Below are 57026 nucleotides of genomic sequence, written 5' to 3'. Positions count from 1 at the left end.
GTCACACGGCCACAGCTCAGGCCGGCTCCGGCGGCCTGACAGCGACCGAGCACCGGCTGGCCAACGGCCTGCGCGTGGTGCTCTCCGAGGACCACCTGACCCCGGTCGCCGCGGTCTGCCTCTGGTACGACGTGGGCTCGCGCCACGAAGTCAAGGGGCGTACCGGCCTGGCTCACCTCTTCGAGCACCTGATGTTCCAGGGTTCGGCGAGCGTACCGGGCAACGGCCACTTCGAGCTCGTCCAGGGGGCCGGCGGCTCCCTCAACGGCACCACCAGTTTCGAGCGCACGAACTACTTCGAGACGATGCCGACCCACCAGCTGGAGCTCGCGCTCTGGCTGGAAGCGGACCGGATGGGCTCGCTGCTGGCCGCCCTGGACGACGAGTCCATGGAGAACCAGCGCGACGTCGTCAAGAACGAGCGCCGCCAGCGGTACGACAACGTCCCGTACGGCACGGCGTTCGAGCGGCTGACCGCCCTCGCGTACCCCGAGGGCCACCCGTACCACCACACGCCGATCGGCTCGATGGCCGACCTCGACGCCGCCTCCCTGGAGGACGCGCGCCACTTCTTCCGTACGTACTACGCGCCCAACAACGCGGTGCTGTCGGTCGTCGGCGACATCGACCCCGAGCGCACGCTCGCCTGGGTCGAGAAGTACTTCGGCACCATCCCGAGCCACGACGGCAAGCAGCCGCCGCGCGACGGCACGCTGCCGGACGTCATCGGGCAGGAGCTCCGCGAGGAGATCGCCGAGGAGGTGCCGGCGCGCGCCCTGATGGCCGCCTACCGGCTCCCGCACGACGGCACCCGTGAGTGCGACGCCGCCGACGTGGCCCTGACCGTGCTGGGCGGCGGCGAGTCCTCGCGGCTCCACAACCGCCTGGTACGCCGCGACCAGACGGCCGTCGCGGCCGGCTTCGGCATGCTGCGCCTGGCCGGCGCCCCCTCGCTGGGCTGGCTGGACGTGAAGACGTCCGGCGGGGTCGAGGTGCCCGCCATCGAGGCGGCCGTGGACGAGGAGCTCGCGCGGTTCGCCGCCGAGGGCCCGACGGCCGAGGAGATGGAGCGCGCTCAGGCCCAGCTGGAGCGCGAATGGCTGGACCGGCTGAGCACGGTGTCCGGCCGCGCCGACGAACTGTGCCGCTTCGCGGTGCTGTTCGGCGACCCGCAGCTGGCGCTGACCGCCGTCGGACGCGTCCTCGACGTCACCGCCGAGGAGGTCCAGGCCGTGGCCGCGGCCCGGCTGCGCCCGGACAACCGGGCGGTTCTGGTCTACGAGCCGCTCGCCGCGGACGCCGACGAGAACGACGAGTCCGACGAGTCCGACGAGAACGAGGGGGCGGACCAGTGAGCGACACCGCATCCGGCACCGCTTCCGGCACCGCTTCCGACAGCGCGGCCGACGCCGTGGCCGTCGCGATGACCTTCCACCCGCGCCCCGAGGCCGGTGAGCCGCAGCCGTGGGCCTTCCCGGCCCCCGAGCGCGGCGAGCTGTCCAACGGGCTGACCCTGCTGCGCTGCCACCGCCCGGGCCAGCAGGTGATCGCGGTCGAGATCAACCTCGCCGCCCCGCTCGACGCGGAGCCCGAGGGCCTGGACGGCGTGGCCACGATCATGGCGCGCGCGCTGTCCGAGGGCACCGACAAGCATTCCGCCGAGGAGTTCTCGGCCGAGCTGGAGCGCTGCGGGGCCACCCTCGACGCCCACGCCGACCACCCGGGCCTGCGGGTCTCCCTGGAGGTCCCCGCCTCGCGCCTGCACAAGGCGCTCGGCCTGCTCGCCGAGGCGCTGCGCGCGCCCGCGTTCGCCGACGCCGAGGTCGACCGCCTGGTGCGCAACCGGCTCGACGAGATCCCGCACGAGCTGGCCAACCCGCAGCGCCGCGCCGCCCAGCAGCTCTCCAAGGAGCTCTTCCCGGCCGCCCTGCGGATGTCCCGCCCGCGCCAGGGCACCGAGGAGACGGTGGCCCGCATCGACTCCGCGGCCGTACGCGCCTTCTACGAGGCCCACGTACGCCCCGCCACGGCCACCGCGGTGGTCGTCGGCGACCTGACCGGGATCGACCTGGACGCCGTCCTGGCCGACACCCTGGGCACCTGGACGGGCAACTCCGCCGCGCCCCGGCCCGTGCCGCCGGTGACCGCCGACGACACCGGCCGCGTGGTCATCGTGGACCGGCCCGGCGCGGTCCAGACGCAGCTGCTGATCGGCCGCATCGGGCCGGACCGCCACGACCGCGTCTGGGCGCCCCAGGTGCTCGGCACGTACTGCCTGGGCGGCACCCTCACCTCCCGCCTGGACAAGGTGCTGCGCGAGGAGAAGGGGTACACCTACGGCGTGCGCGCCTTCGGCCAGGTGCTGCGTTCCACCGCCGACGGCAAGGGCGCCTCGATGCTGGCCATCAGCGGCTCGGTGGACACCCCGAACACCGGCCCGGCGCTGGAGGACCTCTGGAAGGTGCTGCGCACCCTCGCGGAGGGTGGTCTGACCGACGCCGAACGGGACGTGGCGGTGCAGAACCTGGTGGGCGTGGCCCCGCTGAAGTTCGAGACGGCCGCCTCGGTGGCCGGCACCCTCGCCGACCAGGTCGAGCAGGAGCTGCCGGACGACTACCAGGCGCAGTTGTACGCGCGGCTCGCCGAGACCGGCACCGTGGAGGCCACTTCGGCGGTCGTGAACGCCTTCCCGGCGAACCGGCTGGTCACGGTACTGGTGGGCGACGCTTCGCAGATCGAGGCGCCGGTACGGGCGCTCGGGATCGGTGAGGTCACCGTCGTCACCAACTGACGTTCGGAACAAGGGGCTCTGGCGGCTTGTCCGCCAGGGCCCCTTTTGTCCGTTTAGTGGTGAGGTTGCTTGTATGCGGTGTGGCGTACGCAACAAAAGAGCCTGTGTGTTTGGTGATCGGCTGATGATCCGCCTAGCGTCAGCCGTGCTGTTCGTCAGTTGTGCCCGCCGCACCCGCGGCACCGGACAGCGATCGCCGAGTCCCCGTCAGGCGCGAGCCTGGGGAGCCGGGGACCCACATCAGTCCCTGGGGTGAATCGGGCCGCCTCGCAAGAGGAAGCCCGTAGGAGACCTTCCTGCTCCGAACCCGTCAGCTAACCCGGTAGGCGAGAGGGAAGGAAAGGATCAACCCCTTCATGGCGTTTGGCAGTCGTACCGCCGGCTCCGGCAAGCACCGAGGTTCCAGCCGTCTGAGCCGCAAGACCGCCGGCTACGCCGGTATAGCCGCCCTCGCCACCACTGGCGTCGTCGGTTCCCTCGCCGGCCCGGCCTTCGCCGCGGACAACAGCACCGAGCACTCCGTCCCCGACGCCGGGTACAACGCGGTCGTCGTGGGCGACGACCTCGCGGGCGACATCGAGGACCAGGCCGAGTCGCAGCAGCGCGCCGCCGAGCACGCGGCCGCCCAGGCCAAGGCCGAAGCCGACGCCAAGCAGCGCGCCGCCGAGGCCAAGCGCATCGCCGAGGCCAAGGTGAAGGCGGAGCGGGACGCGGCCGAGCGCGCGGCCCGCGAGGCGGAGCGCAAGCGCCTCAACACCTTCGTCGCGCCCGTCGGCGGCGGCATCAGCACCCACTACCACGCCGGTGGCGGCATGTGGTCCTCCGGCAGCCACACCGGCATCGACTTCCGCGCGAGCGAGGGCACCTCCGTCCACGCCGTGGGCGCCGGTACCGTCGTGGAGGCCGGCTGGGGCGGCGCCTACGGCAACAACGTCGTCATCAAGCACAACGACGGCACGTTCACCCAGTACGGACACATGAACTCGCTGAACGTCTCCGTCGGCCAGCAGGTCACCCCGGGCCAGCAGATCGGCCTGGCGGGCTCCACCGGCAACTCCAGCGGCCCGCACCTGCACTTCGAGGCCCGCACCGGCGCCGACTACGGCTCGGACATCGACCCGGTCTCGTACCTGCGCTCGCACGGCGTCAGCCTCTGACCCGTACGGCCCCCGCTCCACCCGCCCCACCCGCTTCGCCGACGACCCCGGCTCGCACTGCGAGCCGGGGTCTTTTGCGAATGTTTCGCTTTTCCGGCCGCTCTCGGAAATTATCGTGTGTTGCAATAGAGTCGCAGCACACTCTGGCACGGCAGTCGGAAATAGGCGGAGGTTCGGTCTTGCGTATTCCTGCGCACGCGGTATGCACGGCAATTCGCGACGACATCGTCTCCGGGGTCTTCGAGCCGGGCAGCAGACTGACCGAGGAGGTCCTGGCCCGCCGGTACGGGGTCTCGCGCGTCCCGGTCCGCGAGGCGCTGCGGACCCTGGAGTCGGAGGGGTTCGTGACCACCCGGCGGCACGCGGGCGCCTGCGTCGCCGAGCCGACGGAGCAGGAGGCCGCAGACCTCCTGGAGCTGAGGATGCTGCTGGAGCCCCTCGCCGCCGCCCGGGCCGCCCGGCGGCGCACCGAAGCCCACCTGAAGGTGCTCCGCGGACTGGTCAGGCTGGGCCAGGAACGGGCCAGGAGGGGCCAGGGGGAGGATCTGCGGTCCCTGGGCGGCTGGTTCCACGAGACGCTGGCCCAGGCCTCGGGCAGCCCGGGGCTGATCGCGCTGCTCACGCAGATGCGGCACAAGGTCGCGTGGATGTACGTGGTGGAGGCCCCGGTCCGGCCCGCGGAGTCCTGGGCGGAGCACGGCGCGATCGTGGACGCGGTGGCCCGCGGGGACGCGGAGCGGGCGCGCGCCCTGACCGCGATGCACGCGGACCGCGCCTCGGCGGCGCACCGGCCGCGGGTGCGGCCCGCGGTGAGGACTTCGCAACCTGCCGTAAACATGTCGGGCGGCCGTCATTAACAGGCGCCGTATACAAAGGGCGGGTATCCGCGCGCCGCTGCCGGAATTCCTGGACGGTGCCGATTTTCCGTGTGGTCGAATTCCTGCGGTGCGTCGGCCGCATTTCCGGCCGCGCTGAATTCCTGCGCGCGGGATGAGTGCGGGCGCGCTAAGGGTGCGGGCGGTAAGAGTGCGCGCGGTGTTCCGGCGGGCCGTATGACCGCGCGCCGTACTGCCCCGGGCGGGACACCGCAGCCCCGGGCCCCGGAGCGGACCCTCCGGAGCGGCGCGGGGCGGGCGGGAACGCGGAAGCCGCGGTCCCCCAGGGGTGGGGGCCGCGGCTTCCGCGTGCGGGCGTGGTCGAACCCGAAGGGTCAGACGGTCTCGGGGAGCTCCTCGAGACCCTCGGCGACCAGCTTCGCGAGGCGGTCCAGTGCGGCGTCCGCGCCGTCGGCGTCGGAGGCGAGGACGATCTCCTCGCCGCCCTGGGCGCCCAGGCCCAGGACCGCCAGCATGGAAGCGGCGTTGACGGGGTCGCCGCCGGCCTTCGCGATGGTCACCGGGACGCCGGAAGCGGTCGTCGCCCGGACGAAGATCGAGGCGGGACGAGCGTGCAGGCCCTCGGCCCAGCCGACGTTGACGCGGCGCTCTGCCATGGTGATGCCCTTCAGGTTCTTACGGTTGTCTAGACCAGTCTCTCACGACGCCCCGAATGCTCCGACCGACCTTCGGCCCCCATGTGCCGCCGTTCGACCTTCCCCAGCTTGCACCGAATTGCCCGGCCTTTCCTAACGCGCCGCGCGAGCGCTGCCGCGCCGCCACCGGCCGTAAGGTGGCCCCATGACCACCGAGTCGGACCCCGCGTACCCGGCCCACTGGGAGGCCGATGTCGTCCTGCGCGACGGCGGCACCGCCCGGATCAGGCCCATCACCACCGAGGACGCGGCGCGTCTGGTCAGCTTCTACGAGCAGGTCTCGGACGAGTCGAAGTACTACCGCTTCTTCGCCCCCTACCCCCGGCTCTCCGACCGTGACGTGCACCGCTTCACGCACCACGACTACGTCGACCGGGTCGGCCTCGCGGCGACCATCGGCGGGGAGTTCATCGGCACCGTCCGCTACGACCGCATCGGCGCCGACGGCCGGTCCGCCACCGGCCCCTCCGACGAGGCCGAGGTCGCCTTCCTCGTCCAGGACGCCCACCAGGGCCGCGGGGTCGCCTCCGCCCTCCTCGAACACATCGGCGCGGTCGCCCGCGAGCGCGGCATCCGGCGGTTCGCCGCCGAGGTGCTGCCCGCCAACACCAAGATGATCAAGGTGTTCACGGACGCCGGCTACGAACAGAAGCGCAGCTTCGAGGACGGCTCCGTCCACCTCACCCTCGGCCTCGAACCCACCGCCGAGTCCCTCGCCGTCCAGCGCGCCCGCGAACAGCGCGCCGAGGCCCGCTCCGTGCAACGGCTGCTCGCCCCCGGCTCGGTCGCGGTGATCGGCGTCAGCCGCTCCGGCGCCGGCGTGGGTGCCGCGGCCCTGCGCAACCTGCGCGACAGCGGCTTCCGCGGCCACCTGTACGCGGTGAACGAGGCCGTCACGCGCGACCTCATCGACGGCGTACGGGCCTACCGCACGGTCGGCGCCATCGGAGCCCCCGTCGACCTCGCCGTCATCGCGGTCCCCGCCGACCGCGTCCCCGAGGCCGTCGCCGCCTGCGGCGACCACGGCGTGCAGGGGCTCGTCGTGCTCTCCGCCGGGTACGGGGAGAGCGGCCCGGCCGGCCTCGCCCGCCAGCGCGAACTCGTCCGCCAGGTCCGCTCGTACGGGATGCGCCTCATCGGGCCGAACGCCTTCGGGGTGATCAACACGGCGCCGGAGGTGGAGCTCAACGCCTCGCTGACCCCCGCACCGATGCCGATGCGCGGCCGCATCGGCCTCTTCACGCAGTCCGGCGCCATCGGCATCGCCCTGCTCTCCGCCCTCCTGCGGCGCGGCGAGGGACTGTCGTCCTTCGTCTCCGCGGGCAACCGGGCCGACGTCTCGGGCAACGACATCCTCCAGTACTGGTACGAGGACGACAGCACCGACGTCGCCCTGCTGTACCTCGAAACCCTGGGCAACCCGCGCAAGTTCACCCGCCTCGCCCGCCGCACGGCGGCCGAGAAGCCCGTGGTCGTCGTCCGGGGCGGCCGCCACACCCCGGCCGGACACGTCGTGCCGGGCACCCGGCTGCCGGACGCCACCGTCTCCGCCCTGCTGCGGCAGGCCGGCGTGATCCGCGTCGACACCGTCACCGAGCTCGTCGACGTCGGCCTGCTGCTGGCCGCCCAGCCGCTGCCCGCCGGCCCCCGCATCGCGATCCTCGGCAACTCCGAGTCCCTCGGGGTCCTCACCTACGACGCCTGCCTCGCCCAGGACCTGCGCCCGCTGCCCCCGCTCGACCTGACCACCGCCGCCTCCCCGGCGGACTTCCGTACCGCCCTGGCCGCCGCGCTGGCCTCCGACGACTGCGACGCCGTGATCGTCACCGCCATCCCGTGGGTGAGCGAGCACGCCCCGGCCGACGACCTGGCCGGCGCCCTGCGCGACGCCGTCGCCGAGGTGCCGGGCAAGCCGGTGGCCGTGGTCCACGTGGAGCTCGGCGAGCTCGTCGAGGCACTGTCCGCCGTACGGGGGGCCCCGCGCCCCTCCGCCCCGGCCCCGCCCCGGGAGGAGCCCGCCGCCGCCCCGTTCCGGCCCCCGGCCGGGCGGGCCCGCGCCGAGGAGCTCCCCGCCGGGACCCGGATCCCCGCCTACCCCGCAGGTGAGCGGGCCGTCAAGGCCGTCGCCGAGGCGGTCCGCTACGGCCAGTGGCGCCGGGGTCTGGCCGACTCCGGTTCCGTCCCCGGGTACGAGGACATAGACGAGGCCGGGGCCGCCGACCAGCTGGCCGGACTGCTGGCCGACACCGCCGCCGAGACGGTGCTCACCCTCGGCGAATGGGAGGCCCGCGAGCTGCTCGGCCGGTACGGCATCCGCGTCCTGACCACCCTGCCCGCACCCAGCGCCGACGCGGCGGTCCGGGCCGCCGCGATCCTGGGCTACCCGGTGGCCCTGAAGACGACCGCCCCCCACCTGCGCCACCGGGCGGACCTGGGCGGCGTACGGCTCGACCTCACCGGCGAGGCCGAGCTGAGGCGGTCGTACGAGGAACTCAGCCAGGCGCTCGGCAAGCCGGCGGAGCTCCAGCCCGTGGTCCAGGCGATGGTCCCGCGCGGCGTCGACACCGTCGTACGGTCCGTGATCGACCCGGGGGCCGGCGCCGTCCTCTCCTTCGGGCTCGCGGGCGTCCCCTCCGAGCTGCTCGGCGACACCGCCCACCGCCTCGTCCCCGCCACCGACCGGGACGTGGCCACGCTGATCCGCTCCATCCGGGCGGCGCCCCTCCTCTTCGGCTGGCGGGGCAGCTCCCCCGTGGACACCGCGGCCCTGGAGGAGCTGCTGCTGCGGCTGTCCCGGCTCGTCGACGACCACCCCGAGGTGATCGGGGTCTCGCTGGAGCCGGTCGTGGTCGCCGCCGAGGGCCTGTCCGTGCTCAGCGCGGCGGTCCGGGTCGCCCACCCGCCCGCCCGCGGGGACCTCGGCCCGCGGACCCTGCCCAGCTACTGAGGGTAGCGAGGGAGTACGGCGCGGCCGGGACGCCCCGTACGGGCCTTAGGATGGACCTCATGGCGAAATCCGGTACGACGACCCAGGGGCTGCGCACGGCGATCGAGCGCAGCGGCTACTACCCGGCCCTCGTGGCCGAGGCCGTGGAGGCCGCGGTCGGTGGCGAGCCGATCTCGTCGTACCTGGTCCACCAGGAGACGACCTTCGACTCCAGTGAGGTGCGCCGCCACGTCACCGTGCTGGTCCTGACCGGCAACCGGTTCATCGTCAGCCACACCGACGAGCAGGCCGCCGACGCCGGGTCCCCGTCCCCGTACGCGACCACCTCCACCGAGTCGGTCAAGCTCTCCAGCATCTCCTCGGTCGTACTGAGCCGCGTCGTCGCCAACCCGGAGTCGTACACCCCCGGCACCCTGCCCCGCGAGGTCGTCCTGACCATCGGCTGGGGCGCCGTCTCCCGGATCGACCTGGAGCCGGCCGCCTGCGGCGACGCCAACTGCGACGCCGACCACGGCTACACCGGCAACTCCACCGCGGACGACCTCAGCCTGCGGGTCAGCGAGGCGGGCGACGGCCCGGAGGCCGTGCGCCAGACGCTGGTCTTCGCGCAGGCGCTCAGCGAAGCGACGGCGGCCACGTCCGCCCCCGCCGCCCGCTGATGGCACAGCCCGCGACGCACAACTGGGCGGACGAACCGGAACCGCTGGACCTCGCCGGCGCTCCCGTCCCGGAGTACGGCACCGGCTCGCTCGCCGACCTGCTGCCGACCCTCGCCGCAGGCCAGGGCGTACCCGGCTTCACCGCCGCCATAGCGGAGCTGACCCCGGCCGACCGGAACTGCGTGTTCCTGGTCGACGGCATGGGATGGGAGCAGATCAAGGCCCACCCGGACGAGGCCCCGTACCTCACCTCCCTCCTCTCCGGCTCGCGCGGCGGCACCGGCCGCCCGATCACCTCGGGGTTCCCGGCGACGACCGCGACCTCGCTGGCCTCCGTCGGCACCGGCCTGCCGCCGGCCCGGCACGGCCTGCCCGGGTACGCCGTGCGCAATCCGGCCACCGGCGAACTGATGAACCAGCTCCGCTGGCAGCCGTGGACCGCGCCGAAGCCCTGGCAGCCGTACCCGACCGTCTTCCAGCTGGCCGACAAGGCCGGGGTCGCGACCGCGCAGGTGTCCTCGCCCGCGTTCCAGACCACCCCGCTGACCAAGGTCGCGCTGAGCGGCGGCACCTTCCTCGGCCGCATGACGGGCGAGGAGCGGATGGACCTGGCCGCCGAGCGCCTCGCGGCGGGCGACCGCTCGCTCGTGTACACGTACTACAGCGAGCTCGACGGCGCCGGCCACCGGCACGGTGTGGACTCCGACGCCTGGCGCGGCCAGCTGATGTACGTCGACCGCCTGGTGCAGCGCCTGGCCGGGCAACTCCCGCCGCGGACCGCCCTGTACGTGACGGCGGACCACGGCATGGTGGACGTCCCGTTCGACGAGGACTCCCGGATCGACTACGACGACGACTGGGAGCTGGGCGCGGGCGTGGCCCTGCTGGGCGGCGAGGGCCGAGCCCGGCACGTCTACGCGGTGCCGGGCGCCGAGGCCGACGTACTGACCGTGTGGCGCGAGGTGCTGGGCGACCGGTTCTGGATCGCCGGCCGGGAAGAGGCCCTGGAACTGGGCTGGTTCGGCCCGCCGGGGGAGTGCGACGAGCGGGTCCTCGGCCGGATCGGGGACGTGGTCGCGGCCGCCCAGGCCGACGTCGCGATCACCGCCTCGCGCAACGAGCCCAACGAGTCGGCCCTCGTCGGAATGCACGGCTCGCTGACCGCCGCCGAGCAGCTCGTCCCGCTGCTCGAAATCCGCTCCTGATCCCCCCTCCTCTCCCCTCCCGCCCACGCCCCGAAAGGTCCCGTACTTCCCATGCCCGAGCTGGTGTTCTTCTCCGGAACGATGGACTGCGGAAAGAGCACGCTGGCGCTCCAGATTGCCCATAACCGCGACGCGCGGGGCCTGCAGGGCGTGATCTTCACCCGCGACGACCGCGCGGGCGAGGGCAAGCTGTCCTCGCGCCTCGGGCTGGTGACGGAGGCGGTGGAGGCGCCGGAGGGGATGGACCTGTACGCGTACCTGATCGCCCAGCTCTCGAAGGGTGGCAAGGCGGACTACGTGATCGTGGACGAGGCCCAGTTCCTCGCGCCCGACCAGATCGACCAGCTGGCGCGCATCGTGGACGACCTGGGCCTGGACGTCTTCGCGTTCGGCATCACCACGGACTTCCGCACCAAGCTATTCCCCGGCTCGCAGCGCCTGATCGAGCTGGCGGACCGCCTGGAGCAGCTCCAGGTGGAGGCGCTGTGCTGGTGCGGCGCCCGCGCCACGCACAACGCCCGCACGGTGGGCGGCGAGATGGTGGTCGAGGGCGCCCAGGTCGTCGTCGGCGACGTGAACCGCCCGGCGGAGGAGATCGGCTACGAGGTCCTCTGCCGCCGCCACCACCGCAAGCGGATGACCTCGGCCGCGGCCCACGCGGGCGCCCTCTCCCCGGACGTCCTCCCGGTCAACCACGTCTGACAGGGCCCTTCCCGGGGGCCTGAGGGAACCGGTGGGGTCCCCGATAGCGTGTTCCTCCAGGACGCTGACCGGCGCTGGAGGGGATACGGTCCATGCAACTGACTGCAGAGATCGAGGCGATACGGGACGGGGTGGGCGATCCGGACCGTCTGGTGGGGGAGTTCCGGAGGGCTGCCCTGCTGGTTCCGCTCGCCGATGGCCCCGACGGCGGTCTGATGTCGGCGGTATCGGGTGGAATCCGCTGGATCTACGCGTTCACGGACGAGGAGGCCTTGGCCCGGTTCGCGGTGGCGCGGGGTGAGGCGGAGGCCGGCCGGGAGTGGGAGTTCCTCTCGGTGCTGGGTGCGCGGCTGGTGGATGCGGTGGTTCCGTTGGCGGACGGTCCGGCGGGTGTGGTCGTCAACGCGGCGGACGAGGACGGGTCGATGTTCTTCCCGCCGGTGGCGGGGATCGTCCCGGATGCGAATGCCGTGGACCGGGTGGCCGGGGAGGTGGCCTGATGGCGGGGAACGGGGATCTCGAGGTTTCGCCGGCGGCGGTCAAGAACATTCAGGACGGTCTGCGGGCGGCGATCGGGGAGTTGCGGGAGTCGGGGGACGCGGCGGGCGCATCGATGGGTGCGGGTTTCGAGAACTTGGCGATGACGGGGATGGAGGCCGGGCACGCCGGGCTGGCCACCGATTTCGAGGATTTCTGCGAGCGCTGGGAGTGGGGCGTTCGGAGTCTGGTGCAGAACGCGAGCACGTTGGCACAGTCGTTGGGGATCGCGGCGGGGACGGTGTGGGAGGAGGAGCAGTATCTCCACGGCACGTTCCGGGTGGTGGCGAACGCGGCGTACGGCAATCCGCACGCCAGTGAGGACGAGATCGAGAAGAAGCCGTGGGGGGAGATCTCCTCCGCGGACGTCTACAAGCCCGATTACAGCGCGGAGTCCTTCGAGAAGAGCAGCGAGCAGATCCGGCAGACCTGGTCGGACACGGGGGACACGGTCACCTCGACGGGGCGGATCGGTTCGTTGAAGGATCTGCTGGAGCAGGCCAAGCGTGATGGGGACGGTCACTGATGGGGTGGCGGGATTTCGTTCCGGACGTCGTCGAGGACGGTGTCGAGAAGGGTGCGGAGAAGGTCGGCGACGCGGTCGAGTGGGCCGGTGACAAGACGGCCGACCTCGCGGAGAACGTCGGGCTGGACGACGCGGGCGACTGGATCCGCGACAAGAGCCGTTCCGCGGCAAACCAGTTGGGCGCGGATGTCGCGGAGTTGGAGTTGGGCCAGACCGAGGACCCGAAGAGGCTGGTCTACGGCAGTGTGTCGAAGATCCGCGCCCAGGTATCGCACCTGAACGACTTCAAGTCCTCCTTCGACAAGGTCGGCAACGGCCTGAAGGGCATGGGCGAGCCGGATGGCCTGAAGGGCAGGGCGGCGGAGGCGTTTAGGGAGTCGGTGGCGAAGGAGCCGCCGCGCTGGTTCAAGGCGGCGGAGGCGTTCGGGAAGGCCGCCGACGCGATGGGGCGGTTCGCGGAGACGGTGGAGTGGGCGCAGGGCCAGGCCAAGGAGGCGTTGGAGGAGTACAACCGGGCGAAGAAGGTCTCCACCGACGCCCACACCGCGCACAACAAGCTGGTCGACACCTACAACAACGCGCTGAAGGCGAAGCAGGATCCGCTGCCGCCCCGCCCCTCGGAGAACTTCACCGATCCGGGGACCGCGATCGCCACGGCTGCGCAGGACAAGCTCGACACGGCCCGCAAGCAGCGCAACGACGTCGCCGAGACCGTCCGCACGGCGGTCCGCGCCGCACGGGACGCGGCTCCGCCGAAGCCCTCGTACGCCAAGCAGCTCGGCGACGGCATGGACTACCTGGACCTCGCCAAGACACACCTGACGGGCGGTGTCATCAAGGGCACGGCCGGGATCGTAAACTTCGCGCGTGCGCTCAATCCGATGGATCCGTACAACCTGACGCATCCGGCCGAGTACGTGACGAACCTGCACTCGACGGCGGCGGGTCTGGTCACGCTGGCCAACGATCCGCTCGGTGCGGGCAAGAAGATGCTCGACGAGTTCATGAAGGACCCGTCCGAGGGCTTCGGGAAGATGTTTCCGGAGCTCGTCGGTTCCAAGGGCCTGGGATCGTTGAAGAAGGTCGGCTCCGCCGCCAAACACCTCGACGACCTGGACGACCTCAAGGGGCCGGGCCGCAAGAAGACGGATTCGGACGGACCGGAGGAGCCCGCGCGGTGCGGGGCCGACAAGGTCTGCGACGGCGACCCGGTCGACGTGGCCACCGGCCGGATGATCCTGCCGCAGACGGACCTGGCGCTGCCGGGATCCCTGCCCCTGGTGTTCGAGCGCACCTTCGAGTCCTCGTACCGGGCCGGGCGCTGGTTCGGCCGCGCCTGGGCATCCACGGTCGACCAGCGTCTGGAGATCGACGCCGAAGGCATCGTCTTCGTGCGTGAGGACGGGGGCCTGCAGCTCTACCCGCACCCGGCTCCCGGCATTCCCGTGCTGCCCAGCCACGGGCGGCGCTGGCCGCTGGAACGGGATCCGGACGGACAGGGATACACCGTCACCGACGTGGACCAGGGCTGCCTGCGACGGTTCGCCGTCCACGACGGGACGCTCGCGCTGCTGGAGGAGATCGGCGACCGCAACGGCAACAGCCTGACCTTCGAGTACGACGCGGAGGGCACCCCGCTCGGGATCACCCACAGCGGTGGCTACCGCGTCCGCTTCGAGACGGCCGAGGGGCGCATCACCGTCCTCTCGCTCGTCGACGGCCCGCGCGTGCTCACGTACGGTTACACCGACGGCAACCTCACCGAGGCCGTCAACTCCTCGGGAGCGCCGCTGAGGTTCGGTTACGACGGCGACGGCCGGATCACTTCCTGGACCGACACCAACGGCCACCGGTTCGGGTACGTCTACGACGAACTGGACCGCTGCGTCGCCCAGTCGGGCGCCCATGGCCACATGAACACGCGGTTCGTCTACGAAAACGGCGCGACGACCGTCACGGATGCCTGCGGCCACCACCGCCGCTACGAGGTCAATACCCGTTCCCAGGTCGTGGCGGACATCGACGCCCTCGGCGCCGCCACCCGCTTCACCTACGACCGCTTCAACCAGCTGCTGACCCACACGGACCCGCTCGGCAACGTCACGTCCTGCGAGTACGACGAGCTCGGCCGGCTGTTGAAGCTGACCCGCCCCGACGGCCGGTCGACCACGGCGGAGTACGACGAACTGGGACTGCCGGTCCGGATCGTCCGCCCCGACGGCACGGTGGTCCGCCAGACCTTCGACGAGAGGGGCAACCGCACCTCGGAGACCGCCCCGGGCGGCGCCGTCACTCGCTTCGGCTACGACGGCCGCGGCCACGTCGTCTCCCTCACCGACGCCCTCGGCAACACCACCGCCTTCCGCTGCGACGCGGCGGGCCGCCCCGTCGGGATCACCGATCCGCTGGGCGCGATCACCCGGTACACGTACGACGCTTTCGGCCGACCGGTCACGGTGAGCGGACCGCTCGGCGAGACGACCGGGCTGGAGTGGACCACTGAGGGACGGCTGACTCGCCGGGTGGACCCGGATGGCGGGGAACTCCGCTGGACCTACGACGGCGAGGGAAACCTGCTCAGCCACACTGACGCGGCCGGCGGCACCACGTCGTACGAGTACGGGGACTTCGACTTGCTCCGCGCCCGCACCGATCCGGACGGCGCCCGGCACCAATTCACCCATTATCCGGACCTCAGGCTGAAGCAGGTCACCAACCCTTGTGGGCTGACCTGGTCCTATGTCTACGACCACGCCGGCCGGCTGATCTCCGAGACGGACTTCGACGGCCGGACGCTCAGCCGCGCCTACGATGCGGCGGGCCGCCTGCTCAGCCGGACCAACGGCCTCGGACAGACCGTGGGCTTCGAGCGCAACGCTCTGGGGCAGGTCGTCCGAAAGGACGCGGCCGGACTGGTCACCCGTTACGAGTACGACCCCAGCGACGAGCTGGCCCAGGCGGTCGGGCCGGACGCCACCCTCACCTGGTTGCGTGACCGCAACGGGCAGCTCCGGTCGGAGACCGTGAACGGCCGTGAGCTCCGCTTCGAACACGACACGCTGGGCCGCCGGATCCGCCGTACGACGCCGACCGGTGCCGTCAGCACCTGGACCTACGATGCGGCCGGCCGCCGCAGCCGGCTCTCCGCGTCCGGCCGGGGGCTCGGCTTCGACCGCGATGCCGTCGGCCGCGAATCCGCCCGCGCCTTCGGGGCGGTGACACTCACCAGCACGTGGGACGTCACCGGACGCCTCACCGCACAGCAGGTCGCGGCTGACGGGCGGACCGTCCGGCGGCGGGGCTACCGCTACCGCTCCGACGGCAGCCTCACCGGTGTCGACGCGGCAGACGGCGCCCCCTCCCTCAGCTTCGGCCTGGACCCGGCGGGGAGGGTCACGGCCGTCGACGGCGTCGGATGGACCGAGCGCTACGCCTACGATGCGGCGGGCAACCTTGCTTCCGCCCACTGGCCCTTGCTCCAGCCGGACGCGGACGCAGAGGCGGTCACGGGAGAACGCGCGTACACGGGCAACCGGATCAGGGACGCGGGCGGTGTCCACTACGAGCACGACGGGCAGGGGCGGGTGGTCCTGCGCTCGCGCAAGAGGCTGTCGCGCAAGCCCGACGCCTGGCGCTACACCTGGGACGCGGAGGACCGGCTGACCCAGGTGGTCACCCCCGACGGGACGACCTGGCGGTACGCGTACGACCCACTGGGCCGCCGGCTGTCCAAGCAGCGGCTCTCCGCCGACGGTGCGGTCGCCGAGGAGGTCCTCTTCACCTGGGACGGCACGACGCTCTGCGAACAGACCACCCGCACTCCGGACCTGCCCCTCCGCGTGGTTCTGACCTGGGACCACGCGGGTCTGCACCCGCTCACCCAGACCGAGCGCGTCCTCGACGCCGCCGACCGGGAGGTGGACAGCCGCTTCTTCGGCATCGTCACCGACCTGATCGGCACGCCCACCGAGCTCGTCGACGAGCAGGGGACGCTCGCCTGGCACACCCGCTCCACCCTGTGGGGCACCACCAGCTGGAACAGCGATGCCACGGCGTACACGCCGCTCCGGTTCCCCGGACAGTACTTCGACCCGGAAACCGGCCTGCACTACAACCTGCACCGGCACTACGACCCCGAGACCGCCCGCTACCTGAGCGTGGATCCCCTCGGCCTCGACCCGGCACCGAACCCGGCGGCGTACGTGGACAACCCGCACCTGTGGGCGGATCCCCTCGGACTCAAGCCGTGCAAGGTCCGCGTGTCGCCGGTGGCCTCGGACTGGGCGACCAAGGGCGCTCACCTGCACGTCGGGCCGGACGAGGTCCGGATCCATGTGAACAAGGACGGAGAGCTGGTGGGCGAGCCGATCCGGCTGAAGGCCACCGGCTGGGCCAGTGACAAGAGCGTCAGGACCGCGGTCGAGGCTGTGGAGAACGATCCCAAACTGAGGGCCGATCTGCTGGCCAAGGCCAAATCGGCTCAGCAGCACATGGAAGATCACAACTGGGGCAACACGCAGAATCGCAAGGACGAGATGCAGGCCCTCATCGACAAGCTGGAGAATTGGCCGTGACCGGACCCGAGTTCATCGCACAGCTGCTGGCCACCGGAGAGTTTCACGGGCTGCGCCCAGGTGCTCCTCGGGACGAGGCCGACCGTGCGATCGGCGTCGGCTTCATCGCCGAGGAGGACGGTGCCGGCCGGTCACTACGGAGGGACTACGGCCTCGTGGAGCTGTACTTTTCGGGCGGTCCGGACTGGGTCCTGACAAGCGGATCACTGGAATTGCACCGGATTCCCGGCGATCCGGACGTCGCCGGGGAGTGGCGTGAGGCTATGGGTGTCGACTTCGCGCCCTACACGGAGTGGGACGAGGTGCTCCGGGTCCTCGCAGCGGCCGCCCCGGGCCTCGGCGTGGCCATGGACCGTACCGATCAGGGTGGTTTCCTGGAGTACCGCAATCCGCTCACCAAGGTGTCCGTGATGGTCGTGGAAGGGGAGGACGAACGGGACGACTGGCCGGGCCACGGGGACGTCTGGAGCGTCAGCTGGAGCCGCTGAACCGATCGGACCGGCCCTGCCGGGACCGTCGAGAAGTCGTACGAGCTTCCGCCGGTCCGTCATGGCGTGGAGGGAGCACGGCGAGACGCTGATGCTGAGTGGTGGAAGAGTCGACGCCGCACCCTTCCCCCGTCGGACAACGCGGTGGGCTACCGGGCCGGCGGCTCGGAGTCTGTGTGCTGGACGCCACCCGCGAGCCGTTTCCCCGTCTCAGCGCGCTCCAGAACGAATCGACATCGCTGCGCGCCCTGACCGAGGAGGACGACGACTATCGGGTCGTAGTCCGCCACTTCGAGGACCGCCCCGTGTGACCCGGGGCGAGACGGCACGGTACCGGGGGCAGCGCCCCGCACCGTGGAGCCCACCGCCGATCGCTACGCCGGCCGCCTCGGTCGCGCGTGACCCGGCGTGGGTTGGTGGATGGTCAAGAAAGAAGACACTGGCGCTCCAGATCGCCCACAACCGTGACGCTCGCGGCCTGCAGGGCGTGATCTTCACCCGCGACGACCGCGCGGGCGAGGGCAAGCTGTCCTCGCGCCTCGGGCTGGTGACGGAGGCGGTGGAGGCGCCGGAGGGCATGGACCTGTACGCGTACGTGGTCGCCCGACTCACCAAGGGTGGCAAGGCGGACTACGTGATCGTGGACGAGGCCCAGTTCCTCGCCCCCGACCAGATCGACCAGCTGGCGCGCATCGTCGACGACCTGGGCCTGGACGTCTTCGCCTTCGGCATCACGACGGACTTCCGTACGAAGCTGTTCCCGGGCTCGCAGCGCCTGATCGAGCTGGCGGACCGCCTGGAGCAGCTCCAGGTCGAGGCCTTGTGCTGGTGCGGAGCCCGCGCCACCCACAACGCCCGTACGGTGGGCGGCGAGATGGTGGTCGAGGGGGCCCAGGTCGTCGTCGGTGACGTGAACCGCCCGGCGGAGGAGATCGGCTACGAGGTCCTCTGCCGCCGCCACCACCGCAAGCGGATGACCTCGGCCGCGGCCCACGCGGGCGCCCTCTCCCCGGACGTCCTCCCCGTCAACCACGCCTGATCGCTCTGTCACGCCCGCATGGGGACGCTCTCTGCTTCGATGTGCTGAGCGGCGGGACGCTCATGGCGGCGCGGATGGCCGACCCCGCTGACTGTGGCGGAGGCAGCGCCCAAGAAGAACGAGCTGCCAGCGTCGCCGAGTTCGTGTGGGGCTCGGTGCTGCTCCGGCTGGGCAGCCGGAACAGGCCCAGGAGAATTGCGTGTCTGCGACCGCTACGGGAGTTCCAGGTGCCGGAGTTCGCCGTCTGCCGGAAGCAGCTCGTTGATCAGCTCCCAGACCCTGCCCGCGTGCACGCGCACGAACCTCAGTGTGCTCGCCGGACCGACCTGTCCCGGTTGCACCGGTTCCGCCGGCAGTTCCCGATGCCAGTGTCCGAGAGGGCCGCAGTCCCAGACGCCGAATCCCCGGATCACCACGCCGTCCTCGCCCTCGCTCTCGCCCCGCCAGGCAGCCGTCATGCGCCAGCTCGATCGCACTTCGGCGAGCATGTCGGCGAAGACCTGGAGCGCTGGTCCATCGATTGTGCCCACGGTCTGTACGGCCTTGAGGATGTGATCGCGGCCCTCGCCGCCGGCATCCATGAATGGCATGGCGTCCGCGGCGGCCAATCCGGCATCAAGCGTGGCCACAGTGGTTTCGACCACGGAGGCACCCACATCGGGCAGCGCTCCGAAGCGCTGGAGGTTCACCATGTCCGCCAGCGTCCAGACCACCGTCCTGGGTTCGACGAGCGAGTACTGCGACTCCGCCTCCCCGGGCCATGCCTGGTGGGAGACGGCGTGGTTCTCGCCGATGATCAGCCCGTGGTTGAGCTTGCCCTGTCGGCCGTCCGACTCCACCGTGATCACCACCACCGGGCGCGCGATGGTCTGGAGCAGCGGACGGAGCAGGGGTGAGACGGCCCCCGCCTCGTCGATGAGACCGCACTCCACAAGCTCTTCCCGTTCCCGATAGAACTCATCGGGAACGGGATCTCCGACCACCAGCTCGGAAAGGACGACAACGTGGCCGTCACTCAGTCGAAAGCGGGACCTGGAAGTGTCATACGAAGGCATGTGCATACTCGCTTGGTAGTTGAGCCACCGCGATCCGGCCGGAACGCGGTCAGTACTGGGATTCCGCGTAGAACCCGAACGCCCGTGAGAAGCCTGCCCGCACGGCGCCGCGCCGGGTGAGGGTGGCTCTGTCGACGCCGCCGAAGAGCACCGCGAGCGTGATGTCGGCGCCGAGGGCCCGGCCCGCCACGCGCACCGCCAGCCGCTTGCTCTTCCCGATGCCTGACTGCTTCACCCTGATGGTGACTCCTGGATCCTCTGCGTCCGGAGCCCTGGTCAGCGTGTATTCCTTGCGGTTGACCGCCGTCAGCCGGTACTGGTCTCCGCCGCATTTCAGACGCAGCGAGCGCCCCCGGTGAGTCAGCGCCCAGCGGTTGCGTGTCATGTACACCACCGCGTCGCCGAGTCGGAGCGTCGCGCCGTTCAGGCTCGGCAGTGTCATCACCTGCGCATGGAAACCGCGCGAGGAGAAGGATGCCGAAGGGATCCGGCTGCCCCGCACTTCGCTCCTCAAGGAATGGCCGTTGTTACCGCGGTGCGGGTGGATCACCGTGATCTCCCCGAACTCCTGCGATGTCCCTTGCCAGCCGGTCAGTCGCTCGAACTTCTCGCCCTCGGACCAGACGTGCAGTGCGAACGGGGCTGTGGTGGTATGCATCTCTCTCCCTGGCTAGTCGAACGGGTTCAGCGCGCTGCCGAGCTTCCCGGCCTTGTCGCCGATCCAGTCGCCCGCCTTGTCCAGACCCTTGCCGATGGCCTCTCTGTTCTCCCAGGCCAGACACCCTGCATACACCACACCGGTACCCACGGTCAGTCCGAGGGTGACCGGATTGGGTGCGATGGTGAGTGCGGTCAGGGAACCATTGAAAGCAGTCCCGCTGAGGTCCGTGGCGAACTTCATCGGCTTGTCTTGGATCATGTCCACGTCGTACGTGGCCAGGTTCGCTATGCCGTACCCGGTCGCCGCGACACCACCGACGACTCCGAGCCCGCGGAGCGCACCAGCGGCCTTCGCGGCGTTCGCGAGGCCGCCCTCTCTCGCGACCGTGAGGAGGTTCGCCTCCGAGGCACTCGGTACGAAGTACGCCGAGCCGTTGCGCACCAAGCGTGAGCCCAGTGCGGCCGCTTCGTCGGAGCCCGTGATGGCAGTCACCAGACGCGGTGGAATCTTGGTCAGGAGACTCCCAGGGGCCGCTACGGCAAGCCGGGAGTTGATTCCGCGCGAGATCCAGGTCCCGGGGGCGTTGGCGTGGGGGTAGGGCGGGTTCAAAGTCTTGAACAGCTTGTAGCCGTACCAGGCTGAGGTTCCTGTGGCGGCCGAGAAGGCACCGACGGTCATCGAGCCCTCCAGCACCTGCGAGACCATCTTCGCAAGCTGGGGGTTACCCGTGAGGCGGGTCACGGCCTCGCGTTCGAGACGCTTTATGTAGTCGTCCAGCGTCTCGTCGTCCCGCATCTCCAGCACGGAGAGATCGGCACGTGCCTTCTTCTCCGCATCGTCGGCCTGTGCCACCGTGCCGGCGTCTCCGTTGAACCCGGTGCCCAGGCTTGCGTCGTTCTTGTTGCCGTAGCCGTCCTTGACCACGGCCTCCAGGTCCTTCTTCAGGTTCTGGTCCGCGTCGTCGACGGACTTGACGGCCGCTTTGATGTGCTCCGACCAGGACGCCTCGCTCTCCCGGACGCTCGTGGCGAAGTCCGGGTCGTGCCGGGCCGCGTTGCGTTCGGCCGGTGTGAGGCGGTCGTAGTCGTAGGCGACGACTCCCTGCTCCGACACCTTCATGCCGGCCTTGACGGCCTCGGCGCGGGCGTTCTCCAGCTGCTTCTTGAGTTCCAGGAACTGCTGGTGAGCGTTACGGAGCAAGGTGGCGGTCGCCTTGGCCTGTATCTGGGCGGCCTGGTACTCGTAGCGTGTCCCGGCGAAGTTGGTCATGGCCGTGGTCGCACTCACGCCGACCCAGGTCTGGCCCATCGTGACTTTCTGCACGCTGTCCCGGTAGCGATCCTCGACCTTGCGGATTTCCTCCGCCATCGACTGCCACTTGTCGGCAGCGGTGGAGAGCTTTCCGTAGTCGGTCACCATGACTTCGTAGTACGTCAGCACCTGCTACCCCTACAGCCCGTTCAGCTTCGACTGGGAACCGATCGGCTTGAACTGATTGCCCAGGCCGATGTCATTGCGTACGAAAAGGCCGGAGGCACCGCGCAGCGCACTCTTCTCGGACGCGAGGCGGCCCATCAGATTCTTGACCTGCTTGTCCCAGGTGTCTGCGACCTTCTTCAGGCCCGCGGCGGTGTCCCAGCCGTCGAACTCCTTGACCGCCGCGTCGGTCGACTCGTCGGCGTGTTCCGTGGCCTTCTTGCTGTTCGGCTCCAGCTCGGTCTCGATCGTGTTGGCCGCCGCCGTCTTCTCGGCCGGCGTGGAACCGAAGCCCCCGGATCCTCCGGGCGCCAAGGGAACATGGGGATCCCCAGCACCGTTCAACCGCATGTCCACCTGCTGATCGGTTGCGCCGACGCGGGACCGACCCCACTCCCGATTGAACTCCCCCGTCATGTCCCACCCTTCCCGTAGGTATAGATGATCATATGCGCGGCCATCTGAGACGCCCCCGACGGAGGGTCGCCCAGGCTGGAGAACTGGAGCCTGCGGGCAGGTGTTGCCCGCCCCTGTTCGGTTGGCGAGGACCGCGTCCAGGCCGCTGCGGGCCCTTCCCACGCGAAAAGCGAAAGGCGCTCCATGCCTGAGCGCCATGGTCTCGTGACCGCCAGCCAGCCGCCCAGACACCCCGTCCCACACTGTGCAGCCTGCCGCCTCACTATGTGGGGCCGCCGCAGTCGAGATTGACCTGGTGCGAGTTGGTGGATGGTCGAGAAAGAAAACTCTGGCTCTCCAGATCGCGCACAACCGTGATGCGCGTGGTCTCCAAGGCGTCATCTTCACCCGTGACGACCGGGCGGGAGAGGGCAAGTTGTCGTCTCGTCTGGGCTTGGTGACGGAGGCGGTGGAGGCGCCGGAGGGGATGGATCTGTACGCGTACCTGATCGCCCAGCTCTCGAAGGGTGGCAAGGCGGACTACGTGATCGTGGACGAGGCCCAGTTCCTCGCGCCCGACCAGATCGACCAGTTGGCGCGCATCGTGGACGACCTGGGCCTGGACGTCTTCGCGTTCGGCATCACCACGGACTTCCGCACCAAGCTATTCCCCGGCTCGCAGCGCCTGATCGAGCTGGCGGACCGCCTGGAGCAGCTCCAGGTGGAGGCGCTGTGCTGGTGCGGCGCCCGCGCCACGCACAACGCCCGCACGGTGGGCGGCGAGATGGTGGTCGAGGGCGCCCAGGTCGTCGTCGGCGACGTGAACCGCCCGGCGGAGGAGATCGGCTACGAGGTCCTCTGCCGCCGCCACCACCGCAAGCGGATGACCTCGGCCGCGGCCCACGCGGGCGCGCTCTCGCCGGACGTCCTCCCGGTCAACCACGCCTGACCGTCTCCTTCCGTCCCCGCGGCCGAGTTACCGGAGACCGTGACTGTCGAGACGGCGGATGAGGCCGGGCCGGCCCCGGTAGGTGTCGCGCAGGAGCCCCAGACGCTGCTGGAAATCGACACCGTGTCCGGCGTGAGCGCAGGCATCGCGCAGGTCATGAAGGAGGGCGACAGCCGCCTCGTAGGCACTGGTCTTCTTGGAGGCGATGTGTGCTTCGGCCTGGTTCCAGATGACGTCCGCCTCGGCGGCGAGTGCGGTCAGGCGTGTGGCGCGGGCTCGCAGCCGGTCGCGTTCGGCGTGGCCGCGGCGCTCGGCGCGGCGGGTGTGCGCCGCATCCAGCAGCTGGGCGGCGGTCCGGTGACCGGGTGCGGTCGCCGGGGTGGAGGTTTCCCGCAGACGGTGCAGGAGTTCGCTGTGCAAGTGGGGTTCCGGGCCCAGGGCGAGGCGCAGCAGCAGGGCGTCCTTCTCCTTGTCCGGGAGGGCGGAGACGAGTCGCGCGAGCTCCTTGCGTGTCAGACCGGCCGCGGGTTCCGGCGCCGCGGTGCTGCTCCGTGCGGCGACAGCGAGCAGGTCGGTGTCGACGCGCAGGAAGTCCGCGAGCGCGCTTTGCGGAGCCGTGAGTTCGCCCAGGCCGGCGGGGACGGGAGGCTCCAGGGCGGACCGGTACTCCTCTTCGTCGTCGTCCTCGGCTTCCCAGGCAGAGAGGGCGGAGAGCCACGCCAGATAGAGGGGCCGCATATCGCCGGTGGCGAGTTCCTCGCGTACGCCGATGACCTCGGCCAGCGAATCGTCGGCTCCCTCGACCCAGTCGCCGCCCTCGTCCTCGCTGGTCAGGTCGAGGAGAAGGTGGGTCCGGGTGGCCCAGGTTTCGACGTGGTGGCCGAGACCGTACGGTTGGACGCTGGGCAGGGCCAGGCGCTGTAGGGGCAGTCGGAGCATCAGCCGGTGTGTGCCCCAGCTGGCGACGTACAGATGGGCGTCGAAGTACCGCTCCACCAGGTTTCGCGGATTCCCCCGCAGGTCGCCCCAGTGGTACTCGTTGGTGAAGCTGGTGGCGGTGATCCTGGCACGGCTGGAAACGCCCCGCAGTGCTTCCCGCTGGTCGCCGCTCAGTGGCTGGTCGAGGGCCTGAAACTCGTAGTACTGGTACTCGCTCACCGGAACCACCCTACGGCTGACGGCGGTGCGGGAGGGTAGGTTCGGCGAGGCGGCGAGGGCCCGGAACGGAGCGGTTGTGGACGAGTCTCATGACAAGTCAGCGGGACAGGTACGGGAGTTGGTCGGGTGGATCGGCGCGGGACGGAAATTGACGCAGACCGGCCGCATCACCCTCGCGGACGCCCGGACCTTGGTGGAGCTGCTGGACACCGGCGACCAGATGGACCCGGTGATCGGTGACCGGACGTTCAAGACGAAGTCCAGCGAGGAGCTGTACCACCTCAACCTGCTGGTGGAATGGGCCAAGGCCGCCCGACTGCTGAGGGTTGCCGGTGGCCGTCTGCTGCCGGTGAAGAAGAACGCCCGGCTGCTCGACCGGCCCGACGGCCTGTGGAACGCCCTCTTCGAAGCGGTACCGCGCATCGGGAGTGCCGTACTGGTCTCGGGGTGGCTTGAGTCGGTCTTCTCGCAGGAGTACGCCGCCGGCCTGCGGGCGCTGCTGCATCGGTTGTACGAGGCTCGCGGCCCGGTCGCCGGCGACACGCTGCGCAGAGCGGTGTGGCAGGCGGTGACCGCTCCCTACGTCCTCGATGACGTGCCGCCCGAGCGGCTGCGGGGCTGGCGCGGTAGCAACGACCGTGACGTGCGGCTGTTGCTCGACACACTCGTGGCCCTCGGGGCCGTCCGAAGCGACGATGACACCGTGGAGCTGACCGGTCAGGGCAGGCGGGCCGTGGCCGTGATGCGCGGCGAACCGCTCCCCGGAGAACCGGTGTTCCAGCTGCGCATCGATCTGGAGGGCGTTGTCGAACCGGCGGTCTGGCGACGTGTGCTGGTGTCGGCCGCGGCCCGGCTCGACCAAGCGCATGCCGTGATCCAGGCTGTCATGGGCTGGGAGAACAGCCATATGCACGCCTTCACCGTGGACGGCGTCCAGTACGGCCGGGCCAGCACCGACCTCGACTTCGGGGACGAGCGGGGCGTCACTCTCGGCGCCCTGCTCAAGGAGGGAGGGAGCCTTGCGTACACGTACGACTTCGGTGACTCCTGGGACCACCGCGTCACGGTGGAGCACCGGCTCGCAGCCGAGGCAGACCGGAGCTATCCCGTCTGCGTAGCCGGTTCCGGCGCCTGCCCTCCTGAGGACTGCGGAGGCGCCGAGGCCTATGAAGACCTCAAGCGGACTCTCGCCGATCCGACGTGGACGGAGCACGACGACCTCGTGCGGTGGCTTGGCCTTGACTCCGGGGCGGGGTTCGACCCGGCCCGGTTCACCCCCGGCGAGGCCAATGACAGGCTCCGGCAGATGTAAATGGCTGCGCTGGCCGGAGCCGAGTTCCAGGTGCCCGCCCGGGTCGCCGGTGCCGAGGACTCCGCCCGCCTTCCCGCCGCACCCGCCGTCCGCCCGGGCGGTCTCCGCGCGGACGAGCACGGGGACTTCCGCCTGGAGGTCATCTCTGACGCACGACCCGCCGCACATCGCCCCCGCCACTTCCGCGGGATGACGGGGGTGACGGCGGCGTCCGGGGTGACCGTCTACTGGAAGCTGAGCCGGTGGGGGTGCGCCGGGGAGGCGGGGTAGGTGTGTACGCGCATCAGGCCGCGGCCGAGGTGGACGCCGGTCGGGTCGCTGATCCGGCTGTCCGGTACGGCGGCCCGGTCCTCCAGCGGGATCCAGCTCTCGCAGCCCCCGTCCCATTCACCGGCGGCCACCGTGAGCAGGGGAGGCATGGGCGTTCCGCAGGTTCCGCAGTCGATGTCCGCCGGGTCGGTGAGGTGCCACGAGGCGAAGCCGCCGACCTTCCAGCCGGGCGCGATGGACAGGTCGCCCCGGTAGGTGACCTCGGCGTCCTCGTCCGCGTGCGCGGCGGCCATGGCGGCCGCGTACTCCTCGTACGTGCCGAAGCCGGACGGGGCGCGGGTGCCCCACGCGCCGTCGCTGTCGCCATCGCCGTTGCCGTCGCCGTCCTCGCCCTCGTCGTCTCCCCCCTCCCACGCTTCGACGGACTCCTGGAGGTCCTCGTCCAGCAGGCCCTCGTACTCGTGCTCCACCACTTGTTCGGGGTGGAGCACGCACGCGTTCGGCACGCATTCGGCCCTGCCCACCACCACGGGCTCCGGCATCACGGCGAGGACCCCGCCGACGTCCCCGGCGCGGCGCCACTTCAGTACGACGTCGACGGTCCGGTCGGGACCGTGCGCCTCGAAGGGACACCAGAGGACCTGGAGCAGGTCGCAGCCCTCCGGTCCGGTGAGGTCCGGGACATCGCGGGCGAAGAGCTGCGCGACGGCGAGGAGCGGGACCGGATCCGCGTCACCGATGTACGGAGCGTGCCGTCCCGGCCGGAGGCTGCCGAGGACCTCGCGTTCCGCGTCGGTGGGACCCGTGGCGGGGTCGCGGTGCCATGCCCCGTCGAGGATCCGGCGCCGGAGGCGTACGTCCGACAGCAGGTGTCCCCTGCCCTTGCGGTGGGCCGCGGTGCACACGGGCCACGGTTCACCGGCGGGCCACAGGAGCGGCCCGGCCACCGAACTGTCATCGGCGGCCGGGGTGCCGGAGCGGGGGTGGAGGCGGGTGCTGGTGCGGCGGTGCCCGGCGAGGGCGGGGAACAGAGCCTCGGCGTCGACCGGGCGGGGCGGGGTGGTGCGGGTCACGGGTTCCTCACTCGCTGTGTCCTTCGCGGCGGGCAACCACGGGCCGGAGACGGTCACTTGGGGTCGGCGGTCATCCACCACGGCCGGCACCCCAGGCCGGGCCTGACGATACCGCCGTACGGTGACGCCGCGTCCGTACGGGTCCGATCACCGATGACGGCGCTGCCGGGTTCGCCGAACCGGCCACCGGGCGGCGGTACTTCGCCGTCCGTCGGCGGCAGTCGCCCCCGGATGCCGTGCAGTCCTGATCCTCGCCCCGAGCGGAGCTCCCGCCGGAACGGGGCGGTCACCGTACGCGGGTGCGCCGGAAGGGGCCCTCGGGGCGAGCGTGAACGGCGTGTGTCAGGTGTATGGCGGCCCGGGCGCCGCCCTTCCCCGGCGGCCACCCGTGCCCGTACGGTCAGAGACGAAGCAACACCAGCACCAGCAACAGCACCACCACGACCGTGTGCCCGAGCGGCTCAGGGGCCGGCCTGCAAAGCCGGTTACGCGGGTTCGAACCCCGCCACGGTCTCCATCGGCTGCCCGGCCGGCGCTCGCGCCGACCGGGCGGCGCCGTGTGGCGGGACGGCCGAATACCCTGCCCCTCCGGCCTCGTCACACCCTTCCGCCGGCGCCCGGCGGGGCTTCGCCTCCTCACCGGCCGGGCCCCCGCGTGACCTCACCCCCGCCGCGACTGCACCAGGGTGAAGACCGCGCCCTCCGGGTCCGCCACGACTGCCAGCCGGCCGCTGACCCCGTCGCGGGGCGGCTCGACGATCCGGCCGCCGAGCTCCGCGACCCGCTCGGCGGCGGCGTCGGTGTCCTCGACCTCGAAGTACGCCATCCAGTGCGGCCCCCGGTCGTGCGGTAGCGAGCGTCCGACCCCGTGCACCGCGGCCACCGGCCGGCCGTCCAGGTACAGGGTCAGGTAGTCGAAGTCGTCGGAGGCGGTGGCGTGCGTCTGGGCCTCGTGGCCGAAGACGTGCTCGTAGAACTTGCCGACCGTGGACGTGTCCTGGGTGACCAGCTCGTTCCACACCGGAGTGCCCGGCGCGCCGTGCATCCCGGTGTCCATCGGGGTCTGGGCCTGCCAGATCCCGAAGATCGCGCCCAGCGGGTCCGAGCAGATGGCCACCCGCCCCGCGGTGCCGGCGTCCAGGGGGCCCACCGCGACCGTGCCCCCGCAGGAGCGGATCGCCTCGGCGGTGGCGTCGGCGTCGTCCGTGGCCAGGTACGTGGTCCAGGCCACCGGCAGGTGCCGGTCCGGTGGCATCTCGCCGATGCCGGCCACCTCGCTGCCGTTCAACAGGGCCCGTACGTACGGGCCGAGCTGCTCCGGGCCGGGTACGAACTCCCAGCCGAACAGATCCGCGTAGAAGTCCTCGGTGGTTCCGAGGCCGTGCACCATGAGGCTCACCCAGCACGGTGTGCCGGGCGTGCGCCGCGTTGCCTTCGCTGCCTCGGTCATGTCAGCGTCTCCTCCGTCGTCCCGCTTGCCGGTGCTGATGCTTCCACCCCGGAGGGCTCGGCGCGCCCCGACCGCGCCGCATCGGCCGGGCCCGGGGCAGAGATGACCGGATCGGTGCGCCCCCGCCCGTGACGGGCTTGTCACGCGGGCGCCGCCCCCGTGCCGCGGGCGGCGGGCTGGGAGGAAGATGACCCGCATGACTGCGACCTCTGCGATCCTCTCCGCCGCCGAACTGAAGAGCGAGCTGGCGGGCCCCCGGCCTCCGGTCCTGCTGGACGTCCGCTGGCAGCTCGGCGGCCCCGACCAGCTGCCGGCGTACGAGGCCGGGCACCTGCCCGGCGCCGTGTACGTCGACCTCGACCGCGAACTGGCAGGTCCGGCGGGGTCGGGCGGCCGCCACCCGCTGCCGGACCCGGAGGCCTTCGGAGCGGTGATGCGCCGGGCCGGCGTCTCCGCGGGCACACCGGTGGTCGTGTACGACGGTGGCCAGGGCTGGGCCGCGGCCCGGGCGTGGTGGCTGTTGCGCTGGACGGGTCACCCGGGGGTACGGGTCCTGGACGGGGGCCTGGCCGCCTGGACCGAGGCGGGCGGCGCGGTGACGGCCGACCGGGTGACTCCGGAGGAAGGCGATTTCAAGCCAACCCCGGGGGCTGTCGGGCTGCTGGACGCGGACCAGGCCGCCGAGCGGGCCCGTGTGGGGGTGCTTCTGGACGCCCGGGCAGGGGAGCGCTACCGCGGCGAGGTCGAGCCGATCGACCCGGTCGGCGGTCACATTCCGGGCGCGCTGTCGGCGCCGACCGCGGAGAACGTGGGGCCGGACGGCCGATTCCTGCCGTCGGCGGCACTGCGCGCCCGCTTCACCGGGCTCGGCGCCTCGGACGGGACCCCGGTCGGCGTGTACTGCGGCTCGGGGGTTTCCGGCGCCCATCAGGTCCTGGCCCTGGAGGTGGCGGGCATCACCGCCGACCTGTACGCCGGCAGCTGGTCGGAGTGGTCCGCCGACCCCTCCCGCCCGGTGGCCACGGGCCCGGACCCGGAGTAGCCCGCCGCAGGCACCCCGCCCTGGGCGGGGTGCCTGCGGCGCGACCGCGGCCCGGCGGACGCTACTCCTGCTTCTTGCGGCGGGTGCCGAAGACGATCTCGTCCCAGCTGGGTACGGCCGCCCGCCGTCCGGGGCGGACCCCGTCGGCCTCGGCCTGGCGGTCGGTGGTGCCGGTCAGGCGGTCGCGGTGGCCCGCGACCGTACGGGGCATCAGGACGTCGGCGTACGCGGAGCCCGCGCCCGCCGACGCGGCGGGTGCCGGCGGCTCCTCCGCCTCCGGCTCCTCGGCCGGCGGCTCGGTGCGGTCCGGGACCACGAGGTCGCCCCGGAAGCTCGGGACGGCCTCCAGCAGGCTCGTCAGGGTGTCCCGCTCCTCCTCCGCGTCCGGCGTGGGCGCGACGGGCCGCTCCAGCTGGCGGTCGAGGGCGCGGTCCAGCGGCCGGTCGCGCGGCAGCCGCGCGATCCGGGGCACGAACGGGAAGCTCGGCTCGGGCGTCGCCGGGAGGTCGTCCGACTCGCCGATCAGCGAGCGGGCCTCGTCGTCGACGGCCACGACCAGCCGGCGCGGCGGGTCGTACGTCCAGCTCGCCGAGTGCGGTTCGCCCGCGACCAGGTAGACCAGGAGGACTTCCCAGGTGCCGTCGTCGCGGCGCCACGAGTCCCACTGGACGGATTCCTTCTCGGCGCCGCGCAGCGTCAGCCGCTCCTGCACGGCCTCGCCGAGCTGGGGTCCGGTGTTCTCGCCGGGCCGGCGCACGGGCGTCTTGCGGGCCCGCTCGGCCATGAAGGCGCGCTCGGCGAGCACGGGGCCCTCGAAGCGGCGTACGCGGTCGACGGGGATGCCGGCGAGCTGGGCGACCTCCTCCGCGGAGGCTCCGGCCCGTATGCGGGCCTGGATGTCGCGGGGGCGGAGGTGGCTCTCGACCTCGATCTCGATCTGGTTCAGCCGTGCGCGGTCGTTGCGCACGGCGGCCCGCAGCCGCTCGTCGATCGGAAGCGTGTACTCCGTGCTGTCCCCAGCTTTGAGCACCAGTCGTGTGCCGTCATTTGAGACGGCCACGACACGCAGTTCGGGCATGGGGACCTCCCGGGTGGTGCCTGCCGACGTCACGTGCGTCGCTGCTTCCGCTAGTCGAGTGTGGCCTGCCCGGGTGCAGCCTGCCACAACCTTGCCGAGTTAAACCGGCGTGTCGGGCATGCGCCCTTGATCGCCGGCATGGCACGGTTACCTGTTGGGCACGCACAGTGACCGAACGGTTACTGTGCGCAGCAGGCACCCGTGCAATACCGCGGCATCACCGGTCTTTGAGTGCCGTTTTCCATCAGCCGGCCCCCTCTCCCGAGTCCGGACATCCGAAAGGAAGGACGGCCCCAGGGCTCGCCACAGTACTCCATTCGGGCCACCTGGGTGGACCGCCGCGCCGCCGAAGTTCTCGCCGGTGGCGGGAGTTGGGCTGCCCTGCGTCGGCTCCGACCTGCGCGGGTGTCCGCTCTCAGGTGTCCTGCTTCACAGAATCCCCCGAAACGGAACTAATCGTTTCGCCCAGGTGTCAGTAACTCCTGTAAGGGATGACGCGCGAGAGGCAGGACACGCAGGGGATGGCGATGGGTCAGAAGGCTACGCAGGACGTCGAACCGGAGAAGAAGAAGCTCGACCTGAGCGTGGCTCAGGTGGCCGGGACCTCCCTCGCGACGGTCGCGGCGGCCGTGCTCGCCTCGCAGCTCGGGGTCTACGGGACGATCGGCGGGGCGGCGGTGGTCAGCGTGGTCGCCACCGCGGGCGGACCCGTCATCCAGCACTTCTTCCGGCGCACCGGCGACCAGCTGCGCGAGACCGTCCGGCCCGGAGCCCGGCAGGTGCCGCTCCTCACGAAGCCGCCGGCGGACGGGAAACCGCCCGCGGAGGAGAAGCTGCCCGACGGAACGATCCTGCTGCGTGCGGTCCCGGCCGGCCCGGAACCCGACGGGGACTTCGGGCAGGCCACCGTCCACGGCACCCGCGTACGGGGGTGGAAGCGCACGGCCGTCGCCGCCGGAGCCGCCTTCGCGATAGCGATGGGCGGACTCGGGACCTACGAGGCGATCGCCGGCACCTCCGTCAGCTCCGACGGCCGCACCCTGCTCACCGGCGGCGCGGGCACGGCCCGCGACCACAAGGACGAGGAGCGCCGGCAGGGCCCGGGCACCGGCGGCAAGGGCCGCGAGGGCGGGGGGACCCCGGAGTCCGCAACGCCCTCCCCCCACCCCTCCGGCTCGCGGGGCGCGGGCGGCGGGAGCGGCGGCCGGAGCCCGAGCCCCGAGCCGGACACCTCGCCCTCCGGCAGCCCGAGCCCTCCGGTCACCCCGAGCCCGCCGCCGGTGACCCCGAGCCCGCCGGCCAGTCCGAGCGCCAGGCCCTCGAACCCGGCCACCCCGGGCCCCGCGACCCCGCCGGCCCCGCCCGCCGGTGGCGGGACCGGGCAGCCGAGCGGCTCCTGACGGGGCGTGCGCCCCGGCTCATGCGCCGAGGACGCGCCGCAGGTAGTCGTTGCCGAACACCCGGTCCGGGTCCAGCCGGTCCCGGAGCGCGGTGAACTCGCCGAACCTCGGATAGACCCGCGCGAAGTACTCCGCGTCCCGGGTGTGCACCTTGCCCCAGTGCGGCCGGCCGCCGTGCGCGGTGAAGACGCGCTCGGCCGCCGTGAAGTACGCCTGGTACGGGGTGCCCCGGTACATGTGCACCGCGATGTACGCCGTTTCGCGCCCCGAGGCCGTCGACAGCGTGATGTCGTCCGCCGGGGCCGTCCGCACCTCCACCGGGAAGCTGATCCGCAGGTCCGAGCGGTCCACCACCGCCCGCAGCTCCCGCAGCGCCGCGACGAGCCGCTCGCGCGGGAGGGCGTACTCCATCTCCACGAAGCGCACCCGGCGCGGGCTGGTGAACACCTTGTACGGGATGTCCGTGTAGGTGCGCGCCGACAGGGCGCGGCTGGCGACGCGGGCGATGGAGGGGATGGCCGCCGGGACCCCGCGGCCGATCGAGTTGACGGCCTGGAAGATGCCGTTGGACAGCAGCTCGTCCTCGATCCAGGCGCTCACCGGGCCGGGCGGGGCGGCCGGGCCCTGGCTGCGGTTGTTCCGCTTGGTGTTGCAGTTGCCGGTGTGCGGGAACCAGTAGAACTCGAAGTGCTCGTTCTCCGCGACGTGCTCGTCGAACTCGGCGGTCACCCGCTCGAAGCCCATCGGCTCCTCCCGGGCGGTGAGGAAGAACAGCGGCTCCACGGCGAGGGTGATCGCCGTGATGACGCCGAGCGCCCCGATGCCCAGCCGGGCCGCCGCGAAGACCTCGGGGTTCTCCTCGCGGGAGCAGGCCAGCAGCCGGCCGTCCGCGGTGACCAGCTCCAGGCCGCGGATCTGGGCGGCGATCGAGGCCGAGTCGCGGCCGGTGCCATGGGTACCGGTGCTGGTCGCGCCGGAGACCGTCTGCTCCATGATGTCGCCCATGTTGGTGAGCGACAGGCCCTCGGCGGCCAAGGCCCGGTTGAGGTCCTTCAGGATCGTGCCCGCCGCCACCGTGACGGTGCCCGCGGCCCGGTCGATCCGCTTGATCCCGGCCAGTGCCTGGGGGCGTACGAGCACCCCGTCCGTCGCGGCCGCCGCGGTGAAGGAGTGGCCGGTGCCGACCGCCTTCACCCGCAGACCCTCCTCGGCGGCCCGGCGGACCGCCTCCTGGAGCTCCCCGACCGAGGCCGGGGTCACCACGCGGGCGGGTGTGGCGGTGACGTTCCCCGCCCAGTTACGCCACGCGGTCGCCCCGCGGCTCTTCCCTGCTGTCGCCATCCCCATCGGTAGCCGGCTCCTCCCCTTGCGCCGGCTTCGTCAGCCGGCGGTATCCCGCGAACGCAACCGCCGCCGCGGCCGTCCCCGCCGCGATGGAGACGACGTACCCGCGCTGCGCGCCGGCCGCGTCGATGACCAGGCCGGTCACCGAGGAGCCGACCGCGACGCCGACCGCGAGGCCGGTGCTGATCCAGGTCATGCCCTCGGTCAGCTTCGCGCGGGGTACGTGCGCCTCGATCAGGGCCATCGTCGTGATCATCGTGGGAGCGATGGCGAGGCCCGAGACGAAGAGCGCCACGGCCAGAAACGGAAGGTTCCCGGCCAGTAGGAGGGGGATCATACTCACGGCCATCGCACATACGCCCAGTAGCCAGCGCAGTTCGCTGCGGCCCTTGAGGTGCAGCAGGCCGAAGACGATTCCGGCGATACAGGACCCCAGCGCCCAGATCGCCAGGATGAAACTCGCCGAGGACTTGGCGCCCTGCTCCTCGGCGAAGGCGAGGGTGGACACGTCGATGGACCCGAAGATGGCGCCGGTCGCGACGAACGTGGCGGTCAGCACCCGGAGGCCGGGGGAGCGCAGCGCCGAGGTGCGGTCCGTGTGCTCCCCGCGCGGGTGCGGCGCCGGCTCGGTGGAGCGCTGCGCGGTGAGCAGCCAGACGCCCACGAGCAGGCACACGGCGGCGATCAGCGGGCCGGCCTCGGGGAACCAGGTGGTGGACAGGCCGATGGCGAGGATCGGCCCGAAGATGAAGCACACCTCGTCGACGACGGACTCGAAGGAGTACGCGGTGTGCAGTTCGCGCGGGGAGTCGTGGTAGATCACGGTCCAGCGGGCCCGGATCATCGAGCCGACGCTCGGTACGCAGCCCGCGACGGCGGCGCACACGAACAGGGTCCAGTCGGGCAGGCCGTTGGCGGCCGCCAGCAGCAGGCCGGTCACCGCGGCCACGGAGACGAGGGTCGCGGGACGCAGGACGCGCCGCTGCCCGTACTGGTCGACCAGGCGGGAGATCTGCGGGCCGAAGAACGCGGCGGCCAGCGCGAGGGTTCCGGTGAGCGCGCTGGCCATCGCGTAGCGGCCGGTGATCTCCGAGATCATGGTGAGGATGCCGACGCCGACCATGGAGAGCGGCATCCGGCCGATGAGTCCGGCGGCGCTGAACGCCTTCGTGCCAGGGGCCGCGAAGATGGCGCGGTAGGGACTGGGCACGGGCCCTCCGTAAGGGATGTCAGCGGCCCGTACAGGTTACGGCCGCCGGGGACGCGCGCGCGCCGGGACGACCCGGACGGGAGGGTCTGTTTCCCGCCCGGGGATGGCGGGTGGCAGGATTCCGGGTATGTCAGACCAGCTCCTCCCGCCTTCCGGCGGACCCGCCGCCCCTTACGACGCCCTGCTGCTGCTGTCCTTCGGCGGCCCCGAGGGTCCCGATGACGTGGTGCCGTTCCTGGAGAACGTGACGCGCGGGCGGGGCATCCCGCGCGAACGGCTGAAGGAGGTCGGGCAGCACTACTTCGGTTTCGGCGGGGTGAGTCCGATCAACGGGCAGAACCGTGAGCTGCTGGACGCGCTGCGCAAGGACTTCGCGGAGCACGGGCTGGACCTGCCGGTGTACTGGGGCAACCGGAACTGGGCTCCGTACCTGACGGACGTGCTGCGGGAGATGGCGTCGGACGGGCGCCGCCGGATCGCGGTGCTGGCGACCAGCGCGTACGCCTCGTACTCGGGCTGCCGGCAGTACCGGGAGAACCTGGCCGACGCGCTGGCCGTGCTGGCCGGGGAGGGCGTGGAGCCGCCGCGGGTGGACAAGCTGCGGCACTACTTCAACCACCCCGGTTTCGTGCGGCCGATGATCGACGGGGTGCTGGCCTCGCTGGCTTCGCTGCCGCAGGAGGCGCGGGCCGGGGCGCACCTGGTGTTCACCACGCACTCCATTCCGACGGCGGCCGCGGACGCCTCGGGCCCGGTGGGGGAGCACACGACCGGTGGTGAGGGCGGGGCGTACGTGCGCCAGCACCTGGACGTGGCCGGGGTGATCGCGGACGCGGTGCGGGCGGAGACGGGACTCGGGCTGCCGTGGGAGCTGGTCTACCAGTCGCGCAGCGGGGCCCCGCACATCCCGTGGCTGGAGCCCGACGTCTGCGACCACCTGGAGGCCCTGCACGGGGCGGGGGCCGCGGGGGCGGTGATGGTGCCGATCGGTTTCGTGTCGGACCACATGGAGGTCCTGTACGACCTGGACACGGAGGCGCTGGCGAAGGCGGCGGAGCTGGGGTTCCCGGTGGCGCGGTCGGCGACGGTGGGGGCCGATCCGCGGTTCGCGGCGGCGGTGCGGGAACTGCTGCTGGAACGGGCCTCGGCCGAGCGGGGCCTGCCCGTCGAGCGGTGCGCGGTGGGGCTGCTCGGGGCGAGCCACGACGTGTGCGCGGTGGGCTGCTGCCCGGCGCGGGCACCCCGGCCGGCGGCCGCGGGCGCCGACAGCCCGTACGCGTGAGGACCTGAGCGGTGGCGAGGACCTGAGAGGGCGAAGCGTGATCTCCGAAGAGCTGAAGGCCGAACTGCTGGACGTGGGCCTGGAGGCCGCCCGGCAGGCCGGGGAGCTGCTGCGCGACGGCCGGCCGGCCGATCTGGCGGTCGCGGCGACGAAGAGCAGCCCCATCGACGTGGTGACCGAGATGGACATCGCGGCGGAGAAACTGATCACCGGCATCCTCGCCGGTCGGCGGCCCGAGGACGGGCTGCTGGGCGAGGAGGGCGCGGACGTCCCGGGGACCAGCGGCGTGCGCTGGGTCGTCGACCCGCTGGACGGCACCGTGAACTACCTCTACGGGCTGCCGGGCTGGAGCGTCTCGATCGCGGCCGAGTACCGCGGTGAGACGGTGGTGGGCATCGTGGCGGTGCCGATGCGCGGGGAGACGTTCCACGCGCTGCTCGGCGGCGGAGCGTGGCTGGGCGGGCGCAGGCTCGCCTGCCGGGCGGCGGCGCCGCTGGACCAGGCGCTGGTCGCCACGGGGTTCGCGTACATCCAGGCTCGGCGGGCCCGGCAGGCCGCGGTCGGGCAGCGGATCATCCCGCTGGTGCGGGACATCCGGCGGGGCGGGTCGGCGGCGGTGGACCTGTGCGACGTGGCCGCCGGCCGGCTGGACGGCTACTACGAGCGCGGGCTGAACCCGTGGGACCTGGCGGCGGGCGACCTGATCGCCCGGGAGGCGGGCGCCGTGACCGGCGGCCGTCCGGGGAAGCCCGCCTCGGGGGAGCTCGCCCTGGCGGCGACCCCGGCGGTCTTCGCCTCGCTCCAGCCGCTCCTGGACGAGGCCGGGGCCTGGCACGACTGACCCCGCCGGGGCGGGAGCGGGCCGTGACCCCGGCCGTGACATGACGGAACCCCGGCCGCCCGAGGGGCGGCCGGGGTTCGGTGTACCGGGTGGGGGTGCGGGCTCAGCAGGCGGGCACGGCGGCGGTGACGGGTACGCCGTGCTCGGTGGTGACCGGGACGCCGTGCTCGGCGGCCAGTCGCTGGAGGTCCTCCAGCTCCGCCTGTTCCACTTCCGCGAGGAAGTCGTCGCCCGCCTCGCGGGCCTGCCGGAGGTCCGACTGGGTGGCCCGGATGCGCTGCAGGAGACCAGCGGTGAATGCGTCCATGGTGGGTTCGCCCCCTCTTCGTGGGTCGGCGGCGGCACGTGGCAGTCCGCCGTCAGGGAGTGGATTGGGGTGTGCTCACGTCCTCCCCGGCGCCGCACGCCCAGAAACCTCGCGAGGACAGGCAATCCTCACTTCCGTCCCGCCCGCCCCTCCGTGCCCCCTGCGCGCGACGCCTTACAGCCGGTTTACCGCCGAAAGGGGCAGGATGGGCGACGCAACACACGTGTGCCCTTCTGGGCTCGGAGGAAGGAAACGACGTGCGCGTACTCGTCGTCGAGGACGAGCAGCTGCTCGCCGATGCGGTGGCCACCGGACTGCGCCGGGAGGCCATGGCCGTGGACGTCGTGTACGACGGCGCCGCCGCCCTGGAGCGCGTCGGAGTGAACGACTACGACGTGGTCGTGCTCGACCGGGACCTCCCCCTCGTGCACGGCGACGACGTCTGCCGGAAGATCGTCGAGCTCGGCATGCCCACCCGCGTGCTGATGCTGACGGCGTCCGGCGACGTCAGCGACCGCGTGGAGGGACTGGAGCTCGGGGCGGACGACTACCTGCCCAAGCCGTTCGCCTTCACCGAGCTGACGGCCCGCGTCCGGGCGCTCGGGCGGCGTACGACCGTCGCCCTGCCGCCCGTGCTGGAGCGGGCCGGGATCAAGCTGGACCCGAACCGCCGCGAGGTGTTCCGCGAGGGCAGGGAGGTGCAGCTGGCGCCCAAGGAGTTCGCGGTGCTTGAGGTGCTCATGCGCAGCGAGGGGACCGTCGTCTCCGCGGAGCAGCTGCTGGAGAAGGCCTGGGACGAGAACACCGACCCCTTCACCAACGTCGTGCGGGTCACGGTCATGACCCTGCGGCGCAAGCTGGGCGAGCCGCCGGTCATCGTGACCGTACCCGGTTCCGGATACCGGATCTGATGCGCGTGGCAGCCAATCCGGCGCCACCGCCCGCGCCGCCGAAACCGACCTGGGACCCCGGCCAGCCCGAGGGTCCCTTCCCGTGGCTGCGGCCGACCATCCGGATACGCCTGACGCTGCTGTACGGCGGGATGTTCCTGATCGCCGGCATCCTGCTGCTGTCGATCATCTACCTGCTCGCGGCGCAGGCCCTGCGGGAGGGCAACGCGCTCCCGTTCCAGATCGTCGGCGGAGAGCAGGTGAAGGTCTCCAGCAACACGTGCCCGGGCGTGGTGGGCATCGAGCAGACGCACAGCCAGTTCAACGCCGCCATCAACCAGTGCGTCCTGGAGCAGCGCCGGCACGCGCTGGACGACCTGCTGAGCCGGTCGCTGATGGCCCTGCTGGGGCTGAGCATCATCGCCTTCGCCTTCGGCTACGCGATGGCCGGACGGGTGCTCTCGCCGCTGGGCAAGATCACCCGTACCGCCCGCCGGGTGGTCGGCTCCGACCTGACCCGGCGGATCGAGCTGGACGGGCCGGACGACGAGCTCAAGGAGCTCGCCGACACCTTCGACGAGATGCTCGACCGGCTGGAGCGGGCCTTCACGGCGCAGCAGCGCTTCGTGGCGAACGCCTCGCACGAGCTGCGCACGCCGCTGGCGATCAACCGGACCCTGCTGGAGGTGCACCTCTCCGATCCGGGGGCCCCGGTGGAGCTCCAGCAGCTGGGGAAGACCCTCCTGGCGACCAACGAGCGCAGCGAGCAGCTGGTCGAGGGCCTGCTGCTGCTGGCCCGCAGCGAGAACCAGATCGTCGAGCGCAAGCCCGTGGACCTCGCGGAGGTCGCCTCGCGAGCCCTCGACCAGGCCCGTGCCGAGGCCGAGGCGAAGGGCGTGGAGATCCGCGGCGAGCGCGCCCTGGCCGTGGTCCAGGGCAACGGCGTTCTGCTGGAGCGGATCGCCCTGAACCTGGTGCAGAACGCCCTCCGGTACAACGTGCCGGAGGGCGGCTGGGTTGAGGTCACCACCGAGGCGCAGCACGGTCAGGCGGTCCTCCTGGTATCGAACACGGGTCCCGTTGTTCCCGCGTACGAGGTGGACAACCTGTTCGAGCCCTTCAGGCGGCTGCGTACGGAGCGAACGGGCAGCGACAAGGGTGTCGGGCTCGGCCTCTCCATCGCGCGCTCCGTGGCGCGCGCACACGGCGGAAGGATCCAGGCGGTACCCCGGGAAGGCGGTGGCCTCGTGATGCGTGTCACTCTTCCCATGTGAGAACCTCAGCCCGTGTTCGCTGACGGCTGAACGCGTGGCATGTGCAGACGGCTGGCCCTGTGTGATCGATCACAGGGTCCGGTGTCCGCGCATGTGCGTTCGGTGACTCCAGGGAGGCCGGAAAGCCCGGGAAGTCCGGGTTTCCGGCCCCCCTGATGGCGGGAAATACACGGGGTGGCGTTTGTGCAAGACGGCCCTCGGACCGTGTACGGTCCCGGTCGTCATCCCAGCCACTCGCACCTCCACGTGGGCGGCTGGGTGTCGATTCAGTAACAGACCTTGATGTGAGGCAAAATCTCCGCCTCAGGTCGGGCACAAGTCCGGCCTCTCGCGCGTTACGTGCGCTGAGACACCGCTAACACCCAGAGGGGGAGAGTGAACAATGGCAACGGACTACGACACCCCGCGCAAGACCGACGACGACGTCGACAACGACAGCATTGAAGAGCTGAAGGCCCGACGTAACGACAAGTCGTCCTCGGCCTCGGACATGGACGAGTTCGACTCGGCCGAGAGCCTGGAGCTCCCCGGTGCGGACCTCTCCAACGAGGAGCTGGCCGTCCGGGTTCTGCCCAAGCAGGCCGACGAGTTCACCTGCATGAGCTGCTTCCTGGTGCACCACCGCAGCCAGCTGGCACGTGAGAAGAACGGTCAGCCGATCTGTCGCGACTGCGACTGAGAGGCGACGGCCGTGGCTGGCTCGACACCATTTCGCAAGCGGCGCTTGCGAAAGTCTGGTGAACCGGCGGAGACGCAGGTGGCGATCACGGGCCCGGAAACGGGTCCTGGCGCTCCCGGCGGCTCCGCCCTTGAGGCGACAGCCGTGCCCGCCGACACCGCCGCGGCGGTGCCGTCGGACACAGAGACCGGCGAGGGAGCCCGGCAGCGGTCCGGGGCTCGTCGGCTGCGATCCGTCCGCAACGGTGTACGCAAGGGCGGCGAAGGCGTCAGGGGCGCCGCCCTGTACATCACCGAACGGATCATCGAGAACGCACCGCGCGTTCCGGTTCGGGACCTCGCGACGCTGCGCGCGCAGTTCCCGGACCTCGGCCCCGATCAGCTCGCCGACAAGCTGATCTCGGGCGCCGCCAACGCCACCTCCACCGTCGGCGCGGGCGTCGGGGCGGCCGCCATGCTGCCCGTCCCGCCCGCCATGCTCGCCGAGCTGACCGCCGAGGTCACCGCCGTCGCGGCGATCGAGCTGAAGCTCATCGCCGAGCTCCACGAGGTCTACGGCCAGCGGCCGCCCGGGAACCTGAAGGAGCGCAGCCTCGCCTACCTGACCTCGTGGACGGAGGAGCGGGGGGTCGACCTGACCAAGCCGACCACGCTCAACGCCGCGCTCGGCGGCCAGATGAAGCGCGAGCTGCGCCAGCAGATCACCAAGCGGATGGTCCGCAACCTGCCGAACCTCATCCCGTTCATGGTCGGCGCCGCCGTCGGAGCCGTCATGAACCGCCGCGACACCCGGAAAGTCGCCGAGAAGGTGCGTACGGACCTGCGTGCGCGCGCCGTGGCCTGGGACGCCCTCCCGCATCTCCCGCCCCTGGAGCGCCCCGCCCAGCCCCTTCCCGAGGCCACCAGGGCCGCCCTCGAAGGTCCCGCAGGCGAGGGCTGAGCGCCGGTCGGCCCCCGGGAGCCCGGGGGAGCGGCCGGGTCCGGCCGCTCCGGCTCCTAGCCCTTCGCCGCGCGGATCGCCGAGGCCAGTGCCCGCGGCTCCCGGGTGGACACGTAGACGTACGGGGTCGGATCGTCCGGATCGGTGACCTCGACGCGCACCGCCGTCGGCACGTAGCTGCGCATCAGCATGAACGCCCGGGTGTCCGCCTTGTACGTGCGCCAGGCGCGCGACTCCTCGGCGTCCAGGACCTCCGGCTCACCGAGCGCCGCCACCGGGATCCGCGCGTCCCCGGCCGCCAGCGAACCGTTGACCACACGCACGCGCGCGGACCCGTACGAGCTCACCGCCAGCCCCGCGAGCGCCGTGCCCCCGACGAGGCCGGCCAGCAGCGGCAGCGAGCCCAGCGGCAGCAGCATCAACGCGCACGACAGGCCGATCAGTACGGCGATGCCCCACCAGGAGCGGGGGGCGGTCAGGCGTTCGTCGTGGTGCGCGGAAGAGGGCTGCATGCGGCCAAGCCTGCCACGAGGCGGCCGGCGGGTAGCCGCGCGGGTAAGGTCTGCGGCTGTGAGTGGACGAAACACAGCGTTGACGCCCCCGGCCGACGCCGCCGCACCGGTCCGGCACCCCGACGCCCCGGCGCCCGGCGAACTCCTCGGTGCGCACTACGAGCACTGCTTCGGCTGCGGCGGGGGCCAGCCGCACGGGCTCCACCTGGAGGCCCGCGCGGGCGAGGGCGTGCGCGTCACCGCCGAGTTCACCGTACGGGCCGCCCACCAGGGCGCTCCCGGCCTCGCCCACGGTGGAGTGCTGGCCACGGCGCTCGACGAGACGCTCGGCTCCCTGAACTGGCTGCTGCGCGTCATCGCGGTGACGGGGCGGCTGGAGACCGACTTCGTGCGGCCCGTGCCCGTGGGCACCGTGCTGCACCTGGAGGCCGAGATCACCGCGGTGGCCGGGCGGAAGATCTACTGCAGCGCCGTGGGCCGGATAGGCGGCCCGCAGGGCCAGGTCGCCGTCCGCGCCGACGCCCTCTTCATCGAGGTGAAGGTCGACCACTTCATCGACAACGGACGGCCCGAGGAGATCCAGGCGGCCATGGCCGACCCGGACCAGGTCAGGCGCGCACGCGCCTTCGAGGTGAACCCCTGATGTCCCAGAACGAGAACGCGCCCCGCCATGACGTCGACGTGCTGATCCGGCGCGTGGACCCCGAGGTGCCCCTCCCCGCCTACGGTCACCCCGGCGACGCCGGCTGCGACCTGGTGACCACCGCCGCCGCCGAGCTCGCGCCCGGCGAGCGGGCGGTCCTGCCCACCGGGGTGTCCATCGCCCTGCCCGACGGGTACGCGGCCTTCGTGCACCCGCGGTCGGGCCTGGCCGCACGCTGCGGGCTCGCGCTCGTGAATGCCCCGGGGACGGTGGATGCCGGGTACCGTGGGGAGATCAAGGTGATCGTGGTCAATCTCGACCCGCGCGAGAGCGTCCGGTTCGAGCGTTTCGACCGCATTGCCCAGCTGGTTGTCCAGCGGGTCGAGAAGGTGCGCTTCCACGAGGTGGCGGAACTTCCCGGCTCGGCCCGGGCCGAGGGGGGTTTCGGCTCCACCGGCGGTCATGCGGCCGTGGCCGGATCCGGGGCTGGTCAGCAGGGTGGAAATGGCTACGCTTCGGTCGTAACCGACCGGGAAGGACACTGACGTGTTCGGACGTCGCAAGAAGAACGACTCCGCCCAGGACGGCGGCGCGGCCGAGCAGGTCGTCGACGCCACGGGCGCTGATGAGCGGGACGAGGCCGAGGGGCAGGACGGCGCCGCCGCGCCGCGCCGGATGAACCTGCCGCCGGCCCCGCGGCCCGACGGCCCCTGGGACGCGGCCGAGGTGCTCGGCGACCCCGCCGACGGACGCGTCGACCTGGGCGGCATCCTCGTACCCGGTGTCGAGGGCATGGAGCTGCGCGTCGAGGTCGCCGGTGACGCGATCGTGGCCGCGACGGTGGTGCTGGGCGACAGCGCCGTACAGCTGCAGGCCTTCGCGGCGCCGAAGAAGGAAGGCATCTGGGGCGAGGTCCGCGACGAGATCGCCACGGGCATCACCCAGCAGGGCGGCATCATCGACGAGGCCGAGGGCCCGCTGGGCTGGGAGCTGCGCGCACAGGTGCCCGTACCGCTGCCGGACGGCCAGACCGGCGCCCAGCTGGTCCGCTTCGTCGGCGTCGACGGCCCGCGCTGGTTCCTGCGCGGCGTCATCTCCGGCCAGGGCGCCGTGCGCCCCGAGTCGGCGGGCGTACTGGAGCAGATCTTCCGGGACACCGTCGTCGTCCGCGGCGACGGCCCGATGGCCCCCCGCGACCCGATCGTCCTGAAGCTCCCGAACGATGCCCAGATGGTGCCGGACGGGGTGCAGACGACGGAGGAGCAGGAAGGCTCCCGCTTCGGCGGGGGCATGGGCCAGCTGGAGCGCGGACCGGAGATCACCGAGGTCCGCTGACCCCCGGCGGCCCCGCGCGGACGGGGCGGGCGCACTCCTGGGCCGGTGGGCCCCACCCCTTCGGGGGCGGGGCCCACCGGCCTTTGCGCGGGGTGCCCCCGGTCCCGTCGGGAGGGCGGAGGGGGGCGGGTGCCCGCGCCGCCGGGCGCGTCAGGGATGCGTCAGGGATGGGTGCGCGGGCCCCCATCGGTGCGTGAACAGCGCGGACGTCCCCGAGAATGGGCGCATGGGACGCGGCAAGCTCAGGATCTATCTCGGCGCGGCGCCCGGAGTGGGCAAGACCTACGCGATGCTCTCCGAGGGCCACCGCAGGGTCGAGCGGGGCGGGGACGTCGTCGTCGGCTTCGTCGAGCACCACGGCCGGCCGCGCACCGAGGTCATGCTGCACGGCCTCGAAGCGGTGGAGCGCAGGGAGCTGGCCCACCGCGGCGCCGCCTTCACCGAGATGGACGTGGACGCGCTGCTCGCCCGCGCGCCCGCCGTGGCGCTCGTGGACGAGCTGGCGCACACCAACGTGCCGGGCTCGCGGAACGCCAAGCGCTGGCAGGACGTGGAGGAGCTGCTGCGGGCGGGCGTCGACGTCGTGACCACCGTGAACATCCAGCACCTGGAGTCGCTCGGCGACGTGGTCGAGTCGATCACCGGGGTGCGGCAGCGGGAGACCGTGCCGGACGAGGTGGTCCGGCGGGCCGACCAGATCGAGCTCGTCGACATGTCCCCGCAGGCCCTGCGCCGGCGGATGGCGCACGGCAACATATACAAGTCCGACAAGGTCGACGCGGCCCTGTCCAACTACTTCCGCCCCGGAAACCTCACCGCCCTGCGCGAGCTGGCCCTGCTGTGGGTGGCCGACCGGGCCGACGAGTACCTCCAGCAGTACCGGGGCGAGCACGACATCCGCTCGACCTGGCAGGCGCGCGAGCGGATCGTCGTCGGCCTCACCGGCGGGCCCGAGGGGCGCACGCTGATCCGGCGGGCCTCCCGGATGGCGGCCAAGGGCTCGGGCAGCGAGATCCTGGCGGTCTACATCGCCCGCAGCGACGGGCTGACCGCCGCCTCGCCGAAGGAGCTCGCGGTCCAGCGGACCCTGGTCGACGACCTCGGCGGAACCTTCCACCACGTGATCGGGGACAACGTCCCCGACGCGCTGCTCGCGTTCGCCCGCGGGGTCAACGCCACGCAGATCGTGCTCGGCTCCAGCCGCCGCCGATCCTGGCAGTACGTCCTCGGCCCCGGCGTCGGCGCGAGCGTCGCCCGCGACTCGGGGCCAGACCTCGACGTGCACATCGTCACGCACGAGGAGGTGGCGAAGGGGCGCGGCCTGCCCGTGGTCCGCTCGGCGGCCCGGCTCGGACGGCCGCGGATCGTGGCCGGCTGGGTGGTCGGCGTGGTCTTCCCCGCGCTGCTGTGCGTCCTGCTGACGCACATCGACGCGGACCCGGGTCTCGCCAACGACATGCTGCTCTTCCTGGCGCTGACGGTAGCGGCCGCCCTGCTCGGCGGGCTCTGGCCGGCACTGGCCTCGGCCGCCTTCGGCTCGCTGCTGCTGAACTACTTCTTCGCGCCGCCGCTGCATCAGTTCACCGTCTCCGACCCCAGGAACATGGTGGCCATCGCCGTCTTCTTCGGGGTGGCGGTCTCCGTGGCCTCGGTGGTGGACCTGGCCGCCCGGCGCACCCACCAGGCGGCGCGGCTGCGCGCCGAGTCGGAGATCCTCTCCTTCCTCGCCGGCAGCGTGCTGCGCGGGGAGACCCGGCTGGACGCGCTGCTGGAGCGGGTGCGGGAAACCTTCGCCATGGAGTCCGTGGCCCTGCTGGAGCGCGCCGGCGACGTAGAGCCGTGGAACCGGGCCGGCAGCGTCGGCCCCAGCCCCGCCGCCCGGCCCGAGGACGCCGACGTGGACATGCCGATCGGGGACCACATGGCGCTGGCCCTGTCCGGCCGGGTGCTGCCCGCCGAGGACCGCCGGGTGCTCGGGGCGTTCGCCGCCCAGGCCGCCGTGGTGCTGGACCGGCAGCGGCTGGTCGGCGAGGCCGAGGAGGCCCGCCGGATGGCCGAGGGCAACCGGATCCGGACGGCGCTCCTGGCCGCCGTCAGCCATGACCTGCGTACGCCGCTGGCCTCCATCAAGGCCTCCGTGACCTCGCTGCGCTCCGACGACGTGGAGTGGTCCGAGGAGGACCGGGCCGAGCTGCTGGAGGGCATCGAAGCCGGCGCCGACCGGCTCGACCACCTGGTGGGCAACCTGCTGGACATGTCCCGGCTCCAGACCGGGACCGTCACCCCGCTGATCCGCGAGATCGACCTCGACGAGGTGGTCCCGATGGCGCTGGGCGGCGTACCGGAGGACAGCGTCCTGCTGGACGTGCCCGAATCGCTGCCGATGGTGGCGGTGGATCCGGGGCTGCTGGAGCGGAGCGTGGCCAACGTGGTCGAGAACGCCGTCAAGTACAGCCCGGCGGGGCAGCCGGTGCTGGTGGCGGCCAGCTTCCTCGGCGACCGGGTCGAGGTACGGGTCGTCGACCGCGGCCCCGGCGTGCCCGACGAGGCCAAGGACCGGATCTTCGCCCCCTTCCAGCGGTACGGGGACGCCCCCCGGGGGGCGGGCGTGGGCCTCGGGCTCGCGGTCGCCCGCGGCTTCGCGGAGGCCATGGACGGCACCCTGACCGCGGAGGACACCCCGGGCGGCGGGCTCACCATGGTCCTCACCCTGCGCGCGGCGGCCCGGGGCGGCGGGCCCTGGGGCGTCGTGGTGGACGGTGAGGGGCGGAGCGTGGACCACGGACAGAACGGGGAGCACGGCCGGGAGCACGACCCCGACAGGGACCACGGCCGGGACCTCAGCCAGGACCTCAGCGGCCAGGATCACAGCCAGGACCGCGGTCGCGACGACCGTGACCGGACACGACAGAAGGCAGGACCCCGATGACCCGGGTGCTCGTGGTGGAAGACGAGCCGCAGATCGTGCGAGCCCTCGTGATCAACCTGAAGGCGCGCAAGTACGAGGTCGACGCCGCCGTCGACGGCGCGAGCGCCCTGGAGCTCGCGGCCGCCCGCCATCCCGACGTGGTCGTCCTCGACCTCGGCCTGCCCGACATGGACGGGGTCGAGGTGATCAAGGGCCTGCGCGGCTGGACCCGGGTGCCGATCCTGGTCCTGTCCGCCCGGCACACCTCCGACGAGAAGGTCGAGGCCCTGGACGCCGGCGCCGACGACTACGTCACCAAGCCCTTCGGCATGGACGAGCTGCTGGCCCGGCTGCGCGCCGCCGTGCGCCGGGCCGAGCCGGCCGCCGGAGCCGGCGGGGGCGAGGTGGTCGTGGAGACCGCGGGCTTCACGGTGGACCTGGCGGCCAAGAAGGCCGTACGGGAAGGACGCGACGTCCGGCTCACGCCCACCGAGTGGCACCTGCTGGAGGTGCTGGTCCGCAACGGCGGCAAGCTCGTCAGCCAGAAGCAGCTGCTCCAGGAGGTGTGGGGGCCCTCGTACGGCACCGAGACGAACTACCTGCGCGTGTACATGGCGCAGTTGCGCCGCAAACTGGAGGCGGACCCGTCGCATCCCCGCCACTTCATCACCGAACCGGGCATGGGGTACCGCTTCGAGAGGTAGCCGGGGCGCCGGTACGCTTCCTGTTATGAGTGCTGAACCGCGTCCCGAGAAGTCCGTGAAGCCGGTCAGGCCCGCGGGCCGGTTCCGCCGGATGATAGAGCGGCTGTCCACCTCGCAGGAGGACCTGCATTCGGCTGAGCTGCAGGAGGACGCAGAGGCGGCGGGGTGCCTGCGGATCTGCGACTGTTCCGACCGCCAGATAGTCAAGGTGACCGGAACGCTGCGTACGGTCACCCTCAGACCCCGGGCCGGTGTCCCGGCCCTGGAGGCGGAGCTGTTCGACGGCTCGGCCGCCTTGGACGTGGTCTGGCTCGGCCGTCGCTCGATCGTGGGAATCGAGCCCGGCCGGCGCATGATCGCCTCCGGGCGGATTTCCATGTCCCATGGCCGCCGGGTGCTCTTCAACCCGAAGTACGAACTCCGACCGCTCGGACAGGAGCAGTAACCGGTGACGTCATTCGACAAACCGACCACCCCAGAGCCCGCGGGCCCCTCCTCCACCCCTTCCGAGGACCAGAAGGCGGTGACGCAGGCGGCACTCTTCGACGCCTTCGGAGGCATCCGGGGCACCGTGGAGACGATGCTCCCCGGGCTGCTCTTCGTCATGATCTACACGATCAACAAGGACGTGAAGCTGTCCGCCATCGCGGCGGGCGCGGTCGCGGTCCTGCTGGTGATCGTGCGGCTGCTGCGCAAGGACACGGTGAAGCACGCCTTCAGCGGCGTCTTCGGCGTGGGCGTGGGCGTCGCCTTCGCCCTCTTCACCGGCAGCGCGAAGGGCTTCTACCTGCCGGGCATGATCTACGGCGTCGGCCTGGGCGTGGCGTTCACGATCTCGGCGCTGGTCGGCTTCCCGCTGCTGGGCGTGATGCTGGGGCCGGTCTTCAAGGAGAACCTGTCCTGGCGCACCCGCAACCCGGGCCGCAAGAAGGCGTACACCAAGGCCAGCCTGGCGTGGGGCCTGATCTTCCTCGCCAAGTACGCGATCCTCTTCCCGCTGTACTGGTGGGGCGACGCGACGCAGCTGGGCTGGGTGCTGATCGCGCTGAAGCTGCCGCCGATGGTGCTCGCGGTGTACTTCACCTGGCTCTTCCTGGCCAAGGCGCCGCCGCCGATCAACGTGATCGAGGAGTGGGAGGCCGAGGAGCGGGCCGAGAAGGCCGCGAAGGCGGCGCGGGCCGCCGCCAAGGAACCCGGCCTCTGATACCCACAGGGGCAGCACGAAGGGGGCGGGACGGCCGATCGGCCGTCCCGCCCCCTTCGTCGTCACTCACCAGACGGTCGTCACTCTCCAGACGACGGGCTTTCGGAACACGCCCTACGGGCGGCGGGCCTGGAGAAGCACCTCGAGCTGTTCCTCACGGGCCTGGGCGGCCACGAAGAGCAGCTCGTCGCCGGGCTCCAGGGTCTCCTCCCCGTGCGGGGTGAGCACCCGGTTGCCCCGGATGATCGTGACCAGCGACGTGTCCTCGGGCCAGCTGATCTCGCTGATCTGGGTGCCCGCGACCGAGGAATCGGGCGGCAGGGTCAGCTCGACGAGGTTGGCGTCACCGTGGCTGAAGCGCAGCAGCCGTACGAGGTCGCCGACGCTGACGGCCTCCTCGACGAGCGCCGACATCAGGCGCGGCGTGGAGACGGCGACGTCGACGCCCCAGGACTCGTTGAAGAGCCACTCGTTCTTCGGGTTGTTGACGCGGGCCACCACGCGGGGGACCCCGTACTCGGTCTTGGCGAGCAGCGAGACGACGAGGTTGACCTTGTCGTCTCCGGTCGCCGCGATGACCACGTTGCAGCGCTGGAGCGCGGCCTCGTCCAGCGAGGTGATCTCACAGGCGTCGGCCAGCAGCCACTCGGCCTGCGGGACCCGCTCCACCGAGATGGCGGTCGGCGCCTTGTCGACGAGGAGCACCTCGTGGCCGTTCTCCAGCAGTTCGGCCGCGATGGACCGGCCCACCGCGCCCGCCCCGGCGATCGCGACCCTCATGCGTGTGCCTCCTCAGGCCCCTCGGCGAAGGCCGCCTCGACCTTGTCGATCTCGTCCGTGCGCATCATCACGTGGACGAGGTCGCCTTCCTGGAGCACCGTCGCGGACGTCGGCAGCACGGCCTCGCCCAGGCGGGTGAGGAACGCGACGCGCACGCCGGTCTCCTCCTGCAGCTTGCTCACCTTGTGACCGATCCAGGCCGTGGAGGTGTGCACCTCCGCGAGCTGTACGCCGCCGCTCGGGTCGCGCCACAGCGGTTCGGCGCCCGACGGCAGCAGCCGGCGGAGCATCTGGTCGGCGGTCCACCGCACGGTCGCGACGGTGGGGATGCCGAGACGCTGGTAGACCTCGGCGCGCTTGGGGTCGTAGATGCGGGCGGCGACGTTCTCGACGCCGAACATCTCCCGGGCCACGCGGGCCGCGATGATGTTGGAATTGTCACCGCTGGAGACGGCCGCGAAAGCGCCCGCGTCCTCGATCCCGGCCTCCCTCAGGGTGTCCTGGTCGAAGCCGACACCGGTGACGCGGCGGCCGCCGAATCCGGCTCCCAGCCGGCGGAATGCGGTGGGGTCCTGGTCGACGACAGCGACCGTATGCCCCTGCTGTTCCAGGGTCTGCGCGAGGGCGGAGCCCACTCTTCCGCAGCCCATGATGACGATGTGCACGGCCGTCCTTCCGGCTGTCAGCGCTCGCTGGTTTCCAGCCTCATTGCATGCTCTGGCATAACAGGGTCTCAGACCATGGCCCAAGCTACACACGGGTGGTCACGAGCGTGGCTTCTTGGCGGATCTCCCGCGGTGAGGTCGGGGAGGAATTGCGATGAGATCGCGATGTGGGGGGTGGGGGGTTCGCCAGCCCGATTTCGAACGCTTACGATCCTCTCCGTGTCCAAACTGACCGACGTGCCCAAACGGATCCTGATCGGCCGGGCGCTCCGCAGCGACCGCCTCGGAGAAACCCTCCTGCCCAAGCGGATCGCCCTTCCCGTCTTCGCCTCCGACCCGCTCTCCTCCGTGGCCTACGCCCCGGGCGAGGTGCTGCTGGTCCTGTCGATCGCGGGCGTGTCGGCGTACCAGTTCAGCCCCTGGATCGCCCTCGCGGTAGTCGTCCTGATGTTCACCGTGGTGGCCTCCTACCGGCAGAACGTCCACGCCTATCCGAGCGGCGGCGGCGACTACGAGGTCGCGAACACCAACCTCGGGCCCAAGGCCGGCCTCACCGTGGCGAGCGCCCTGCTCGTGGACTACGTCCTGACGGTCGCGGTCTCGATCTCCTCCGGCGTCGAGAACCTCGGCTCGGCGGTCGATTTCGTCATCGAGCACAAGGTGCTCTCGGCGATGATCATGATTGTGCTTCTCACGCTGATGAATCTGCGCGGGGTGAAGGAGTCCGGGAATCTCTTCGCCATCCCGACGTACGTCTTCGTCGGCGCCGTTTACATCATGATCGCCTGGGGCGCCTACCAGGGCATCGTCCTCGACGAGACCATGAAGGCCCCCACCGCGGATCTGGAGATCAAACCCGAACACGAGGGGCTGGCCGGCTTCGCGCTGCTCTTCCTGCTGCTGCGAGCCTTCTCCTCCGGCTGCGCGGCCCTGACCGGCGTCGAGGCCATCAGCAACGGCGTCCCGGCCTTCCGCAAGCCCAAGAGCAAGAACGCGGCCACCACCCTCGCCCTCATGGGCGGCCTGGCCGTCACCATGTTCTGCGGCATCATCGGCCTGGCGATGGCCACCGACGTGAAGATGGCGGAGAACCCGGCCACCGACCTGCTCGAGAACGGCGTCGCGGTCGGCGCCGACTACGTCCAGCACCCGGTGATCTCCCAGGTGGCCGAGGCCGTCTTCGGCGACGGCAGCTTCCTCTTCCTCGTGCTCGCCGCCGCCACCGCGCTGGTCCTCTTCCTGGCCGCCAACACCGCGTACAACGGGTTCCCGCTGCTCGGCTCGATCCTCGCCCAGGACCGCTACCTGCCGCGCCAGCTGCACACCCGCGGCGACCGGCTGGCCTTCTCCAACGGCATCGTGCTCCTCTCCGGCGCCGCCATGCTGCTCGTGTGGGTCTACGACGCGGACTCGACCAAGCTGATCCAGCTCTACATCGTCGGCGTCTTCGTCTCCTTCACGCTGAGCCAGATCGGCATGGTCCGGCACTGGAACCGCCACCTGAAGTCCGAGCGCGACCCGGCCGCCCGGCGCCGGATGCACCGCTCGCGGGCCATCAACACCTTCGGTGCCTTCTTCACCGGCATGGTGCTGGTCGTCGTCCTCGCGACGAAGTTCACCCACGGCGCCTGGGTCGCCCTGCTCGGCATGGTCATCTTCTACGGCACCATGAGCGCGATCCGTAAGCACTACGACCGGGTCTCCGCCGAGATCGCCGCCGTCGATGGGCCGAGCGACGACAGCGTGCGGCCCTCCCGCGTCCACTCCATCGTCCTGGTCTCCAAGGTCCACAAGCCCACGCTGCGGGCCCTGGCCTTCGCCAAGCTGACCCGCTCGGACACCCTGGAGGCGCTCAGCATCAGCGTCGACCCGGTCGAGACCAAGGCGCTGCGCACCGAGTGGGACCGGCGCGGCATCAACGTCCCGCTCAAGATCCTCGACTCCCCGTACCGGGAGATCACCCGGCCGGTCGTCGAGTACGTGAAGGGCCTGCGCAGCGAGAACCCGCGCGACGCCGTCAGCGTCTACATCCCCGAGTACGTCGTCGGCCGCTGGTACGAGCACCTGCTGCACAACCAGAGCGCGCTGCGGCTGAAGGGCCGGCTGCTCTTCACGCCCGGCGTGATGGTCACCTCGGTGCCCTACCAGCTGGAGTCCTCCGAACTGGCCAAGCGGCGGGCCAGGAAGCGCCAGGACTGGAATGCCCCGGGCGCCGTGCGGCGCGGCCCGGTCGACACCCCGCGCCCGCCGAAGGCGAAGACGCCTCCGAAGAACCCTTCGGCGAAGTAGCGGGCCTGGGCGGGGCGGGCCCGGCGGCTTGGGCGGCTCGGGCGGGCCCGGGCGGGACGGTTGGCGAACGGCCGGACGAGATCCACGTAAACTGGTGGGTCGGTCGTCCGGCCGTTCCCTTTATTTTTGGAGTCTCCCCACCATGACCGAGCAGAACGAGAAGCAGTCACTGGTCGGGGAGGAGTACGAGGTCGAGGTCGGTCCCGTCGCGCACGGCGGCCACTGCATCGCCCGGACCGCCGAGGGCCGGGTCCTGTTCGTCCGCCACACCCTGCCCGGCGAGAAGGTCGTCGCCAAGGTCACCGAGGGCGACGCCGACTCGCGCTTCCTGCGCGCCGACGCGATCACCGTCCTGGAGCCCTCCAAGGACCGCACCCCGGCCCCCTGCCCGTACGCCGGCCCCGGCAAGTGCGGCGGCTGCGACTGGCAGCACGCCAAGCCCGGAGCGCAGCGCCGGCTCAAGGGCGAGGTCGTCGCCGAGCAGCTGCTGCGCCTCGCCGGGCTCACCCCGGAGCAGGCCGGCTGGGACGGCACGGTCATGCCGGCCGAGGGCGACAAGCTGCCGGCGGGCGAGGTCCCGCAGTGGCGCACCCGGGTGCAGTTCGCGATCGACGAGGACGGCAACGCGGGCCTGCGCAAGCACCGCTCGCACGACATCGAGCTCATCGACCACTGCATGATCGCCGCTCCCGGCGTCAGCGAGCTGGGCGTCGAGAAGCAGGACTGGCCGCAGATGGCCACAGTGGAGGCCATCGCCGCCTCCGGCTCCAGCGACCGCCAGGTCGTCCTCACCCCCCGCCCCGGCGGCCGCCTGCCCCTGGTCGAGTTGGACAAGCCCGTCTCGGTGCTGCGCGTCGAGGAGAAGGACGGCGGGGTCCACCGGGTCCACGGCCGCCCCTTCGTGCGCGAGCGCGCGGACGGCCGTACGTACCGTGTGGGCATGGGCGGCTTCTGGCAGGTCCACCCGCAGGCCGCCGACACGCTGATCAAGGCCGTCATGCAGGGCCTGATGCCGCGCAAGGGCGAGATGGCCCTCGACCTGTACTGCGGCGTCGGCATCTTCGCGGGGGCCCTGGCGGAGCGCCTCGGCGAGACGGGCGCCGTGCTCGGCATCGAGTCGACGAAGCGCGCGGTCGAGGACGCCCGGCACAACCTGGAGGACTTCCCCCGGGTCCGCATCGAGCAGGGCAAGGTCGAGCAGATCCTCCCGAAGACCGGGATCACGGAGTGCGACCTGGTCGTGCTCGATCCGCCCCGCGCGGGCGCCGGCAAGCAGACGGTCCGCCAGGTGGCCGGCCTCACCCCGCGCCGCATCGCCTACGTCGCCTGCGACCCGGCGGCCCTGGCACGCGACTTGGGCTACTTCAAGGAGAACGGCTACCGCCTGCGCACGCTGCGGGTCTTCGACCTGTTCCCGATGACCCATCATGTCGAGTGCGTCGCGATCCTTGAACCGGCCGCAAAGGGCCTCTGACCTGCGGGTTAGGGCAGTGTGCATTATGTGCGCTGTGTGCGTTAAGGGCGATATCTTGACGCTGATTTGACGCTCGTGACGCACGTTTGACGCACGCCGACGGCGATGCCTGACGAGCCGTCAGTCGAGGAAGGGTGCCTCCCGCATCAGGTTATGACCCTGCTGCGGGAGGCACCCATTTTCGTTTTGGGCGACCAAGCTGGCCCGTGTGTGACCCGCGCTCTGGTCTTGCCTCTCCGAATACTCTCTGTGACAAGAGGGGGCTCGCCTAGCCGGGGCCGTACACGCTCCAGCCGCGCAGGAACGGTTGCAGGTCGGCGGCGCGAGGTTCGGGGATGTCCGGCAGGCGGAGTGTCCCGTTGAGTGGGTTCAGGCGCTGTACGTGGCTGTCAGCCCAAGCGATCCATGCCTCGGCACCGTCTCTATCCGGTCCATGCGGCAGGGTCTGTGCGTGGAGGCGGAGGGCGGCGATGTACTCGGACAGACCCGCGGCGCGCCGCCATGCTTCTTCCTGCGATTCGAGTCGCTGGACGCGGGCTGCCTCGGCGTAGTCGATCTTTGCCCGTTGCATCGCAGCTTCCCACCGGTACCGCTTCTCCCGTGCTGCCTCCAGGTCGGCCAGTCGTTTGCGTTCGGCGGCTTCACCGCGAAGTCCCACTTCCTGCACGATTTCGGCGAGCTGGTCCTCAAGGGGGCGTGCGGCCGTGTCGGCCCACTCGCCAGCCCTGTGTCGCAACCCGCCGCTGACGCAGATTCGCAGACGTTCGCTGGGGGAGTGGTCGTACCGGGGAATCCTGACCCACGAGTGCTTCTCTGCGTCCGCGAGTTCCTTCTTCGTGGGGATGTGGTCGGCCCGGTCCTGTTCCTGCAGGATGAGGAAATCGCATCTCTGGCCCTGGGCTGTGATGGTGAAGTGGGGAGGGCCGTTTCGCCGGCGATGTGGTGCCGTTGCACTCTCGGCCGTGCCGAACGCGCTGGCGTACCCCAGCTTCTGGGTTGTGGTGAGCACCGCGTGGATGAGACGAAAGGCTCTACCCTGCACAGATTTGGTCAGCGCCATGGGCTGGGGGTGCGACTGCAGTGATTTGACCACTGAGTGTGGAGTGGTGAGCCGTGCCGGTACGGGAACGGGTGACAGCACGGCCAAGCGCCAGGCGGGGGTGTCGACCAGCCGGATTTCGTATCCGTCGTTGCACCAGCCTGCGTGCAGCTCCTTGGTCTCAGGGATCTTTCCTGACCGGCGTGCTGCGGCGACACGGATCGGCCATTTCTCGGTCTCTCGGCCACTGGCTTCACGTTTGACGATTCGGCCGCCGGCTTCGGCGAGCTCTTCCAGGAGCTGTTCCGTGACGGTCTTGGCTCTCTTCCGCGGAGGGGAGCTGGTTCGCTGGGCCGGTACGGACGTGGCTACCTCTGCGCTGGACTGCTGGCCGCTGGGCGCGGAGGGTGACTGGGCTCCAGCCCTTTGCAAGGGGGAGGTGTTTCTGCTGTGAGGCTGATCGGGTGGGTGGGCGCCGTGGTCTAGGTAGCGCTGGCCGGCGTTAGTGAGAACGGCGGACCACTGCCCCTGCCGCTTGGAGACTTTGACCAGTCCCCGGCTTTGCAGGGCTCGGCAGCTGAGCTTGTGCCCGGTTCCTTCCCAGACACCGTCAGGGCATCCTCGGCCAACCCATTGCAGCACCTGTTGTTGTCGATCGTTTAGCGGTTGCGGCACCTGAACTCCCTACCGTGCGAAGGCCCGACCGGCATGCTCTCAGTCGTGCCCTCGCTGTGCGGGGCTGAAGGGATTTCAACGGGTTGGCAGGCGGCGATTCGGACGGACGTAGGCAGGCTGCTCGTGGTGGCTACGCTCGCAGGCGTTCATTGGTGGTGCTTGTGGATGCTTGCCGGTCGGTGTGCGGCGGGGAGTGGCTGTTTGGTGATCAATCGAGGAGGTTTCTGCCAGGCGAACGACTATCCGTACAAGCCTGGGCATCCGTGCGGAGGTGACCCTGTGTCTAGGGCATGGGAAGGCCGTTAGGCCTGCTCCTGCTACCCGTCCTGGTCGCGGCCGCGCTGGGCGTTCCGGACCCCGACGGCTCTGAGACGCCCACCCCGGCGTCTGTCGGGGCACGTGGTGCTGCTCGGGCTGGGCAAGATCGGTACGCGTGTCCTGGCCCGACTGCGGGAGATGGAGATCCCGTTGGTGTGCGTCGAGTCCGACCCGGCCCGCGGCCGTTTCTACGTCGTCTTGATGCCGATGACGGGGTCCCGCTCAGAACGTGTCACCCTGGTTCCCGGGTCAAGGGCGCGTCAGCAGGCGTGAGATCGGGGGAGCGGCGTGGTCGAGGCGGCAGCGCCAACAGGGCATGTGGCGGGGTGTGCTGAGATTCTGCTCGACGCCTGCGCCACGGGGCGTCGGCTCACCCGCGACGAGTTGGAGTCCCGGAGGGCTCAGGGCGCGCGGGCAGCGGAGGCGGGGCTGGCGCTGCGCGGCCTCATCCGGGACCATCTGGCGGCGGCGCGGGAGGTGCATCCGCGGTTGCCGTCCGGGTCCATGGGGCCGCTGCTGGCCGCCGTCGAACAGGCGGTGGACGCTTTCGCCGAAGGATACGAGCGGGCGCAGCATCAGGCGGTGCGGCAGGAGGAGGCCGCGCGCCGGGAGTTCGTCGACGACCTGCTGTACGGGCGCAGTGACCTGGGCAGGCTCGCTGAGCGGGCCGAGCGGTTCGGGCTGCGGCTGTCGCAGGCCCACGCGGTAGCGGTGGCCCAGGGACCGGAGCCGTACGGCGATGGGTACCCCGTGGCTCGGGGTATCGAGGAGACCGTCCTGGCCCGGTTCGGTAACCGGCAGATCCTGTTGACCACGAAGGACGGCAGGCTGATCTGCGTGGCTCCCGGCGACCAGCCGGACGTCCTGGCCTACTTCGCCAAGCAGGCGTACGCGGCCACGGACGGCGGACGCGTCGCGATAAGCCGGTCACACTCCGGTGCGGGAGGCGTCGTGCACGCGTACGAGGAGGCGCTCAACGCTCTCGACCTTGCGGAGCGGATGGGTCTGGAAGGGCCCGTGCTGCACTCCGCTGACCTGCTGGTCTATCCGGTCCTGACCCGGGACCGGCAGGCCATGGCCGACCTGGTGGAAAGCGTCCTAGGCCCGCTGCGGCAAGCTCGCGGTGGTGCCCAGCCTCTTTTGGACACGCTCACCGCGTACTTCGATAGCGGTTGCGTGGCGACCGAGGCGGCGCGGCGGCTTTCCCTGAGCGTGCGCGCGCTCACATACCGGTTGGAGCGCATCCACACCCTTACCGCCGCCGACCCGGCGGATCCCCACAACCGTTACACCTTGCAGACCGCGGTGATCGGCGCTCGCCTACTGGGCTGGCCGGATACGGTGGCGTGACAGCGAGCGTCGAGTGTGGTGGCCATTCCGGTCGTACGGGCGCGAGGCATCCAGGCGGCGCCGGTCAGTTGATGGTTCGCCGGCTGACCAGTGGGGGGCGGCTCGCGGTGCATCCCACCGCATGGTGCCGGCGAGGATCTTGGCATGCAGGTCACGTGTCAGCAGCGTTCAACGACAGGCACACCTGGGAAACCGATCCCGGCGGACTTGCGTACCGGCTGTGCGCGGCGTCGCACCCCACGAGCCAGTCGGCCTGCTCCTCACTGTCGCCGGGCGGAGAAGGACCTGGTCCGACTCCTGACACACGTAGAGCAAGGCGCGACCCCATTTGACTTCGACGCCGAGCTTGGTCAGGCCGTGCCGGAGCCGGGTCTCGACTTCCCTGGTGCACGAGCAGGTCGGGCCTGGGCGCCGGCTTCGTGGGCTGTTCCACCCGGAGCCGCAGCAACGGCCTGCCGTCGACGTGCGGGCCGACGTGCGCGATCCGCACTGATCGCTCGGGCCGGTTGCCGGGGGCCCTGAGGCGGTCGAGCACCTCCGCGACACGAAGCTGCAGGCCGAGCGCGCGAAACGCCATCGCCGGCCCAGGCGCCTTGTCCAGCACCCGAACGGGGAAGCCCGTGGCAGGTGGTCCGCAGGTCGTCGCCAGCCCCGTTGGGTGGCACCCATCACAGCGACCGGCATCGACGGCATGACTGTCACCTTTCGTTAGTCACCAGCAGGAGTTGGGCGCTGACCCCAATGCCTGTCGTCGCACCCTGCGGGCGGTGTCAAAGTCGCGTAAAGACTGCCGGTGATCGGCAATGTGGGACGGGCTGTCGACAGGGCAGGATGGCCCGAAGCCGGACGGGCTCACGCACCTGATGCCGGGTGTCGGAAGGGAGGGGG

51 protein-coding genes, 1 tRNA gene, 1 pseudogene and 1 riboswitch (1 of these 54 running past the window's edge) are annotated in these 57026 nt (G+C 71.4%); of the genes and pseudogenes, 37 read left to right on the top strand and 16 right to left on the bottom strand.

All coding sequences use genetic code 11. The features are described 5' to 3' along the window. The 4 genes from OTB16_RS28910 to OTB16_RS28895 all read left to right on the top strand — a co-directional run. On the top strand, positions 1-1355 hold the 3' portion of the coding sequence (locus OTB16_RS28910; RefSeq protein ID WP_267723790.1) for a M16 family metallopeptidase. Its footprint begins 4 nt before the window's first position; only the last 1355 of its 1359 coding nucleotides appear in the window; its start codon lies off the left edge, out of view; the stop codon is at positions 1353-1355. A gap of 68 nt (positions 1356-1423) precedes the next feature. Continuing rightward, the gene (locus tag OTB16_RS28905; protein WP_267723896.1) at positions 1424-2791 is read left to right on the top strand and encodes a M16 family metallopeptidase; all 1368 of its coding nucleotides are present in this window, start codon (positions 1424-1426) and stop codon (positions 2789-2791) included. A 184-nt stretch (positions 2792-2975) separates the two neighbouring features. Further along, positions 2976-3135, top strand: a riboswitch (cyclic di-AMP (ydaO/yuaA leader). A gap of 12 nt (positions 3136-3147) precedes the next feature. Then, a complete protein-coding gene (locus OTB16_RS28900) occupies positions 3148-3948 on the top strand; it encodes a M23 family metallopeptidase (RefSeq protein WP_267723789.1) in 801 nt (266 codons plus the stop codon). Positions 3949-4127: 179 nt separating this feature from the next. Continuing rightward, the gene (locus tag OTB16_RS28895) at positions 4128-4805 is read left to right on the top strand and encodes a GntR family transcriptional regulator (RefSeq protein WP_267723787.1); all 678 of its coding nucleotides are present in this window, start codon (positions 4128-4130) and stop codon (positions 4803-4805) included. Positions 4806-5158: 353 nt separating this feature from the next. Here the strand turns inward: OTB16_RS28895 and OTB16_RS28890 are convergent, their stop codons facing one another. Continuing rightward, entirely contained in the window at positions 5159-5440 is a 282-nt protein-coding gene (locus OTB16_RS28890) for an HPr family phosphocarrier protein (RefSeq protein WP_267723785.1), read from the bottom strand. A 184-nt stretch (positions 5441-5624) separates the two neighbouring features. On the opposite strand from OTB16_RS28890, the gene OTB16_RS28885 reads away from it, so the two are divergent. From OTB16_RS28885 to OTB16_RS28840, 10 genes are all read left to right on the top strand, one after another. Then, on the top strand, positions 5625-8426 hold the full coding sequence (locus OTB16_RS28885; RefSeq protein WP_267723783.1) for a bifunctional acetate--CoA ligase family protein/GNAT family N-acetyltransferase: 2802 nt from the start codon (positions 5625-5627) through the stop codon (positions 8424-8426). A 59-nt stretch (positions 8427-8485) separates the two neighbouring features. Next, on the top strand, positions 8486-9085 hold the full coding sequence (locus OTB16_RS28880; protein ID WP_267723782.1) for a DUF5998 family protein: 600 nt from the start codon (positions 8486-8488) through the stop codon (positions 9083-9085). Further along, the gene (locus tag OTB16_RS28875; RefSeq protein ID WP_267723779.1) at positions 9085-10290 is read left to right on the top strand and encodes an alkaline phosphatase family protein; all 1206 of its coding nucleotides are present in this window, start codon (positions 9085-9087) and stop codon (positions 10288-10290) included. The genes OTB16_RS28880 and OTB16_RS28875 overlap by 1 nt, the downstream gene beginning before the upstream one ends. Positions 10291-10341: 51 nt before the next feature. Next, positions 10342-10992, top strand: a complete 651-nt coding sequence (locus OTB16_RS28870; RefSeq protein WP_267723778.1) for a thymidine kinase — start codon at positions 10342-10344, stop codon at positions 10990-10992. A 92-nt stretch (positions 10993-11084) separates the two neighbouring features. Further along, entirely contained in the window at positions 11085-11492 is a 408-nt protein-coding gene (locus OTB16_RS28865; RefSeq protein ID WP_267723776.1) for a hypothetical protein, read from the top strand. Next, positions 11492-12055, top strand: coding sequence for a hypothetical protein (locus OTB16_RS28860; RefSeq protein WP_267723774.1), 564 nt, complete (start codon positions 11492-11494; stop codon positions 12053-12055). The genes OTB16_RS28865 and OTB16_RS28860 overlap by 1 nt, the downstream gene beginning before the upstream one ends. Then, positions 12055-16629, top strand: coding sequence for a putative T7SS-secreted protein (locus OTB16_RS28855; RefSeq protein ID WP_267723773.1), 4575 nt, complete (start codon positions 12055-12057; stop codon positions 16627-16629). Before OTB16_RS28860 ends, OTB16_RS28855 begins: the two co-directional genes overlap by 1 nt. Further along, the gene (locus OTB16_RS28850) at positions 16626-17117 is read left to right on the top strand and encodes a hypothetical protein (RefSeq protein WP_267723771.1); all 492 of its coding nucleotides are present in this window, start codon (positions 16626-16628) and stop codon (positions 17115-17117) included. The genes OTB16_RS28855 and OTB16_RS28850 overlap by 4 nt, the downstream gene beginning before the upstream one ends. A 176-nt stretch (positions 17118-17293) precedes the next feature. Then, a complete protein-coding gene (locus tag OTB16_RS28845) occupies positions 17294-17428 on the top strand; it encodes a hypothetical protein (protein ID WP_267723770.1) in 135 nt (44 codons plus the stop codon). A gap of 59 nt (positions 17429-17487) precedes the next feature. Beyond that, a complete protein-coding gene (locus OTB16_RS28840; RefSeq protein ID WP_420717822.1) occupies positions 17488-18156 on the top strand; it encodes a thymidine kinase in 669 nt (222 codons plus the stop codon). Between the two features lie 212 nt (positions 18157-18368). Here the strand turns inward: OTB16_RS28840 and OTB16_RS28835 are convergent, their stop codons facing one another. From OTB16_RS28835 to OTB16_RS28820, 4 genes are read right to left on the bottom strand one after another with little or no spacing between them, the layout of a single operon-like run. After that, positions 18369-19217, bottom strand: coding sequence for a histidine kinase (locus tag OTB16_RS28835; RefSeq protein ID WP_267723768.1), 849 nt, complete (start codon positions 19215-19217; stop codon positions 18369-18371). Positions 19218-19260: 43 nt separating this feature from the next. Next, positions 19261-19869, bottom strand: a complete 609-nt coding sequence (locus tag OTB16_RS28830) for a hypothetical protein (protein WP_267723766.1) — start codon at positions 19867-19869, stop codon at positions 19261-19263. A 12-nt stretch (positions 19870-19881) separates the two neighbouring features. Continuing rightward, entirely contained in the window at positions 19882-21312 is a 1431-nt protein-coding gene (locus OTB16_RS28825; protein ID WP_267723764.1) for a hypothetical protein, read from the bottom strand. Between the two features lie 9 nt (positions 21313-21321). Then, complete coding sequence (locus OTB16_RS28820) at positions 21322-21765, bottom strand: hypothetical protein (protein ID WP_267723762.1); 444 nt, start codon at positions 21763-21765, stop codon at positions 21322-21324. Positions 21766-22051: 286 nt separating this feature from the next. Between OTB16_RS28820 and OTB16_RS28815 the strand changes: the two genes are divergently transcribed. Then, a complete protein-coding gene (locus OTB16_RS28815) occupies positions 22052-22693 on the top strand; it encodes a thymidine kinase (RefSeq protein WP_267723892.1) in 642 nt (213 codons plus the stop codon). Between the two features lie 27 nt (positions 22694-22720). On the opposite strand, the gene OTB16_RS28810 is transcribed toward OTB16_RS28815, so the two are convergent. Continuing rightward, positions 22721-23851, bottom strand: coding sequence for a hypothetical protein (locus OTB16_RS28810; protein ID WP_267723760.1), 1131 nt, complete (start codon positions 23849-23851; stop codon positions 22721-22723). A 76-nt stretch (positions 23852-23927) separates the two neighbouring features. On the opposite strand from OTB16_RS28810, the gene OTB16_RS28805 reads away from it, so the two are divergent. Both OTB16_RS28805 and OTB16_RS28800 read left to right on the top strand, forming a co-directional pair. Next, the gene (locus OTB16_RS28805) at positions 23928-25163 is read left to right on the top strand and encodes a plasmid pRiA4b ORF-3 family protein (protein WP_267723759.1); all 1236 of its coding nucleotides are present in this window, start codon (positions 23928-23930) and stop codon (positions 25161-25163) included. After that, positions 25164-25433, top strand: a complete 270-nt coding sequence (locus tag OTB16_RS28800) for a hypothetical protein (protein ID WP_267723757.1) — start codon at positions 25164-25166, stop codon at positions 25431-25433. On the opposite strand, the gene OTB16_RS28795 is transcribed toward OTB16_RS28800, so the two are convergent. Then, entirely contained in the window at positions 25388-26506 is a 1119-nt protein-coding gene (locus OTB16_RS28795) for a hypothetical protein (protein ID WP_267723754.1), read from the bottom strand. The genes OTB16_RS28800 and OTB16_RS28795 overlap by 46 nt on opposite strands. Before the next feature lie 442 nt (positions 26507-26948). Between OTB16_RS28795 and OTB16_RS28790 the strand changes: the two genes are divergently transcribed. Then, a tRNA-Cys gene (locus tag OTB16_RS28790) sits at positions 26949-27023 on the top strand. A 144-nt stretch (positions 27024-27167) separates the two neighbouring features. On the opposite strand, the gene OTB16_RS28785 is transcribed toward OTB16_RS28790, so the two are convergent. Beyond that, positions 27168-27956, bottom strand: a complete 789-nt coding sequence (locus tag OTB16_RS28785; protein ID WP_267723752.1) for a VOC family protein — start codon at positions 27954-27956, stop codon at positions 27168-27170. A 196-nt stretch (positions 27957-28152) separates the two neighbouring features. On the opposite strand from OTB16_RS28785, the gene OTB16_RS28780 reads away from it, so the two are divergent. Continuing rightward, the gene (locus OTB16_RS28780) at positions 28153-28998 is read left to right on the top strand and encodes a sulfurtransferase (RefSeq protein WP_267723751.1); all 846 of its coding nucleotides are present in this window, start codon (positions 28153-28155) and stop codon (positions 28996-28998) included. Positions 28999-29059: 61 nt separating this feature from the next. Here the strand turns inward: OTB16_RS28780 and sepH are convergent, their stop codons facing one another. After that, positions 29060-30109 carry a septation protein SepH gene (gene sepH / locus OTB16_RS28775; protein WP_267723749.1) on the bottom strand — a complete coding sequence of 350 codons (1050 nt, stop codon included), beginning with the start codon at positions 30107-30109 and terminating at the stop codon, positions 29060-29062. Between the two features lie 494 nt (positions 30110-30603). On the opposite strand from sepH, the gene OTB16_RS28770 reads away from it, so the two are divergent. Then, the gene (locus tag OTB16_RS28770) at positions 30604-31476 is read left to right on the top strand and encodes a hypothetical protein (RefSeq protein WP_267723747.1); all 873 of its coding nucleotides are present in this window, start codon (positions 30604-30606) and stop codon (positions 31474-31476) included. Between the two features lie 18 nt (positions 31477-31494). On the opposite strand, the gene OTB16_RS28765 is transcribed toward OTB16_RS28770, so the two are convergent. Beyond that, positions 31495-32823 carry a D-arabinono-1,4-lactone oxidase gene (locus OTB16_RS28765; protein WP_267723745.1) on the bottom strand — a complete coding sequence of 443 codons (1329 nt, stop codon included), beginning with the start codon at positions 32821-32823 and terminating at the stop codon, positions 31495-31497. Then, a complete protein-coding gene (locus tag OTB16_RS28760; protein WP_267723743.1) occupies positions 32774-34030 on the bottom strand; it encodes an MFS transporter in 1257 nt (418 codons plus the stop codon). Before OTB16_RS28760 ends, OTB16_RS28765 begins: the two co-directional genes overlap by 50 nt. 127 nt (positions 34031-34157) lie before the next feature. Here OTB16_RS28760 and OTB16_RS28755 point away from each other — a divergent pair, with 127 nt between their 5' ends. Then, entirely contained in the window at positions 34158-35312 is a 1155-nt protein-coding gene (locus OTB16_RS28755) for a ferrochelatase (protein WP_267723741.1), read from the top strand. Positions 35313-35349: 37 nt separating this feature from the next. Further along, complete coding sequence (locus OTB16_RS28750; RefSeq protein ID WP_420717819.1) at positions 35350-36153, top strand: inositol monophosphatase family protein; 804 nt, start codon at positions 35350-35352, stop codon at positions 36151-36153. 103 nt (positions 36154-36256) lie between these two features. Here the strand turns inward: OTB16_RS28750 and OTB16_RS28745 are convergent, their stop codons facing one another. Then, the gene (locus tag OTB16_RS28745; RefSeq protein ID WP_267723739.1) at positions 36257-36460 is read right to left on the bottom strand and encodes a hypothetical protein; all 204 of its coding nucleotides are present in this window, start codon (positions 36458-36460) and stop codon (positions 36257-36259) included. Positions 36461-36717: 257 nt separating this feature from the next. Between OTB16_RS28745 and OTB16_RS28740 the strand changes: the two genes are divergently transcribed. From OTB16_RS28740 to OTB16_RS28725, 4 genes are all read left to right on the top strand, one after another. Next, positions 36718-37371: a response regulator transcription factor gene (locus tag OTB16_RS28740; RefSeq protein WP_030036265.1), complete on the top strand. Its 654-nt coding sequence runs from the start codon at positions 36718-36720 to the stop codon at positions 37369-37371. A 5-nt stretch (positions 37372-37376) separates the two neighbouring features. Beyond that, the gene (locus OTB16_RS28735; RefSeq protein WP_267723730.1) at positions 37377-38624 is read left to right on the top strand and encodes a sensor histidine kinase; all 1248 of its coding nucleotides are present in this window, start codon (positions 37377-37379) and stop codon (positions 38622-38624) included. Between the two features lie 382 nt (positions 38625-39006). Then, positions 39007-39303, top strand: coding sequence for a DUF4193 domain-containing protein (locus OTB16_RS28730; RefSeq protein WP_267723728.1), 297 nt, complete (start codon positions 39007-39009; stop codon positions 39301-39303). Between the two features lie 12 nt (positions 39304-39315). Beyond that, entirely contained in the window at positions 39316-40242 is a 927-nt protein-coding gene (locus OTB16_RS28725) for a hypothetical protein (protein ID WP_267723726.1), read from the top strand. Between the two features lie 56 nt (positions 40243-40298). Here OTB16_RS28725 and OTB16_RS28720 read toward each other — a convergent pair whose 3' ends face one another. After that, positions 40299-40754, bottom strand: a complete 456-nt coding sequence (locus OTB16_RS28720) for a DUF3093 domain-containing protein (protein ID WP_267723724.1) — start codon at positions 40752-40754, stop codon at positions 40299-40301. 58 nt (positions 40755-40812) lie between these two features. Between OTB16_RS28720 and OTB16_RS28715 the strand changes: the two genes are divergently transcribed. The 7 genes from OTB16_RS28715 to OTB16_RS28685 all read left to right on the top strand — a co-directional run bounded on the left by OTB16_RS28715 (position 40813) and on the right by OTB16_RS28685 (position 47548). Continuing rightward, entirely contained in the window at positions 40813-41397 is a 585-nt protein-coding gene (locus tag OTB16_RS28715; RefSeq protein WP_267723722.1) for a PaaI family thioesterase, read from the top strand. After that, positions 41397-41942: a dUTP diphosphatase gene (gene dut / locus OTB16_RS28710; RefSeq protein WP_267723720.1), complete on the top strand. Its 546-nt coding sequence runs from the start codon at positions 41397-41399 to the stop codon at positions 41940-41942. Before OTB16_RS28715 ends, dut begins: the two co-directional genes overlap by 1 nt. A 1-nt stretch (position 41943) precedes the next feature. Beyond that, positions 41944-42732 carry a DUF3710 domain-containing protein gene (locus OTB16_RS28705; protein ID WP_267723718.1) on the top strand — a complete coding sequence of 263 codons (789 nt, stop codon included), beginning with the start codon at positions 41944-41946 and terminating at the stop codon, positions 42730-42732. A gap of 226 nt (positions 42733-42958) precedes the next feature. After that, complete coding sequence (locus OTB16_RS28700; protein WP_267723716.1) at positions 42959-45661, top strand: sensor histidine kinase; 2703 nt, start codon at positions 42959-42961, stop codon at positions 45659-45661. After that, the gene (locus tag OTB16_RS28695; protein ID WP_267723714.1) at positions 45658-46344 is read left to right on the top strand and encodes a response regulator; all 687 of its coding nucleotides are present in this window, start codon (positions 45658-45660) and stop codon (positions 46342-46344) included. Before OTB16_RS28700 ends, OTB16_RS28695 begins: the two co-directional genes overlap by 4 nt. Positions 46345-46369: 25 nt before the next feature. After that, on the top strand, positions 46370-46789 hold the full coding sequence (locus OTB16_RS28690) for an OB-fold nucleic acid binding domain-containing protein (RefSeq protein WP_267723712.1): 420 nt from the start codon (positions 46370-46372) through the stop codon (positions 46787-46789). Between the two features lie 3 nt (positions 46790-46792). Then, complete coding sequence (locus OTB16_RS28685; protein ID WP_267723710.1) at positions 46793-47548, top strand: DUF3159 domain-containing protein; 756 nt, start codon at positions 46793-46795, stop codon at positions 47546-47548. A 114-nt stretch (positions 47549-47662) separates the two neighbouring features. On the opposite strand, the gene OTB16_RS28680 is transcribed toward OTB16_RS28685, so the two are convergent. Together OTB16_RS28680 and OTB16_RS28675 are read right to left on the bottom strand one after the other, a co-directional pair. Then, positions 47663-48328 carry a potassium channel family protein gene (locus OTB16_RS28680; RefSeq protein WP_267723709.1) on the bottom strand — a complete coding sequence of 222 codons (666 nt, stop codon included), beginning with the start codon at positions 48326-48328 and terminating at the stop codon, positions 47663-47665. Further along, entirely contained in the window at positions 48325-48993 is a 669-nt protein-coding gene (locus OTB16_RS28675; protein ID WP_267723707.1) for a potassium channel family protein, read from the bottom strand. The genes OTB16_RS28680 and OTB16_RS28675 overlap by 4 nt, the downstream gene beginning before the upstream one ends. Positions 48994-49212: 219 nt before the next feature. Here OTB16_RS28675 and OTB16_RS28670 point away from each other — a divergent pair, with 219 nt between their 5' ends. Together OTB16_RS28670 and OTB16_RS28665 are read left to right on the top strand one after the other, a co-directional pair. Further along, positions 49213-51282, top strand: a complete 2070-nt coding sequence (locus OTB16_RS28670; RefSeq protein ID WP_267723706.1) for an APC family permease — start codon at positions 49213-49215, stop codon at positions 51280-51282. A 142-nt stretch (positions 51283-51424) separates the two neighbouring features. Beyond that, a complete protein-coding gene (locus tag OTB16_RS28665; protein WP_267723705.1) occupies positions 51425-52756 on the top strand; it encodes a class I SAM-dependent RNA methyltransferase in 1332 nt (443 codons plus the stop codon). A 268-nt stretch (positions 52757-53024) separates the two neighbouring features. Here OTB16_RS28665 and OTB16_RS28660 read toward each other — a convergent pair whose 3' ends face one another. After that, positions 53025-53816 carry a hypothetical protein gene (locus OTB16_RS28660; protein WP_267723704.1) on the bottom strand — a complete coding sequence of 264 codons (792 nt, stop codon included), beginning with the start codon at positions 53814-53816 and terminating at the stop codon, positions 53025-53027. Between the two features lie 956 nt (positions 53817-54772). On the opposite strand from OTB16_RS28660, the pseudogene OTB16_RS28655 reads away from it, so the two are divergent. Both OTB16_RS28655 and OTB16_RS28650 read left to right on the top strand, forming a co-directional pair. Continuing rightward, a pseudogene (locus OTB16_RS28655) lies at positions 54773-54971 on the top strand (potassium transporter TrkA); the annotation flags it as partial. A 105-nt stretch (positions 54972-55076) separates the two neighbouring features. Then, positions 55077-56138: a PucR family transcriptional regulator gene (locus tag OTB16_RS28650; RefSeq protein WP_267723703.1), complete on the top strand. Its 1062-nt coding sequence runs from the start codon at positions 55077-55079 to the stop codon at positions 56136-56138. The last annotated feature ends 888 nt before the right edge of the window (positions 56139-57026 follow it).

Origin of the sequence: Streptomyces antarcticus, assembly GCF_026627255.1 — a bacterium.
Classification (GTDB): Bacteria; Actinomycetota; Actinomycetes; order Streptomycetales; family Streptomycetaceae; genus Streptomyces; species Streptomyces antarcticus.
This window is presented reverse-complemented; position numbering and strand designations above follow the sequence as displayed.

What these genes read in the sequence shown, in the direction of transcription:
- OTB16_RS28905 (WP_267723896.1), top strand. Translation starts at nt 1,424, where the DNA reads ATGACCTTCCACCCGCGCCCCGAGGCCGGTGAGCCGCAGCCGTGGGCC.
- OTB16_RS28900 (WP_267723789.1), top strand. Translation starts at nt 3,148, where the DNA reads ATGGCGTTTGGCAGTCGTACCGCCGGCTCCGGCAAGCACCGAGGTTCC.
- OTB16_RS28890 (WP_267723785.1), bottom strand. Translation starts at nt 5,440, where the DNA reads ATGGCAGAGCGCCGCGTCAACGTCGGCTGGGCCGAGGGCCTGCACGCT.
- OTB16_RS28885 (WP_267723783.1), top strand. Translation starts at nt 5,625, where the DNA reads ATGACCACCGAGTCGGACCCCGCGTACCCGGCCCACTGGGAGGCCGAT.
- OTB16_RS28880 (WP_267723782.1), top strand. Translation starts at nt 8,486, where the DNA reads ATGGCGAAATCCGGTACGACGACCCAGGGGCTGCGCACGGCGATCGAG.
- OTB16_RS28875 (WP_267723779.1), top strand. Translation starts at nt 9,085, where the DNA reads ATGGCACAGCCCGCGACGCACAACTGGGCGGACGAACCGGAACCGCTG.
- OTB16_RS28870 (WP_267723778.1), top strand. Translation starts at nt 10,342, where the DNA reads ATGCCCGAGCTGGTGTTCTTCTCCGGAACGATGGACTGCGGAAAGAGC.
- OTB16_RS28865 (WP_267723776.1), top strand. Translation starts at nt 11,085, where the DNA reads ATGCAACTGACTGCAGAGATCGAGGCGATACGGGACGGGGTGGGCGAT.
- OTB16_RS28860 (WP_267723774.1), top strand. Translation starts at nt 11,492, where the DNA reads ATGGCGGGGAACGGGGATCTCGAGGTTTCGCCGGCGGCGGTCAAGAAC.
- OTB16_RS28855 (WP_267723773.1), top strand. Translation starts at nt 12,055, where the DNA reads ATGGGGTGGCGGGATTTCGTTCCGGACGTCGTCGAGGACGGTGTCGAG.
- OTB16_RS28835 (WP_267723768.1), bottom strand. Translation starts at nt 19,217, where the DNA reads ATGCACATGCCTTCGTATGACACTTCCAGGTCCCGCTTTCGACTGAGT.
- OTB16_RS28830 (WP_267723766.1), bottom strand. Translation starts at nt 19,869, where the DNA reads ATGCATACCACCACAGCCCCGTTCGCACTGCACGTCTGGTCCGAGGGC.
- OTB16_RS28820 (WP_267723762.1), bottom strand. Translation starts at nt 21,765, where the DNA reads ATGACGGGGGAGTTCAATCGGGAGTGGGGTCGGTCCCGCGTCGGCGCA.
- OTB16_RS28800 (WP_267723757.1), top strand. Translation starts at nt 25,164, where the DNA reads ATGGCTGCGCTGGCCGGAGCCGAGTTCCAGGTGCCCGCCCGGGTCGCC.
- OTB16_RS28785 (WP_267723752.1), bottom strand. Translation starts at nt 27,956, where the DNA reads ATGACCGAGGCAGCGAAGGCAACGCGGCGCACGCCCGGCACACCGTGC.
- OTB16_RS28780 (WP_267723751.1), top strand. Translation starts at nt 28,153, where the DNA reads ATGACTGCGACCTCTGCGATCCTCTCCGCCGCCGAACTGAAGAGCGAG.
- OTB16_RS28770 (WP_267723747.1), top strand. Translation starts at nt 30,604, where the DNA reads ATGGGTCAGAAGGCTACGCAGGACGTCGAACCGGAGAAGAAGAAGCTC.
- OTB16_RS28765 (WP_267723745.1), bottom strand. Translation starts at nt 32,823, where the DNA reads ATGGGGATGGCGACAGCAGGGAAGAGCCGCGGGGCGACCGCGTGGCGT.
- OTB16_RS28755 (WP_267723741.1), top strand. Translation starts at nt 34,158, where the DNA reads ATGTCAGACCAGCTCCTCCCGCCTTCCGGCGGACCCGCCGCCCCTTAC.
- OTB16_RS28745 (WP_267723739.1), bottom strand. Translation starts at nt 36,460, where the DNA reads ATGGACGCATTCACCGCTGGTCTCCTGCAGCGCATCCGGGCCACCCAG.
- OTB16_RS28730 (WP_267723728.1), top strand. Translation starts at nt 39,007, where the DNA reads ATGGCAACGGACTACGACACCCCGCGCAAGACCGACGACGACGTCGAC.
- OTB16_RS28720 (WP_267723724.1), bottom strand. Translation starts at nt 40,754, where the DNA reads ATGCAGCCCTCTTCCGCGCACCACGACGAACGCCTGACCGCCCCCCGC.
- dut (WP_267723720.1), top strand. Translation starts at nt 41,397, where the DNA reads ATGTCCCAGAACGAGAACGCGCCCCGCCATGACGTCGACGTGCTGATC.
- OTB16_RS28700 (WP_267723716.1), top strand. Translation starts at nt 42,959, where the DNA reads ATGGGACGCGGCAAGCTCAGGATCTATCTCGGCGCGGCGCCCGGAGTG.
- OTB16_RS28695 (WP_267723714.1), top strand. Translation starts at nt 45,658, where the DNA reads ATGACCCGGGTGCTCGTGGTGGAAGACGAGCCGCAGATCGTGCGAGCC.
- OTB16_RS28690 (WP_267723712.1), top strand. Translation starts at nt 46,370, where the DNA reads ATGAGTGCTGAACCGCGTCCCGAGAAGTCCGTGAAGCCGGTCAGGCCC.
- OTB16_RS28680 (WP_267723709.1), bottom strand. Translation starts at nt 48,328, where the DNA reads ATGAGGGTCGCGATCGCCGGGGCGGGCGCGGTGGGCCGGTCCATCGCG.
- OTB16_RS28665 (WP_267723705.1), top strand. Translation starts at nt 51,425, where the DNA reads ATGACCGAGCAGAACGAGAAGCAGTCACTGGTCGGGGAGGAGTACGAG.
- OTB16_RS28660 (WP_267723704.1), bottom strand. Translation starts at nt 53,816, where the DNA reads ATGGCGCTGACCAAATCTGTGCAGGGTAGAGCCTTTCGTCTCATCCAC.